58 protein-coding genes and 1 pseudogene (1 of these 59 running past the window's edge) are annotated in these 54311 nt (G+C 63.2%); 29 read left to right on the top strand and 30 right to left on the bottom strand.

All coding sequences use genetic code 11. The features are described 5' to 3' along the window. Positions 1–443 carry the 3' portion of a lysophospholipid acyltransferase family protein gene (locus NKI95_RS29290; RefSeq protein WP_292664595.1) on the top strand. 220 nt of this gene lie to the left of the window's left edge, so the window shows 443 of its 663 coding nt (coding positions 221–663); its start codon lies off the left edge, out of view; the stop codon is at positions 441–443. Positions 444–465: 22 nt separating this feature from the next. Then, positions 466–1401 (top strand): phosphatidate cytidylyltransferase, encoded by a 936-nt coding sequence (locus tag NKI95_RS29285; protein WP_023675663.1) that lies wholly within the window; start codon positions 466–468, stop codon positions 1399–1401. A 131-nt stretch (positions 1402–1532) separates the two neighbouring features. Here the strand turns inward: NKI95_RS29285 and NKI95_RS29280 are convergent, their stop codons facing one another. Further along, a complete protein-coding gene (locus NKI95_RS29280) occupies positions 1533–3530 on the bottom strand; it encodes an AI-2E family transporter (protein ID WP_352721170.1) in 1998 nt (665 codons plus the stop codon). A gap of 261 nt (positions 3531–3791) precedes the next feature. Here NKI95_RS29280 and NKI95_RS29275 point away from each other — a divergent pair, with 261 nt between their 5' ends. The 3 genes from NKI95_RS29275 (at position 3792) to NKI95_RS29265 (ending at position 6880) form a co-directional block, all read left to right on the top strand. Next, entirely contained in the window at positions 3792–4088 is a 297-nt protein-coding gene (locus tag NKI95_RS29275) for a hypothetical protein (RefSeq protein ID WP_352721168.1), read from the top strand. Positions 4089–4494: 406 nt separating this feature from the next. Next, positions 4495–4716, top strand: coding sequence for an alkylphosphonate utilization protein (locus tag NKI95_RS29270; RefSeq protein WP_352481647.1), 222 nt, complete (start codon positions 4495–4497; stop codon positions 4714–4716). Between the two features lie 193 nt (positions 4717–4909). Next, a complete protein-coding gene (locus tag NKI95_RS29265; protein WP_352721167.1) occupies positions 4910–6880 on the top strand; it encodes an acyltransferase family protein in 1971 nt (656 codons plus the stop codon). Between the two features lie 230 nt (positions 6881–7110). Here the strand turns inward: NKI95_RS29265 and NKI95_RS29260 are convergent, their stop codons facing one another. Next, the gene (locus NKI95_RS29260) at positions 7111–7389 is read right to left on the bottom strand and encodes a DUF2285 domain-containing protein (protein WP_352721165.1); all 279 of its coding nucleotides are present in this window, start codon (positions 7387–7389) and stop codon (positions 7111–7113) included. A gap of 270 nt (positions 7390–7659) precedes the next feature. Between NKI95_RS29260 and NKI95_RS29255 the strand changes: the two genes are divergently transcribed. Together NKI95_RS29255 and NKI95_RS29250 are read left to right on the top strand one after the other, a co-directional pair. Continuing rightward, entirely contained in the window at positions 7660–7923 is a 264-nt protein-coding gene (locus tag NKI95_RS29255) for a hypothetical protein (RefSeq protein WP_352721163.1), read from the top strand. 252 nt (positions 7924–8175) lie between these two features. Then, complete coding sequence (locus NKI95_RS29250; protein WP_352721162.1) at positions 8176–8478, top strand: hypothetical protein; 303 nt, start codon at positions 8176–8178, stop codon at positions 8476–8478. Positions 8479–8522: 44 nt separating this feature from the next. Here NKI95_RS29250 and NKI95_RS29245 read toward each other — a convergent pair whose 3' ends face one another. From NKI95_RS29245 to NKI95_RS29235, 3 genes are all read right to left on the bottom strand, one after another. Further along, positions 8523–9128 (bottom strand): DUF6456 domain-containing protein, encoded by a 606-nt coding sequence (locus NKI95_RS29245; protein WP_352721161.1) that lies wholly within the window; start codon positions 9126–9128, stop codon positions 8523–8525. A 65-nt stretch (positions 9129–9193) separates the two neighbouring features. Next, complete coding sequence (locus NKI95_RS29240) at positions 9194–9829, bottom strand: GcrA cell cycle regulator (protein WP_352721159.1); 636 nt, start codon at positions 9827–9829, stop codon at positions 9194–9196. A 68-nt stretch (positions 9830–9897) separates the two neighbouring features. Next, complete coding sequence (locus NKI95_RS29235) at positions 9898–10296, bottom strand: hypothetical protein (RefSeq protein ID WP_352721157.1); 399 nt, start codon at positions 10294–10296, stop codon at positions 9898–9900. 82 nt (positions 10297–10378) lie between these two features. On the opposite strand from NKI95_RS29235, the gene NKI95_RS29230 reads away from it, so the two are divergent. Beyond that, the gene (locus NKI95_RS29230; RefSeq protein ID WP_352467938.1) at positions 10379–11074 is read left to right on the top strand and encodes an XRE family transcriptional regulator; all 696 of its coding nucleotides are present in this window, start codon (positions 10379–10381) and stop codon (positions 11072–11074) included. A gap of 286 nt (positions 11075–11360) precedes the next feature. Here the strand turns inward: NKI95_RS29230 and NKI95_RS29225 are convergent, their stop codons facing one another. Continuing rightward, entirely contained in the window at positions 11361–11657 is a 297-nt protein-coding gene (locus NKI95_RS29225; RefSeq protein WP_292663304.1) for a hypothetical protein, read from the bottom strand. A gap of 183 nt (positions 11658–11840) precedes the next feature. Here NKI95_RS29225 and NKI95_RS29220 point away from each other — a divergent pair, with 183 nt between their 5' ends. The 3 genes from NKI95_RS29220 (at position 11841) to dinB (ending at position 14213) form a co-directional block, all read left to right on the top strand. Further along, on the top strand, positions 11841–12209 hold the full coding sequence (locus tag NKI95_RS29220) for a hypothetical protein (protein WP_352721155.1): 369 nt from the start codon (positions 11841–11843) through the stop codon (positions 12207–12209). A 73-nt stretch (positions 12210–12282) separates the two neighbouring features. After that, positions 12283–12741: a GNAT family N-acetyltransferase gene (locus tag NKI95_RS29215; RefSeq protein WP_352721153.1), complete on the top strand. Its 459-nt coding sequence runs from the start codon at positions 12283–12285 to the stop codon at positions 12739–12741. Between the two features lie 230 nt (positions 12742–12971). Further along, positions 12972–14213, top strand: coding sequence for a DNA polymerase IV (gene dinB, locus NKI95_RS29210; RefSeq protein ID WP_352721151.1), 1242 nt, complete (start codon positions 12972–12974; stop codon positions 14211–14213). Between the two features lie 85 nt (positions 14214–14298). Here the strand turns inward: dinB and NKI95_RS29205 are convergent, their stop codons facing one another. Then, positions 14299–14478 (bottom strand): hypothetical protein, encoded by a 180-nt coding sequence (locus NKI95_RS29205; RefSeq protein ID WP_352721149.1) that lies wholly within the window; start codon positions 14476–14478, stop codon positions 14299–14301. A 250-nt stretch (positions 14479–14728) separates the two neighbouring features. Between NKI95_RS29205 and NKI95_RS29200 the strand changes: the two genes are divergently transcribed. Continuing rightward, on the top strand, positions 14729–15886 hold the full coding sequence (locus tag NKI95_RS29200) for a sulfite oxidase (protein ID WP_352721148.1): 1158 nt from the start codon (positions 14729–14731) through the stop codon (positions 15884–15886). A gap of 350 nt (positions 15887–16236) precedes the next feature. Here NKI95_RS29200 and NKI95_RS29195 read toward each other — a convergent pair whose 3' ends face one another. Together NKI95_RS29195 and NKI95_RS29190 are read right to left on the bottom strand one after the other, a co-directional pair. Beyond that, complete coding sequence (locus tag NKI95_RS29195; protein ID WP_352721146.1) at positions 16237–17112, bottom strand: sigma-70 family RNA polymerase sigma factor; 876 nt, start codon at positions 17110–17112, stop codon at positions 16237–16239. Positions 17113–17156: 44 nt separating this feature from the next. Continuing rightward, positions 17157–17615: a hypothetical protein gene (locus NKI95_RS29190; RefSeq protein ID WP_352721144.1), complete on the bottom strand. Its 459-nt coding sequence runs from the start codon at positions 17613–17615 to the stop codon at positions 17157–17159. Between NKI95_RS29190 and NKI95_RS29185 the strand changes: the two genes are divergently transcribed. Then, positions 17614–17979: a VOC family protein gene (locus tag NKI95_RS29185; protein ID WP_352721142.1), complete on the top strand. Its 366-nt coding sequence runs from the start codon at positions 17614–17616 to the stop codon at positions 17977–17979. The two genes, NKI95_RS29190 and NKI95_RS29185, sit on opposite strands and share 2 nt — an antisense overlap. Before the next feature lie 231 nt (positions 17980–18210). After that, positions 18211–18435 (top strand): hypothetical protein, encoded by a 225-nt coding sequence (locus tag NKI95_RS29180; protein WP_352721189.1) that lies wholly within the window; start codon positions 18211–18213, stop codon positions 18433–18435. Between the two features lie 24 nt (positions 18436–18459). Here the strand turns inward: NKI95_RS29180 and NKI95_RS29175 are convergent, their stop codons facing one another. The 7 genes from NKI95_RS29175 to NKI95_RS29145 all read right to left on the bottom strand — a co-directional run bounded on the left by NKI95_RS29175 (position 18460) and on the right by NKI95_RS29145 (position 23937). Continuing rightward, on the bottom strand, positions 18460–19683 hold the full coding sequence (locus NKI95_RS29175; RefSeq protein WP_352721140.1) for an MFS transporter: 1224 nt from the start codon (positions 19681–19683) through the stop codon (positions 18460–18462). Then, positions 19680–21056 (bottom strand): FAD-dependent oxidoreductase, encoded by a 1377-nt coding sequence (locus tag NKI95_RS29170; protein WP_352721138.1) that lies wholly within the window; start codon positions 21054–21056, stop codon positions 19680–19682. The genes NKI95_RS29175 and NKI95_RS29170 overlap by 4 nt, the downstream gene beginning before the upstream one ends. 50 nt (positions 21057–21106) lie before the next feature. Beyond that, positions 21107–21439: an ArsR/SmtB family transcription factor gene (locus tag NKI95_RS29165; protein ID WP_352721136.1), complete on the bottom strand. Its 333-nt coding sequence runs from the start codon at positions 21437–21439 to the stop codon at positions 21107–21109. Positions 21440–21508: 69 nt separating this feature from the next. Continuing rightward, positions 21509–21931 carry an arsenate reductase (glutaredoxin) gene (gene arsC, locus NKI95_RS29160; protein ID WP_352721135.1) on the bottom strand — a complete coding sequence of 141 codons (423 nt, stop codon included), beginning with the start codon at positions 21929–21931 and terminating at the stop codon, positions 21509–21511. Then, positions 21928–22614 (bottom strand): aquaporin, encoded by a 687-nt coding sequence (locus tag NKI95_RS29155; protein WP_352721133.1) that lies wholly within the window; start codon positions 22612–22614, stop codon positions 21928–21930. Before NKI95_RS29155 ends, arsC begins: the two co-directional genes overlap by 4 nt. A gap of 14 nt (positions 22615–22628) precedes the next feature. Continuing rightward, on the bottom strand, positions 22629–22961 hold the full coding sequence (locus tag NKI95_RS29150) for an ArsR/SmtB family transcription factor (RefSeq protein WP_352490024.1): 333 nt from the start codon (positions 22959–22961) through the stop codon (positions 22629–22631). A gap of 352 nt (positions 22962–23313) precedes the next feature. Then, on the bottom strand, positions 23314–23937 hold the full coding sequence (locus NKI95_RS29145) for an NAD(P)H-dependent oxidoreductase (protein WP_352721131.1): 624 nt from the start codon (positions 23935–23937) through the stop codon (positions 23314–23316). A 296-nt stretch (positions 23938–24233) separates the two neighbouring features. On the opposite strand from NKI95_RS29145, the gene NKI95_RS29140 reads away from it, so the two are divergent. Beyond that, on the top strand, positions 24234–24977 hold the full coding sequence (locus tag NKI95_RS29140) for an SDR family oxidoreductase (RefSeq protein ID WP_352721129.1): 744 nt from the start codon (positions 24234–24236) through the stop codon (positions 24975–24977). A gap of 209 nt (positions 24978–25186) precedes the next feature. Here the strand turns inward: NKI95_RS29140 and NKI95_RS29135 are convergent, their stop codons facing one another. Continuing rightward, positions 25187–25777 (bottom strand): DUF922 domain-containing Zn-dependent protease, encoded by a 591-nt coding sequence (locus NKI95_RS29135; RefSeq protein ID WP_352721127.1) that lies wholly within the window; start codon positions 25775–25777, stop codon positions 25187–25189. 115 nt (positions 25778–25892) lie between these two features. Between NKI95_RS29135 and NKI95_RS29130 the strand changes: the two genes are divergently transcribed. Further along, positions 25893–26657, top strand: a complete 765-nt coding sequence (locus NKI95_RS29130) for a pseudouridine synthase (RefSeq protein WP_352721125.1) — start codon at positions 25893–25895, stop codon at positions 26655–26657. A gap of 150 nt (positions 26658–26807) precedes the next feature. Here NKI95_RS29130 and NKI95_RS29125 read toward each other — a convergent pair whose 3' ends face one another. Continuing rightward, positions 26808–27527 (bottom strand): hypothetical protein, encoded by a 720-nt coding sequence (locus tag NKI95_RS29125; RefSeq protein ID WP_352721123.1) that lies wholly within the window; start codon positions 27525–27527, stop codon positions 26808–26810. 402 nt (positions 27528–27929) lie between these two features. Here NKI95_RS29125 and NKI95_RS29120 point away from each other — a divergent pair, with 402 nt between their 5' ends. Continuing rightward, positions 27930–29324, top strand: a complete 1395-nt coding sequence (locus NKI95_RS29120; protein WP_352721122.1) for an NfeD family protein — start codon at positions 27930–27932, stop codon at positions 29322–29324. Continuing rightward, the gene (locus tag NKI95_RS29115; protein WP_352721120.1) at positions 29321–30103 is read left to right on the top strand and encodes a slipin family protein; all 783 of its coding nucleotides are present in this window, start codon (positions 29321–29323) and stop codon (positions 30101–30103) included. Before NKI95_RS29120 ends, NKI95_RS29115 begins: the two co-directional genes overlap by 4 nt. A gap of 246 nt (positions 30104–30349) precedes the next feature. Here the strand turns inward: NKI95_RS29115 and NKI95_RS29110 are convergent, their stop codons facing one another. Further along, a complete protein-coding gene (locus NKI95_RS29110) occupies positions 30350–31279 on the bottom strand; it encodes a LysR family transcriptional regulator (protein WP_352721188.1) in 930 nt (309 codons plus the stop codon). Between the two features lie 106 nt (positions 31280–31385). Between NKI95_RS29110 and NKI95_RS29105 the strand changes: the two genes are divergently transcribed. After that, positions 31386–32396, top strand: a complete 1011-nt coding sequence (locus NKI95_RS29105; RefSeq protein ID WP_352721118.1) for a zinc-dependent alcohol dehydrogenase family protein — start codon at positions 31386–31388, stop codon at positions 32394–32396. Between the two features lie 210 nt (positions 32397–32606). Here NKI95_RS29105 and NKI95_RS29100 read toward each other — a convergent pair whose 3' ends face one another. The 3 genes from NKI95_RS29100 to NKI95_RS29090 are packed head-to-tail and all read right to left on the bottom strand — an operon-like array spanning position 32607 to position 36390. Then, the gene (locus NKI95_RS29100) at positions 32607–34928 is read right to left on the bottom strand and encodes a xanthine dehydrogenase family protein molybdopterin-binding subunit (RefSeq protein ID WP_352721117.1); all 2322 of its coding nucleotides are present in this window, start codon (positions 34926–34928) and stop codon (positions 32607–32609) included. Continuing rightward, on the bottom strand, positions 34925–35908 hold the full coding sequence (locus tag NKI95_RS29095) for an FAD binding domain-containing protein (protein ID WP_352721115.1): 984 nt from the start codon (positions 35906–35908) through the stop codon (positions 34925–34927). The genes NKI95_RS29100 and NKI95_RS29095 overlap by 4 nt, the downstream gene beginning before the upstream one ends. Continuing rightward, positions 35905–36390 (bottom strand): (2Fe-2S)-binding protein, encoded by a 486-nt coding sequence (locus NKI95_RS29090; RefSeq protein ID WP_352721114.1) that lies wholly within the window; start codon positions 36388–36390, stop codon positions 35905–35907. Before NKI95_RS29090 ends, NKI95_RS29095 begins: the two co-directional genes overlap by 4 nt. A gap of 678 nt (positions 36391–37068) precedes the next feature. Here NKI95_RS29090 and NKI95_RS29085 point away from each other — a divergent pair. After that, entirely contained in the window at positions 37069–37701 is a 633-nt protein-coding gene (locus NKI95_RS29085; protein WP_352721113.1) for a TetR/AcrR family transcriptional regulator, read from the top strand. 18 nt (positions 37702–37719) lie between these two features. On the opposite strand, the gene NKI95_RS29080 is transcribed toward NKI95_RS29085, so the two are convergent. Beyond that, complete coding sequence (locus NKI95_RS29080; RefSeq protein ID WP_023677323.1) at positions 37720–38160, bottom strand: lipid-binding SYLF domain-containing protein; 441 nt, start codon at positions 38158–38160, stop codon at positions 37720–37722. 288 nt (positions 38161–38448) lie between these two features. Between NKI95_RS29080 and NKI95_RS29075 the strand changes: the two genes are divergently transcribed. Then, on the top strand, positions 38449–39384 hold the full coding sequence (locus NKI95_RS29075; protein ID WP_352721112.1) for a hypothetical protein: 936 nt from the start codon (positions 38449–38451) through the stop codon (positions 39382–39384). A gap of 30 nt (positions 39385–39414) precedes the next feature. Here NKI95_RS29075 and NKI95_RS29070 read toward each other — a convergent pair. Together NKI95_RS29070 and NKI95_RS29065 are read right to left on the bottom strand one after the other, a co-directional pair. After that, positions 39415–40936: pseudogene (locus tag NKI95_RS29070) on the bottom strand (serine hydrolase). Between the two features lie 172 nt (positions 40937–41108). After that, positions 41109–42539, bottom strand: a complete 1431-nt coding sequence (locus tag NKI95_RS29065) for a coiled-coil domain-containing protein (protein ID WP_352721111.1) — start codon at positions 42537–42539, stop codon at positions 41109–41111. 444 nt (positions 42540–42983) lie between these two features. On the opposite strand from NKI95_RS29065, the gene NKI95_RS29060 reads away from it, so the two are divergent. From NKI95_RS29060 to NKI95_RS29035, 6 genes are all read left to right on the top strand, one after another. Then, entirely contained in the window at positions 42984–43724 is a 741-nt protein-coding gene (locus tag NKI95_RS29060; protein ID WP_352517984.1) for an ATP-binding cassette domain-containing protein, read from the top strand. Positions 43725–43779: 55 nt separating this feature from the next. Next, the gene (locus NKI95_RS29055; RefSeq protein ID WP_352721110.1) at positions 43780–44841 is read left to right on the top strand and encodes an ABC transporter permease; all 1062 of its coding nucleotides are present in this window, start codon (positions 43780–43782) and stop codon (positions 44839–44841) included. A gap of 50 nt (positions 44842–44891) precedes the next feature. Then, positions 44892–45896, top strand: coding sequence for a sugar-binding protein (locus NKI95_RS29050; RefSeq protein ID WP_352721109.1), 1005 nt, complete (start codon positions 44892–44894; stop codon positions 45894–45896). A gap of 47 nt (positions 45897–45943) precedes the next feature. Next, on the top strand, positions 45944–46693 hold the full coding sequence (locus NKI95_RS29045) for a glucose 1-dehydrogenase (protein WP_352721107.1): 750 nt from the start codon (positions 45944–45946) through the stop codon (positions 46691–46693). 84 nt (positions 46694–46777) lie between these two features. Next, positions 46778–47815 (top strand): DUF930 domain-containing protein, encoded by a 1038-nt coding sequence (locus NKI95_RS29040; RefSeq protein WP_352721105.1) that lies wholly within the window; start codon positions 46778–46780, stop codon positions 47813–47815. A gap of 152 nt (positions 47816–47967) precedes the next feature. Continuing rightward, a complete protein-coding gene (locus NKI95_RS29035) occupies positions 47968–48768 on the top strand; it encodes a class I SAM-dependent methyltransferase (protein WP_352721104.1) in 801 nt (266 codons plus the stop codon). 110 nt (positions 48769–48878) lie between these two features. On the opposite strand, the gene NKI95_RS29030 is transcribed toward NKI95_RS29035, so the two are convergent. The 4 genes from NKI95_RS29030 to NKI95_RS29015 form a co-directional block, all read right to left on the bottom strand. After that, positions 48879–49454 (bottom strand): dihydrofolate reductase family protein, encoded by a 576-nt coding sequence (locus tag NKI95_RS29030; RefSeq protein WP_352721102.1) that lies wholly within the window; start codon positions 49452–49454, stop codon positions 48879–48881. Positions 49455–49555: 101 nt separating this feature from the next. Further along, a complete protein-coding gene (locus NKI95_RS29025) occupies positions 49556–50089 on the bottom strand; it encodes an SRPBCC family protein (protein ID WP_352721100.1) in 534 nt (177 codons plus the stop codon). Then, positions 50086–50475: an ArsR/SmtB family transcription factor gene (locus NKI95_RS29020; RefSeq protein ID WP_352721098.1), complete on the bottom strand. Its 390-nt coding sequence runs from the start codon at positions 50473–50475 to the stop codon at positions 50086–50088. Before NKI95_RS29020 ends, NKI95_RS29025 begins: the two co-directional genes overlap by 4 nt. 79 nt (positions 50476–50554) lie before the next feature. Then, complete coding sequence (locus tag NKI95_RS29015; protein WP_352721190.1) at positions 50555–50920, bottom strand: hypothetical protein; 366 nt, start codon at positions 50918–50920, stop codon at positions 50555–50557. On the opposite strand from NKI95_RS29015, the gene NKI95_RS29010 reads away from it, so the two are divergent. Beyond that, complete coding sequence (locus NKI95_RS29010) at positions 50890–52440, top strand: winged helix-turn-helix domain-containing tetratricopeptide repeat protein (RefSeq protein WP_352721096.1); 1551 nt, start codon at positions 50890–50892, stop codon at positions 52438–52440. The two genes, NKI95_RS29015 and NKI95_RS29010, sit on opposite strands and share 31 nt — an antisense overlap. A gap of 103 nt (positions 52441–52543) precedes the next feature. Here the strand turns inward: NKI95_RS29010 and NKI95_RS29005 are convergent, their stop codons facing one another. After that, positions 52544–53179, bottom strand: coding sequence for an ankyrin repeat domain-containing protein (locus NKI95_RS29005; RefSeq protein ID WP_352721095.1), 636 nt, complete (start codon positions 53177–53179; stop codon positions 52544–52546). Between the two features lie 229 nt (positions 53180–53408). On the opposite strand from NKI95_RS29005, the gene NKI95_RS29000 reads away from it, so the two are divergent. Further along, the gene (locus NKI95_RS29000; protein WP_352721094.1) at positions 53409–54263 is read left to right on the top strand and encodes an aldo/keto reductase; all 855 of its coding nucleotides are present in this window, start codon (positions 53409–53411) and stop codon (positions 54261–54263) included. Positions 54264–54311 lie beyond the last annotated feature (48 nt).

The raw sequence follows: 54311 nt of genomic DNA, 5'->3' as shown, positions 1-54311 counted from the left end.
TGGCGGCCGCCGATTATTGGGGCAAGACGCGGCTGCGCCGTTTCATTGCCGAGGACATGCTGTCTTCCGTGTTGATCCACCGGCAATGGACGGACGAAACGCAGCACCCGATCTCGATCATGCTGTCGGTGCTCGACCAAGGCCATTCGCTGATCCTGTTTCCCGAAGGCACGCGCAACATGACCGACGAACCGCTGCTGCCGTTCCGCTCAGGCCTCTACAATCTGTCGATGGCGCGGCCCGATGTCGAGCTTATCCCGTGCTGGATCGAGAACATGTCGCGGGTGCTGCCCAAGGGGCAATTCGTGCCGGTGCCGCTGCTTTGCCGCGTCGTCTTCGGCGCGCCGATCGCCATTCAACCGGGTGAGGAACGCCGCGCCTTTCTCGACCGCGCCCGCGAAACGCTGCTGGCGCTGAACCCCCGGCCGCAGCGAGACGATTGAGGACCAAGGCAAAATGCTGCCGATGATGCACGAAACCCTCATTCTGATTGTCGGCCTCCTGGCGGTGCTGATCAGCGCCAGCGTCGTCGCCGGCGTCTTGTCATGGCGCGCGCCAAAGCCGTTGTCGCCGACGCTGGTCAACCTCACCCAGCGCATCAATGCCTGGTGGGTGATGGTGGTGGCGATCACCGTCGCCTTCTTCTTCGGCCGCCCCGGCATGACCATCCTGTTCGCGCTGATTTCCTTCGCCGCCTTGCGCGAATTCGTGACGCTGACACACAGCCGCCGCAGCGACCACTGGGTGCTGCTCGGCATGTTCGGCATCGTTATCCCGTTCCAGTACTGGCTGGTGTGGACCGCCTGGTACGGGCTCTTCACCATCTTCATCCCGGTCTACTGCTTCCTGCTGATGCCGGCGATCACCGCGCTGCACGGCGACACCGAGCGCTTTCTCGAGCGCGTCTCGGCGCAGCAATGGGCGGTCATGATTTCGGTCTACTGCGTCAGCCACGTGCCGGCGCTGCTGACGCTCGAGGTGCCAGGCTTCGAAGGCCGCAACCTGTTGCTGATCGCTTTCCTGATCATCACCGTGCAAGGCAGCGACGTGCTGCAATATATCTTCGGCAAGCTGTTCGGCCGGCATCTCCTGGCGCCGACGGTCTCGCCGTCGAAGACCTGGGAGGGGCTGGTCGGCGGGCTGGCAGCATCGAGCCTGCTCGGCGCGCTGCTGTCGTTCCTGACGCCGTTTTCGCCGCTGCAGGCAGCCGGCGTCGCCTTCATCGCCTGTCTGATGGGCTTCCTTGGTGGGCTGGTCGCCTCCGCCATCAAGCGCGATCAAGGCGTCAAGGACTGGGGCCATCTGATCGAAGGCCATGGCGGCATGATGGACCGTGCCGACAGCCTGGTCTTCGCCGCCCCGGTCTTCTTCCATACGGTGCGTTATTTCTGGACTGTGTGAAGACTGGCGCCGTTCGTCGCGGTAGCATCCGAACGGTTCAGCGCGACGCTTGCGAAGACACCTGATCCGTTTCGTTATTGCCGTTTTCGCGAAAGCGGTAATAACCCGACCTGCCGCGGTCTTCGCCGCGCTCATTTTGCCGCGGCGAGCGACTCTTTCTTGCGCGCCGGCGCCAGGCGGCGCACGCGGCGTTTGGCGGTGGTCTTCAGCGCCACCGGCGGAGCGCTGGACAACGCACCGAGCACCGCACCGACCATGCCGTGTGCGACGAAATCGGCGTTGATCTCATTGGCCAATCTGGCGTCTGCCTCCTGGTTGTCGCTGTCGGCTTCCGACCACAATACGATGCCCACCCGCAACCTTGGTTTGGCGCGTTTCAGCCGACGGACCAGGAACCGGCCGTGCTTGACGGAATCCCGGTTTAAAAATCCGACGACGACGGTATCGACAGCGTCGAGCTCAAGACGGCGAATGCTCCCCGGTTCCATATCGGCGAAGCTCGCTCTCAACACCGTGGCGCCCTGGATTTCGAGCACCTGCGCCAGCATGGCGGCAGCGGCATCGTCGAGTTCGCCGCGCCCTCCGCCGCACAGCACCGACATGCCCGTGCCATCCGGCAGTTCAGTGTCGTCCTCGCCCTGAACCTCCCCCTGAACCTGCTTGTCCTCGCGTGAGCCGTTGTCCTCGGCCGCGGCCGTATCGTCCTCTTCCGCCTCCTCCTGCGCGCTGTCGTCGAGGTTCGCCACCATCGTCAGCGCGCTGCCCGCGACCTGCTGTCTTTGCTCATCGCTCAACACACCACGCACCCGGTCCTGCTCGCCGAGCAGAAGTGCGGGAATCGCGACCTCGTCATAGAACTCGACCAGATATTTTTCCTCCAGCATCTCCTCGGCATGGTCCGTCGCTTCCTCGGGATCGCCGGCCAGCAGCCGCTGGTAAAGCCGGGCGTGCGGTTCGAGCACGGGTTCGTTGCCGAACAGAACGTCGAGGAATTCGAACTGCGGCACATGGCGGCCGAGCACGACGAGGCAGACCGTGAGCGGCGTCGACAGAACCAGGCCCAATGGCCCCCAGAGCCAGGTCCAGAAGATCGCCGCAACGATGATAGCCAATGGCGACAGCCCGGTGCGCGAGCCGTAGAGCCAGGGTTCGATCACGTTGCCGGTGATCAGTTCCACGACCACGAAAAGCCCGGCGGTCCACAGCACGAGCGACCAGCCGGGCGCCACGGCCAGCGCCAGGAACAGAGGCAACAACGTTGCGATGACCGGGCCGATATAGGGAACGAAGCGCAGCGCCAGCGCCAGCAAACCCCACAGCAATGGATTGGGTATGCCCAGCAGCCAAAGTCCGATTGCAATCGGGACGGCATAGACGATGTTCACGACCAATTGCATCAGCAGATACCGGCCGACGCGCTTGCCGGCATCCTGCAACGCCTCGGTGGTTCGATGCAGATCGCCGTAGCCGACGAGGCGTATGAAGCGATCGCGCAGATCCTCCCGCTCGAGCAGCATGAATATGACGACCACGACGATCAGTCCGGCCGATGCCAGCGGGCTCAGCAGCGGGCCGATCAGATTCTGGAGAACCTCGAGCGGTCGTTCGCGCGCGACGATTTCGACCGGGATCGGCTCCCGCGGAGGCTGATCGGCGGCGGGTTGTGCGGGCTCCGGTCTGTCGAGCTCCTGGCCGACGCGTTCGATCACCCGGCTCAATCTGGAAACGATGCCTCCGCCGACGCCGGTTTCCTTGAGCGACCGGACCTTGGTCAGGATATTCGCCTGGTAAAGCGGGATGTTCTGCGCCAGTTCACTGACCTGCGTGGCGACGATGAAGGAGAACAGAGCCAGCACCGTGAATGCGCCGAGCACGCTGGCGATCACGGCAGGAAGACGCGGAATGCCGACTCGCTTGAGTGTCGAAACCATGGGTACGAGCGCAAAGGTAAGCAGCAGCGCGATTGCGATCGGCAGAAAGACCTCGCGCCCGAAATAGAGCGCCGCGACGGCCGTCACGACCGACGCTACGCTGGGCAAGGATGTGCGCGGAAGCGCCCTGGCCGCGGAAACAATGCCCGCCCGCCGGGGCTCCGACAGGTGCGCGCCGTTTCGACGATTTGCCGCCACTTGATACCTCCGCCCCGCCGTCGCCATGATCGGGCATATTGAGCCGGCGTGCAACTTCGTAGCGTCTCACCCAGCTGGACGCCGATTGCCCTCGTCGGCAGCGCCGCAAATTCAGTCGTGGTAGAATTTTCTGCATTAATGGCGTCACGGGCAATCCTGTTCCATGCCTGCGCCGAAACGTGGAAACTTTTGGGTCAAAACGCCGTTCCTTCGTAGATCGCTGATGGACAACCTCAAAGCAGCAGCTCAGGAGGAATGATCATGAACATCAAGATGCTTTGCATGGGCGCGATGGCGCTTTCAATGATGACCGGCGCAGCGCTTGCCGCCGGTGCCACTGGCACTTCGGCGCTCGACGATCCGCAGAAAATGACGCCCTTCTTCACCGACGCCGGCATGAAGAGCATGAAGTCGGAAGCCGAATTCAAGGCGGCATGGATCGCCATGTCCACGAGCGACCGGGCCATGATGTTGAAGGAATGCAGCGACGCAGGCATTGCCAAGATGCATGCCGACTTCTGCAAGATGGCCAACCAGCTCGGTGGCGCCAACAAGTGACCGCCGGCTTCTTGCCGATTGCAATAACGGACCAAGCGAAAGGGCGGGCAGCTCCGCCATTGTGCGACCTTCCTGTCCGCACCGGCGGGCGCTCAGCTATTTGAACTCGTGCCGGAATATCTGCGTAATGAAGGCCACGGCTTTTGTTCGATTGCCGTGGCGCCGTCGCATGGATGACGGCCTGGTCGGAGCGCATGTCGCGGAGCGGCAATGCCACTATGGGCCCAGGGGGGTCCCGTCTGCTCGCAACCCGGGTTTTCCGATCGGCCGTCCGCATGGCATTGACAGCCGGCACGCTTGACCCAGTGGGCTTGACCCCCAGCACGCTTGACCTCGCCGCCAACCGTGGAATAGGCCGGGTAATGACCCAACCACCTCCGCACCGGAGCCCCACGAAAGACCCGACATGACTGACGCGATCGTAAGAGACAGCAATGGCACGGCGCTGCACGAGGGCGATTCCGTGACCCTGATCAAGGATCTCAAGGTCAAAGGCACCTCGGAGACGATCAAGCGCGGCACGCTGGTGAAGAATATTCGCCTCACCGGCAATCCCGGCGAGATCGAATGCAGCACCAGGCAGGTGAAGGGCCTGGTGCTGAAGACCGAGTTTTTGAAAAAGGCGTGATCGCCTCGGCACCTTCGCTTCCATATCAAATCGCCCTCATGACTGAACCGCTCATGTGAGTGAATCGCCCGCGCGAGGAGCTGGAGGAGCTGCGCCCTCCCCCTATGTTGCACTGCGTTAGATTTGTTGCATTGCAATATCGGCGCATCGGGTCGAGCCTCTGCGAGGTGGGCATTCCTTGCATGAGGTGATTGTGTCGGCATCATTTCGGCCTGACATCGAAGGGCTGCGCGCGCTGGCGGTGGCGGGTGTCATCGCCTTCCATTTTGGTCTCTCCGGCCTGCCCGGCGGCTTTGCCGGCGTGGATATCTTCTTCGTCATCTCGGGCTATCTGATCACCCGCCACCTGGTTACGGAAATCACCGAGACCGGGCGGCTGAACCTCTGGCGCTTCTATGCCCGGCGCGCCCGGCGCCTGTTGCCGGCGGCACTGTTCGTCATCCTCGCCACGCTGCTTGCGGGTTATTTCATCCTGTCGCCGGAGGAACAGGCGCTCTATTCGAAAGGCGCCATGTTCGCCTCCGCCTACATGATCAACCTCTGGCTGATCCGGTGGTCGTTCGACTATTTCGCCGCCGACGCCACCAACAACCCCTTCATCCACTTCTGGTCGCTCTCGGTCGAGGAACAATTCTATTTGGCATGGCCGGCGCTGCTTCTTGCCGCCACATGGCTACGCCCGGGCAAGCGCACCGCTATCGTCGTCATCGGCGTCGCCGGCGCGGCCTCCTTCGCCGCCTGCGCCTGGCTGACGGAAGTGTCGCAGCCCTGGGCCTTCTATTTCTCGCCGCTCAGGGCCTGGGAATTCGCCGCCGGCGGCCTCGCGACCATGGCACCGGCAAAGATCTGGCGCGACCGGCCGCTGCTGGCCACCCTCCAGGCATGTCTCGGGCTAGCGCTGATCGCGTGGGCCTATCTGATGCTGGACGAAGACTCGCCCTTTCCCGGGGTGAATGCGCTGGCGCCTGTCGCCGGCACCGTGCTGCTGCTGCTCAGCGGCAGCGGCGGCCGCAATCTGCCGAGCGCCGTGCTGGCGCTGCCGCCCCTGCAATGGCTGGGCCGGCTTTCCTATTCGCTCTATCTCTGGCACTGGCCGGTCATCGTCTATGCGGCGATGGTGGTTCCCAGCCTGTCCATCCTGGACCGCTTTGCCTGCGCGGCGCTGACGCTGGCTCTGTCGATGTTCACCTATCATTTCATCGAGAACCCGATCCGCCGCAACGGCTGGCTGATGGCCGGAGCAGCGCGGGCGCTGGTGCCCGCCGTCGCGCTGACCGGCGCCGGCGTGGTCGCCGCCTACGGCAATGCGCGCTTTGCCGAGCACAATCTCAGCCCCGAACAGCACGTCATCGCCGACAGCGCCGCCCAGCTCTCCACCGTGCGCGCGACCAATGGCGGCTGCGTGCTCGATTTCGAAACCGTCAAGCCAAAACCCTGCATGTTCGGCCGCAAGGATGCCCAGCGCTCGGTCGTGCTGTTCGGCGACTCGCATGCCGACCATTGGTCGACGCCGCTGATCAAGGCGGCCGAGAAGAACAATTTTCGCGTCGTCACCTTTCTCAAATCCTCCTGCCGGGCTTCGCGGGTAACGACCTGGAACTGGCGGCTGAAGCGCGACTACACCGAATGCGATCAATGGCGCGAGCAGTCGGTCAAGGACATCATCGCGCTGCATCCCCAACTGGTGGTGATCTCGGAATTCTCGATCGGCAATGTGATGAAGGAATCGCCCGAGGAGTTGAAGCACGCCGATTGGCAAGCGCAGTGGCGGACGGGCCTCACCTGGACGCTTCAAGCCTTCAGCCAGGCCGGCATCAAGGTCGCGGTCATCAGGGACGTTCCCTACAATGCAAGCTATGCCGACAAATGCGTGGCGCGGGCGCTGTGGCGGGGCCAGACGCCCGCGACATGCGACACGCCGAGGATCATGGCGGCAAATGACGACATCGCCACCATAGAGCGCGACATCGTACGCTCGACACCGAACGCTGCTTACATCGACATGACCGACCGGTTTTGCGACCAGACCACGTGCCATGTCTTCATCGACGGCAAACTAGCCTTCCGCGACCGCCACCACCTGGCGACGCCCTTCGCCGAGACGCTGGAGCCGGCGGTGGAACGGGCGCTGTTTTCGGATGTGATGGCGGCGGCAGTAAAGTAACGGTTCCGGATCTTGTCGGATCCGACCGACACGCCCCCCGGCCAGCAACCATGGGGGCGTCAGCTGAGGATGAGACCCGCCAGGAAAACCGTAAGGATCAGCGACAGCGGAACTGCAAGAAGGCAGCACAGCTCGAAAGTATTGGCTCGCCAAGAAGTCATTGGTCGCTTTTCCATGTTGGCCTCCTCCCTCAACGGCCAGACCGGACGGCAGTTCCGCTTAGATGGTGCTCATCCCCACCACTCATGATGCAATTGGCGCAGTTCGTTCCGCTTCCTGGTCATCCATCGTGCACGCGCCAGATGTGTCGCCCACGCCCGGAAAGCCCTCTCCGGCTCCCGCTCCGGATCCATATGCAGGACGATGCGGGCGACCTCGCGCCAATCGGTTCCTTCCGCCGAAGCGTCGAGCAGCCGGATATAAGTAAGCATGCGATCTTCGTCATAACCGGTCAGCACCGAAGACGTCGGCGCTGCGTTCGCGATATGAAGGTTTGGCGGCTTTAGCATTGCGATCTACCCACTGGCGCATCGTAGCAGCCTATGAAGAAGCCCGCGCCCTTTGATCGGAGGATGCGGATCGAGGATTCGCCTCGACAGTCGACAAATGCGGGCCTTGGGCGGGAGTTCCCCCCGGCTGGGCTCACGCCTCACCCATCGCGATCGGGTCCGAGGCAATCTATATATTTTAGTGGAACCTAATTTAGTCGACGCAATTATGCGTGCGTGAGAAAGCGTGAAGTCCAGACCGTCACTGAAAGCCGGCTATCGCGGGATCAGTTGGCCGATGACCCGGTGATTGCCGTCGATTTGACGGAGCGGATATTACAGGCGGCCGACAACGACAGGATCCTCTGCCTCGTCGTGGCAACGGAGCAGCTGGAAGCCGAACGCGTCGAGAAAGCGGAGCCCAAGGAGACCAGGATTGCCGCTAGTTTCGTCCGGGACTTTGAGGTGATGCTGCTCGTTCTTTATGCGGCCTACGCCCTCGCTGTGCTGGGTGCGACCGCTTTCGTTTTGCTGGAACTGGGCCATGTTCTGTAGGCCGGCAACGCGACGGCGCCCGATTGTCGCTGTTTGACGGGATACATAGGGCGCGGACCACAATCCGCTCGAGGTTTGGAAAGCAGCCGGCCACGTTGCGTCGGCAGCCCCACCCTGGCGTACAGCAAGAGGCGTTTTCGCCCCCGCTGGCGCTAATTTGGGCTCTCGCTTCGTGGCATCTTGCCAATTTGTGGAACGAGGCTGCCCCTCGCGGGTTTTTCTATTAGAGGGACGTTAAAGAAGGAGGTAGCTATGAAGAAGCTCCTGCTTGCCTCGGTGATCGCCATCGCCTCGGCGGCTTCCGTGATCGGCCCGGCGAATGCCGGCGGCAGCGTCACGATCGGCATCGGCAGCGGCTATGACGACGACTATTATTATCGCCACCATCGGTATTCCGATTACGACGATGAGTACGTCCCCCGTTACCGCTATGATGTCTACGACGAGGACTACAGGCCGCGCTACCGGTACCACCGGCGCTGCCACACCGAAGTCATCAAGCACTGGCGTCATCACCACCGGATCATCGAAAGAATCCGTGTCTGCCGTCGTTGACGGATCGATCCGGCCGGTAGTACCGGCCGGATCGGCGGGGCTCCTCATCTCGGCTTGCGCATCAGCATCATGCCGTAATGCACGGCCAATATGTCGAGCCCGATCTTGAGCAGTTTCACCACCACGTCGCGCGGCTCGCCGGCTTGGTCGGCCAGGCTTTTCACCGTTGCGTCGGCACAGCAGACCTTTTGCACGACGCCGGCGATCTCCCAATGGGCAAGCGCCCTGGTGGCCTCGGCATGGTCGCGGCCAGCGGACAGAATGTGTTCGGCGACGCCGCTGCCGGTGCGGCCGCCGTCGACGCGCTCGGCCCAGGCCATCGGCTTGGCGCTTGCCTCGGACGAGTCGCGAAAATCCTGGCGGTAGCGCATGCCTGCCTCGCGCTGCTGGCGCGACAACGAGGTGAGGCCGCTCAGCGGGTCGACGTTGCGCACCCGCACGATGCCGCCGGTCGCTGTGTGGCCATCATTGGAAACCTCGTAGAGGCGCGCGCCCTCCTGCGTCCCCTTGGCCAGCCGCTTGCGGCCGAACTGGTCGTCCTTCAGCGCGAAATCATGACCGATCTCCTTGCGGATGCGCACCTGCTCGGCCTCGCCTTTCGGCAATCTCGGTGGCCTGGCTTTGGCCTTTTGGGCGGTTTTGTTGCTCATCGGATCAGTCCTCCTGGGTTTTGGTCGTCGGGCTCTGGCGAACTTCCAGCCTCATAGAAGCGGGCTCAAATTGCTTCGGCCGGCAGCGTGCGCAGGAAGCGCGCCGCGTGATAGGCGCAGTAGCTTTTCGATGGCTTGGTGCGCAGTCCGCAGCACAGCATGTCCAAACCGGGCCGGCTGCCGGGGGCGTCGTTTTCCGCATCCTCCTGCAGCGTCGTGTCGAGCGGCGCGCGGCAGCGCTCGAACAGGCAATCGATGAAGCGCATGGCGGCGAAATGCGGCTGGCGGCCGCCGGCAGCGATCGGGCGCGGCGCCGGCATTTCAAGCGGCGCGCCATCGGTCCCGGTGATCCGAGCCGGACCCGGCTGCCAGGCCGGCGGCGCCAGCCTGGCCGACAGCCTGGCGGGGCGGCAGCGTGGCTCGGCCTTCGGAGCCGCCTCCGCTTGACCTGCGGCATTTGATGGCTCAGGCGCCGAATTTCCGAGCCGTCCGCCCGACCGTCCGCCACACCGGCCCTTGGATCTGGCAAGGCCGATGGTGCGCAAACGGGCGGTGCGGTGGACGATGCCGATGATGGCCGCGCGTGAGAGCGGGCTACCACGCTGCGCACCGAGCCTGGTGGCGATCTTCGCGGCCGACAGTCCGCTCATCAGCCAGTTCTCGATTTGTTCCAGTTCCGAGGCGGAATAGCGGGCGGCCATGATGTTTTTTCCCTGCAAAGATGGTTGTGTGCGGCGCCGGCTTCGCCGGCCTCAGGCCCGAAAGCCGGTCAGCCTTCGCGTTGTCTGCTGCGATCGAGCTTCATCTCGGCCGCCTGCCTTGTTGCGCCGGACACTGCCTTGCCCGTCCGCTTGTCGAAGGCGATGACCGTGCCGTCTTCGGTGCGGATGCAGGAAACCGCGGCATCCGCATTGCCGGCCGGAAGGTAATTCGTGGCCGGAGCCGTGAGGGGAACGGCTCCGGCCGTTCCGGCCGCTTGCGCTGCCGGATCCGAGGCGCGGGCCTCGGGCATCGTCCCGGCCGGGGAGGAGGACAGCCGCGACGAAGGGGAAAGGGTTGGCACATGCATGGCCTTGGCGATCGTTTGCGGTACCGCCTCCAGGCGAGCGCTGCCGGCGCGCTGAAGGGCGGATTCGATGACCGATTGCTGGTGAAGCGACTTGTGCATGCCCACATAAGAGCATAACTCAAACAATAATGCAAGCGATTCTTGCATAGACGAAACCGAATCTTATGCCTCAGATGGAGCCATGGCGAAAACTGCACTGTCGATCAAGGTCGGAACGGCGATCCGCCGGGCGCGCAAGCAGCGCGGCCTGGTGATGCGCCACATTGCCGAGCACAACGACACCGACGTCGCTGCCGTCGGCAATTGGGAAACCGGGCGCAACCTGCCCAAGACCGAGAACCTTTTGAAGACCGCCGCTTTCCTGCGCGTCGACCCGGTGGCGCTCGGCAAGGGCGAGGTCGTCTTCCTCGAAGATGCCGGACCGGTCGCCGATGCCGAGATCGTCACCGATCCCGGCCCCCTGCCCGCTGGGCCAATGGACATCCAGCTTCTCGGCACCGCCGTCGGCGGCGACGATGGCGACTTCACCTTCAACGGCCAGCCGGCCGGCTATGTCCAGCGGCCGCCGGGGATCCGGCATCTGCGCAATGTGTTTGCGCTGCACGTGCTGAGCGATTCGATGGTGCCGCGCTACGAGCCCGGCGAGATGATCTATTGCGGCGGCCGCGAAGCGCTGCCCGGCGACCATGTGGTGATCGAGACGCTGCCCGAGGAGAACGAGCAAAACGGCAAGGCCTTCATCAAGAAGCTGGTCAAGCGCACCGCTGCCGAGTTGATCGTCGAACAGTACAACCCGCCGAAGACGCTGACCTTCAACCGCTACGCCATCAAGAACGTCTTCCGCGTCATCCCGCTCAAGGAATTGCTGGGGTATTGAGGAGGCGCTTGTTGCCTTCTCCCGAGAGAAGCAGGGCAATCGCAAGTAGGCAAGCGCCCCCCTCACCCGGAATGCCAACCGAATTGCGAAGGGCAATTCGGGCAATCCGACCTCTCCCCGAGGGGAGAGGAGGTCGCCAGCGTTGATGCCAGGCTCTTCTCCCAGCGGGGAGAAGGTGGCCGCCCGCGGGTCTTGCCTCCGGCAAGCCCGAGGCCAGGCTCCGCGGCCGGATGAGGGGGACCCCATATGCGATAGCCCGCCCTGAGGAGGGACCGGCGCCCTCCCCTCAAGCCCGCCTCGACTGCTCCAGCTCTCGACCGTTGAGCAGGCGCGCCTCGGCGCGGGTCCGTTGCCGGTCGTCGATGAAGGCGGCCTGGATCGAGACCGCGGCGCCCGGCAGGCCGTCGGCCCGGCAGGCCTTGCAGATCAGGCGCCCCGAAAGTGCGGCCAGCGGTGTCTCCGGCATCACCCCATGCCGCTTGAGCTCGGCCGGCTTCCACCACCTGTTGCGTCCGCAGTCGATGCACTCGACGGCAATCGAGACAACATCGGCGATCGTCGCTTCCTTGCCTGCCAATGCCATGGCCATCCCCATCGTTGTTCCTGCTTTGTTCGCATCATTATCGGTTTTCCAAGCGGAGTCGAGTCGGTTCCGCTTACACCAACATGAAAGTTTCGCTTGTTCGATTATTTGAGTTATGCTTATATCTGGTGCGGACTGGAATCGGCGCGAGCAACAGAACCGCAGCCGGCCGGCAGCAAGGGAATGACGATGGACCCAGCCCAGTTCGCCCATGCATGCGGCTATAGCGGCGACAGCCCGGCCATGCTTGCCGCTTTCGTGGCCATCCGCCAGCACGGCATCCGCAAGGCACGCCAGGGTCATCGCCAGCGCAAGGCGGCGATTGACCAGATGAAGCCGAGCCGCGCTCTGTTCCTGGCGGCGATCCGCCCGGCGCAGTCAGCCGAGGAGGCACTCGAGGACACCGCCCGCTTCCTGTCGATGTTCCGCAACATGCCGCGCTGGCGGCAGGAAAGGCGCGCCGCCGACCTCACCCGGGCCAGGCAGCAGCGCCTCTTCGCCCGCTTCTTCCGCCGCTACGGCCACCGCCTCTGGGCGCTCGAGGCCACCTGAAGGCGTGCGGGCCTCCCTTGCAAGTCAAAACGGATATTGCGATCGCCGACACCGCGCCGTATGTCTCCGCGCGATGAGCGAGATCGAATTCCGTCGCGCGCAGGCGCCCGACCTGCCGGCGATCGTTGCAATGCTTGCCGACGATGTGCTCGGCGCAGACCGGGAAGACCCGTCCACGCCGCTTGCGTCATCCTATCTCGATGCCTTCAGCGCAATCGATGCCGATCCCAACCAGTTGCTGGCCGTCGCCGTCGAGGCCGGGCAAGTGGTCGGTACGCTGCAGCTCAGCTTCCTTCCAGGAATTTCGAGGAAAGGCGCCTGGCGCGGCCAGATAGAAGGCGTTCGCATCGCCCGGCAATGGCGCTCTCGCGGCGTCGGCAAGCTGATGGTCGAATGGGCGATTGAAACGTGCCGTTCGCGCAATTGCAGCTTCGTCCAGCTCACCACGGACAAAGGTCGACGGGAGGCGCACGCTTTTTACGAGCGCCTCGGTTTCACCGCCAGTCATCTCGGCTACAAGATGGCGCTGTAGATCGTGGCAGTAGGCGCCGTCGGCAAAGCTGCCGATTTCCCCCGCGGGGGAAATTGGATGTCTCTTCGACTTTCGCCAACTACCTGGAACGCAGGCAGACAGAGAGGCAGCGCAAACCTGAAGCGATTGCCCTCCGCGCTGCTTGACAATCCGCCGGCAATGTTCTCTTTATGTTCTCATCATAACTCGAGACAATGCGGCGTTCGAACCGCCGCGGGCGAACGGGCCGGATGGAAGCCAACATCCTCCACGCGGATCTGGATGCCTTCTATGCCTCGGTCGAACAATTGCTCGATCCGGCCTTGCGCGGCAAGCCGATTGCCGTCGGCGGCGGGGTAGTGCTTGCCGCATCCTATGAAGCCAAGGCGTTCGGCGTGCGCGGCGGCATGCCGGGACGGCGAGCGCGGGAACTCTGCCCGCAACTCATTTTCGTCGGCGGCCATTTCAAGGACTATCAGCGGCTGGGCGATGCGGCCATCAAGGTGCTCGGCGATTTCACGCCGGTGGTCGAGCGGATTTCCATTGACGAGGCCTTTGCCGACGTCGCCGGCTGCACCCATCTGTTCGGCTCGCCGGCCGAGATCGCCGGCAAGATCCGCCGCCGCGTGCGGGCCGAGCTCGGTTTGCCGATCTCGGTCGGCGTAGCCCGCACCAAGCATCTGGCCAAGATCGCCTCACAGGTCGCAAAGCCCGACGGGCTGGTGGTGGTCGACCCGCGCCACGAGCTGGAGTTCCTGCACCACCTGCCGGTCGAGCTGATGTGGGGCGTCGGCCCGGTCACCAGGGAGCGGCTGGCCGGCATCGGCGTCAACACCATCGGCGAGCTGGCCAAGACCAACAGTGGCGCGCTGGAGCGCCTGCTCGGGCCGGCTGCCGGAGAAAAACTCAACGCGCTGGCGTGGAACCGCGATCCGCGCAAGCTCGAGACGCAGCGCCGGGCGCGCTCGGCCGGCGCGCAATCGGCGCTTGGCCGAAAACCGGCCGAGGAGCAGGTCTTCGTGCCCGCTTTGCTGCATTTGGCCGACAGGGTCGCCACAAGATTGCGGGCGAAATCCCGGCCCGGCCGCACCGTCACGGTTCGCGTCCGCTTTGCCGATTTGCGATCGGTGACGCGCTCGATCACGCTCGACCAGCCGATATCGGCAACCGCCATGCTGGCCGAGATCGCCGAGGCGCTGGTGCGCAAGGTGCTTATCGATCATCCGCATGAAAAGACCATCTCGCTGCTGGCGATCGCCGTATCGCATCTGGAGCAGCATGCCGGCCTGCAACTGGAACTGCCGCTCGGGCTCGACGACGACCGCCGCCGCCCCGGCACCAGGAAGGGCGCGGCGCGCTGGACCGCAGATCGCGCCGTCGACAAGATCCGCGACCGCTTCGGCTGGGAGGCGGTCGGCTACGCCTCGGTCGCGCTCGGACTACGGCGGTCGGTTCCCGATGCCTTTCGCGAACTGGCCGAAAAGGAATTGTGAGCCGGCCTGGCCGGGGCAGTGCGATACACTTTGCGTCAGGAGGGATCGTTTCCTGCAAACGCGACATTCGAGGCGGCCCTGGTCGTCAGACCAAAAGCGTTGCGCTGCCCCAGGCGATCAGGGCGATGCCGGCCGCCCGGCCAACCCACTGGCCGACAGGAAACACCGGTTCGACCAGAACCCACGAAGGTCCCGAAATGACCCAGAAGCGGGCGTTCGGCAGCGATCCGAGCAGCAACGATTTGGCAGGACCGGAAATCGGCATGGAATGCTGCAATCATCATCATGTCCCGTCCAAGTTGTGGACACTTCCTTCTCAAAGGCGCACTCTTGGCATGCGAAACGCGAGCCAGAGTTTCGTCCAACGCTTCACATGCCTGACTTGCGTCGGTGATTGTCTGACCTATGCGGATACTTCCGGATGGGCAGACCTCACATTGTGTCGCCTATCCGTGATCAGGCTACGGCCTAAGGCACGTTGCAGCCTGTTCCGGATCAACTGGGAGGTAAACAACATGCCTGATTTTCAGCGCAGAGAACTTCTTGTTCAAGGAAGCGCGGCTCTTGCCGCAATTGCTGCTCTCTATACCTCGCGTCGGGCTTACGCCTTTCCAACACGGCCGAGCGAGGAAGTTATTCCGTGGCTGGATCAGCCGACCAAAAATCCCGATCCGGTGGGTATCCAGAAGCAGCTTGTCTGGGAGGATTTGGACAGCTGGATAACGCCAAACGACAAGTTCTTCAGCATCTCGCATTTCAACCGACCAACGATCGACGAGAAGACATGGTCGATGGAGATCGGAGGCCTGGTCAAGAAGCCCTTGGAGTTAACGCTCGCCGACATCAAGGCGCGACCGCGGCAGGAGGTCGTTTTCACAGTGGAATGCTCGGGCAACCACGGATTTCCCTTTTTCACCGGCGGCATCGGCAATGCCCGTTGGGCAGGGACGCCGCTCGCCCCGATCCTCGAGGAAGCCGGTGTTCTGGAGAAGGGCATCGAGGTCGTCTTTTTCGGTACCGACACAGGCGAGATCCCGATACGCGACGTAAAGATGAAGCAGAACTTCGCTCGTAGCATGTCGCTCGCCGACGCGATGAACCCCGACAATCTCCTCTGCTATGAAATGAATGGAGCCGCCTTGCCGGCGCCCAATGGCTTCCCGGTACGGCTTATTGCTCCAGGCTGGTACGGGATTGCCAACGTCAAGTGGCTAAAGCGCATCGAGGTTCGAGATACGCGGTTCATGAGCGTTCTGATGGCCCGTGACTATGTCACCATCCGGGAGGAGGACCACAACGGCGAGACCGTATGGGCCGAGACTTCAGTCGGGCGAGCGCTGATAAAGTCCGCGCCTGCGAAGGTTACCCGGAAAGACTCAGATTACCGCATCGTTGGGGCAGCCTGGGGGGCGCCGATCGACCGGGTCGAAGTGCAAATCGATCAGGGGCCTTGGGCACCAGCGACCATTGACCACAGTGAGGAGGCAGAACACGCCTGGAAAATCTGGTCCCTGGCTTGGGCAAATCCCTCTCCTGGAGAACACACGGTGACCTCGCGCGCGGTCAGCACCACGGGACAAATTCAACCGGCGATGGACGATCCCTTGATTGCCAAGAAACACACATACTGGGAAAGCAATGGCCAGGTGACGCGCCGCGTGCGTATCGGCTAGAGTATTTTGCAGCCAAATGGAATCATTTGGCGTCCGCATAAATGCGGCAAAACAGATAGTTAGAGCGGGTTACCGGTTCCAGAGAACCGGAACCACTCTAAGAACTTGCTGCCGTGTGGCAATTGCGTTTGGGTCACCCAGGAGGAGGCTGCCTGATCCGAAAGCTCGCACCGCTCTATATCGAGCATGACGGGTGTAGGCCGTAGATCCTCTTCGCGACGATACCGCTCCCGAAATCGGGAGCGGAGCCCTTCAGCTTAGTGATCGAGGCGATGGCAGACTTGTCCGGTGGCGCAACCTTGGCCATGTCGCCTTCGCGCGCCATTTCCGCACCATTTCCAGCCCTCTGCTCACCTCTCCACGGCCCTGATCTCCGCATCGACCAGGCACCAGGGCGCATAGCGGAAGTCGCGGATCTGGATGACCTCCTCGCCCGCCCATTCGACCAGCATGAAGCCGCGCACGGCGCCGTCGGCCGCTTGCGGGTCGCGGATGAGGATCGCCGGCCGGCCGTCGACGAAGCCGAGCGACAATGTCCAGTCTTTGATACGGTCGTAATTGCCGAAATAGGTCGACGCCTGGGCCTTGCCGCGCAGGCGGACGCGGTTGACGACATCGAGCCGGACGTCCTCGGCGATCAGTGCCCTGACCGCGTCGAAGTCGCGCGCGTTGAACAGGTCGACATAGCGCCGCAGCCGGCGCTCGTCGTCGGCGTCGAGCCTCGGGGCGAGCGCCTGCTCGGGCTGCAGCGCCAGCAGCTTGAGCTGCGCCCGCCCGCGATGCAGTGCCGCCTTGGTGGCGGCGAGCGTCGCGCCGGTCACTTCGCAGGTCTCGTGCAGGCTGAGGCCGAGCACGTCGACCAGGATCACGGCGCTGCGCTGCGGCACCGAAAGCTGCATGAAGGAGCGCAGGCCGGTCTGGGCGGCGAGCCGGCTGTCGGCGCTGCCGGAAGGATCCTCGATCACGCTCATGTCGGCCTCGGTCATGCGCGACCTTTCCCGATTGCGCCGCCGCAGGTGATCCTGCGCGGCATTGTGGGCGATACGAAACAGCCATTGCTCCGGCCGTTCGACCATGGCGCCCCCGTCGATCGCCTGCAGCGCCTTGATCAGCACCTCCTGGACGATGTCCTCGCCGTCGATCACCGAGCCGGCCATGCGCGCGCAGTAGCGATGCAGCCTTGGCCGCAACCCGACGAGCATCGCCTCCAAAGTCGCCCTGTTCATTTTCGGCGTAGCATCCCGTTTCTGCGCGAGCGGCATGGCAGGCGCTATCCCGCCTTGTGATCCGCCAGCATACGGTAATTGCCGACGACTTTGACAGGCGATCGCATTGCCGGGGTCGAACGGCGTTCGGCGTGGTTTTCCGCAAATGCCTTGAAGGCGGCAAGCCCGGTCAGCGCCGACGAATCGCCGTCCTGGCCGACGATGTGGACGAACGAGCCGTCGTCCAGCTCGAGCACGAGATAGCGCACCGTCGGCGGTGCAGCCTCGCCCAGCGCTTCGAACACTTTTTCGACCAGCGCGCGATTATCTTCCAGGTCGGCTTGGTTCACACCGTATCGAATGAGCGCGTAGTCCATTGTCGTCTCCTGATTGGTTGGTATGAACGAAGGACGACCGGCTGCGCTGAAAAGATTCTCCTTGCCGAAGAATCTTTTCGGTTGCCCGCATCGTCTTTCCCGCGTGGGCGGCTGCGCGGCAGCCATCAAGCAGGAGAGACGAATCATGCATATCCAGTTTGCCGAGCTTCCGGTATTCGACCAGGATCGAGCCAAGGCGTTCTACACCAGGCATCTCGCCTGTCAGGTGCTGGCCGACCAGAAGATGGGTGATGGCGGCTGGCGCTGGATCGAGCTGGCATTTCCGCATGCCGTGACGAACCTGCATTTCATCAGGCGCGCCGACGATGCACCAGGTGCGGAGCCCGTATTGGTGCTGGTCGACGAAAATGTCGGAGCAATGATCGCGGCGTTGAAGGCGGGCGGCGTCGAGATCATCACCGAACCGCATGAGGCGTCGTGGCAGCCGGGACGCACGGTGGCGGAGTTTCGTGACAGCGAAGGCAACCGCATGGTCCTCGCCAGCCGATAAGCCACCGGAGCCCTCTGTCTGGCGGGGCGTCGTACCTAAGTCCTACCTCCGGCCGGACCATTGGCCCTGCTTCCTTCGTGTTATTATTTCGTGACCTCTGCGCGCCGGAACCTTCCCTTGCATCGGGCGTTCGGGCGCTGTATTCGCGATGCCTCATATTTAGGCAGGCGGAGGAAATGCGAATAAGGGCGGGTGGCAAAACAAACATGGGCCGGGGAGGAGCATCTTACCATGTCGAACCGTAAAATCGGAATATCCCACAGTTTGGGGCTGCGCGTCGCTGACCTCAAATCCAGAATGCAAACTGCCCAGATTACCGAGCACGAGATCAAGACGTTTCAAAAGGTTGCCGCCATTATGGCCGGCGCCAAAGGCTCACTGCGCCTCGACGCGGACGATCTGATTGCCGCGTCCTTCCTTGTCGATCCCTTGGACGATCTCCCGCTCTCCAGTTGAAAGCACTGACCGCAGGTCGAAATCCTACCGAGTTTGAACCTGCGATTGCTGGCGGCGGAGCATCCGCCAGCCCAAGCCGCATGCGAGGATGACGTTGGCCAGCGCAAGGCCGGAAAGCGCGGCCAACGTCCCATGCGGGCCGAAGCGCTCCAGCAGCAATGCGCCGGCCGAGGGTGCCGCTGCCTGGGCGATCAGGCTCGGCATGGCGAGGCGGCCCATCAGCTTCGCGTAGCCGTTCGAGCCGAACAGCGCGAGCGGCAGCGTTCCCCGCGCGATGGATTCGAGGCCGATGCCCGCGCCGTAGAAGCCGAGCGCCAACGGGATGACTGGCATGCCGGCCCAGAGCGCCGAAACGCCGATCGCGACGAAGGTAACCGAGGCAAACTTGGTCAGGATCGGATGGTGGTAGCGCGCGATGGTCATCTCGATCGCGCGCGCCGCCACCTGGGACGGGCCGACCAGCGCGCCGAGCCCGACGGCAGCGGCCAGCGCCATGCCGCTGCCTTGCAGGATGGTGAGCAGATGCACCGACAGCGTCGAGGAGATCACCGCCGCAAGCGTAAGTGTCGCGGCCAGAACGATCATGATCGACGGATCGGGATTGCCATCGAGAGCCGGCGTCGCCTGGTTCAATCCCGGTTTGACTGGCGGTTTCGGCGCCTCGCGGGGCAGGATCACCAGATAGAGCGGAAGCGCAATCACCAACTGAACAGCAGCGTACACCAGGCAGGTACCGCGCCAGCCGACTTCCTCCAGCAGAAAGGCCGAGATCGGCCAGCAGATTGTGCTGGCAAAACCGCCGAACAGCGTCAGCGTGGTGATGGCGGAGCGCGCACCATGGCCGTAGTGGCGGCCAAGCGTTGCGAAAGCGGCATCATAGAGCCCCGCCCCCATGCCCAGGCCGATGATCAGCCAGGCAGCGATGTACGCCGCAAGGTTGGGGGCAACGGCCAGCCCAACCTGGCCGACCCCGATGCATCCAGCGCTGAACGCCAGGACGTTGCGGCCGCCATGCCGCTCGATCGACGACCCGACGCGCGGAGAGATCAATCCCGCCACAAGCAAGCCAAGAGACAGGCCGCCGACAACCCATGCCAGCGGCCAGCCGGTATCGGAAGAGACCGCCGGCGCAATGACCGCTGGAAGATAGTAGGAAGACCCCCACGCCATGATCTGCGTCAGGCCAAGCGCGGTGATGATCGCGCCGCGGCTGCGCAAAATGGCCGGCGAAGGCGGCGAAGGGCTCATGCCGCGACGCCGCAGCCACAGCCGCCTTTGCCGACCGCCTTCGCCTCGAGGTCGGCGACACAGCAGGCATCTACCGCTGCCGGCGCCGGGCCGCCGCAGCACCCCTTGTCCGCCACGCCGATCCGCGGCACGGTGCAGACCCCGGTCTCGGGCAGCACAAGCTGGACATTGTCGGCAGCAACCATGTCGCCGGCGATCGCCGCGGCGACCGAGCGCACCTGCTCATACCCGGTCAGCAGCAGGAAGGTCGGTGCGCGGCCATAGCTCTTGATGCCGACCGTATAGAACCCGTGCTCGGGATGGCTGAGCTCACGGTGGCCGTGCGGCGGCACGTCGCCGCAGGAGTGCTCGTTGGGATCGATGAGCGGTCCCAGTGCCTTGACGCTTTCCAGCCACGGATCGAGTTCGAGCCGAAGCTCGCGGGTCAGCGACAGATCGGGCCGCTGTCCGGTCGCGGCGATGATGTGGTCGACCGGGCCAAGCGCCTGCAAGCCGTCCTTGGTCTGGCCTTCGACGACCAGCCGGCCGTTGGCATCGCGGATCGAAACAGCCGCAAAGCCCGTCACCAGCCTGACGCCGCCGCTCTCGGCGAGTTCGCGCACTTCGGCGCCGAGTTCGCCGCGTGCCGGCAATTGGTCGGCATCGCCGCCGCCATAAATGCGCACCAGGTCGGTGCCACGCGTCGTCCAGATGAAAGCCGTGCCGGGCTCCACGTCCGCCAGGCTGGCGAGATCCAGCAAGGCATTGGCGGCCGAATGGCCGGAGCCAGCAACCAGCGTCGTCTTGCCGGCATAAAGGCTGCGATCGCGGCCGAGAATATCGGGTATGCCGTAGGCGATGCGGTCGGCAAACTCGGCTTCGCCTTCTGCAGGAATTCCGCCGGCGCCGAGCGGGCTCGGCATTTGCCAGGTTCCCGAAGCATCGATGACGGCACGGGCGCTGTCGCGTCTTGTACCATCGGCAGTCTCGACTGCCAGCATGAACGGCCGGTTTTCGCGTTCCTTGCTCAGCACTTTGTCGGCGCCCCAGCGCGAGATGCCGACGACCCGGGCGCCGGTTTCGATCGACGGTGACAATTGCGGAAGCTTTGCAAGCGGCTCGAGATAATCCGCGACGAGGTCGTTCGCGGTCGGGAATGCCTCGGGCTCCGGCATCCGCCAGTCATGCGCCTCGAGCAGGTTTCTAGCCGCCTGATCGACGCAATAGCGCCAAGGCGTGAACACCCGGACATGGCCCCAATCCCTGAGGTTGGATGCAACCGTATTGCCGGCTTCGTAGACTTTGACAGGAATACCCTGCGCGATGAGGTGGACCGCTGCCGCCAGACCGACCGGCCCGGCGCCGATCACCGCGACGGGGAGTTTTTCGATCATCTCCATACCTTCCATCCTTCCGGTAATTTCGAATTATACCGCCAAAAAAATCACGCCGGCGTCTTGGCCGTCGCTTCCGCCGATGCCGGCGCACAGGTGGCGTCGGCGCAGCATTCGTCTGCGAGGTATCCGATGAGCCCGTTCATGGCGGGATAGTTGGCCCGGCAGATCAGCGTGGTCGCCTGGCGCTCCTGTGACACCAGGCCGGTGTCGACCAGCCGCTTGAGGTGATGCGACAGCGTCGAGGCAGCGATGCCCAATCTGTCCTGGATGCGCCCGACCGGCAGCCCCTCATCGCCCGCCCGCACCAGCGTCCGATAGAGCTGCAACCGCGTCGGGCTGCCGAGGGCTTCAAGTTGCGAGGCTGCTTTTTCGAGTTTCATGGAAATAAGCTATTTCCAGAATCGCTGCACGTCAAGAGAATTTCGACAAAGATCGAAATAAGCTGATCTCTAGGCGACGCGCTTGCCGCTGGCGTCGATGACGACCTCGCCATCCTCCTTGGTGAACGGGCCGATATCCGGATTGGGCAGGATATCGAGCACGGCTTCGGAGGGTCGGGCAAGCATGGTGCCGAGCGGCGTCACCACGATCGGCCGGTTGATCAGGATCGGATGCGCCAGTATGAAATCGAGGATCTCGTCGTCGCTCCACTTCGGGTCGCCTAGGCCAAGTTCGGCATAGGGCGTGCCCTTTTCGCGCAGCAATTGGCGCGGCGTCATGCCCATCGCTGCGATCAGCTCGACGAGCTTTTCGCGCGACGGCGGGTTTTTCAGATATTCGATCACCTGAGGCTCCTCGCCGGACTGCCTGATGATGGCAAGCGTGTTGCGCGAGGTGCCGCAATCGGGGTTGTGGTAGATGGTGATGGTCATCGCGCAGCTTTCATCTGTCCGACTGGTTTCGGTTGGGCGAGCAGCCACCCTGCCAATGCCATGGCGAGCAACGCGCCCAGAAGTTCGGCGCCGATGAAGCCCGGCAGATCGGCGGGGCGGATGCCGGCAAAAGTGTTGGAGAACGCACGGGCGATGGCGACGGCCGGATTGGCGAAGGATGTCGATGCGGTGAACCAGTAGGCGGCGGTGATATAGAGCCCGACCAGCCAGGGGATCGAATCCGGACGGGAACGCAGGCCGGCGAGGATGGTGAAGACCAGCCCGAAGGCGGCGACCAGCTCCGCAATCCATTGCCCGCTTCCGGTCCGCACCGTCGCCGACACTTGCAGGATCGGCAGTTCGAACATGGCATGCGCCAGCAACGTTCCAGCGATGCCGCCGGCAATCTGGGCGGCGACGTAAGCCAGCGCTGCGTTCGTTTCGATCTCGCGTCGAAGCGCGAATACCAGCGTCACCGCCGGGTTGAAGTGCGCTCCGGATATCGGCCCGAATATGGTGATGAGCACGATCAGGATCGCCCCGGTCGGCAAGGTATTGCCGAGCAGGGAGACGGCGACATCGTTGCTCAGTCTGTCAGCCATGATGCCGGAACCGACCACGGTGGCGACCAGCAGAGCCGTGCCGAGGGCCTCGGCAACCAGGCGCCGGGAAAGATTGACCAAGACGAACCTCCCTTCTAGCAGTTGCAGGTCACAGCCTGGATGACAGGCTGGCAAAGTTCCGGCGCCCCATTGCAGCAATCCTCCATGAGGTAGGCCAGCAGATCGCGAAAGCCGGTCATATCGGCAAAGTAGCGCACGCTGCGGCCCTCCCGTTCGGTCCGCACCAAGCCGGCATGCGACAGGATCTTGAGATGGGCCGACATCGTATTCGGGAACGCGGCGAGCCGCGAGGCGATCTCGCCCGCAGCCACGCCCTCGGCGCCGGCCCGCACCAAAAGGCGAAAAACGTCCAGCCGGGTTTCCTGGCCGAGCGCGGCAAGTGCCGAAAGGGCGAGCGTCTTGTCCATATTTCCAGATTTCCAGATTTCCAGAAATGGGGAATAGAGTCAACGCGCATGGGCCAGCGACCCAAGGCAATCGCTTCAGTTTTGAATTCGCCCTTTAAGCGTTTGCGTTGCCCCTCACCTGCCTGCCGGCATCCTCTCCCCGTATAGTGACGGGGAGAGCGGCCTCGTCATCGGTGATTTCGCCAAACATCAGCGGCGCAGAAACGACGCCAACGCTGCGGCCAGCCCCTTCTCCCCGTCACTATACGGGGAGAAGTGCCCGGCAGGGCGATGAGGGGCGGCGCCGACTTCAGCGAAGCTATCGCTTGTGCAAAGCGATCGCCCTTTGCCAGCGAGGGCTCGCCCGGCCAAATCAGCCAGGCACGGCGGCGGCGACCGCATCAGCGCGGCCAAGACCGGCAACCGCTTTCCTGACCCGCTGCAGATGCGCCTGGCGTCCGGCTTCCGAAACACTGTCCATCCGGTAGAGCGCCAGGAATTTGGTCCGGCACAGCGGATGGCAGACGGAGCGGAAGCCGCGCAGCAGGGTCCGCCGGCCTGGCTGTCCCATGATCCACGACATCAGCGGCGTGGCGCCGCATGTGGTCATTGCCATCACCCGGCGTATGTGCCGCAATTTGGGCCGCGGGCCGCGTCGAGCGGTCGGCATCTCGAAAGCGAAGCCCGGCACCAGCACACGCTCCAGCCAGCCTTTCAGCATCGCCGGCAGGCCGTACCACCAGGTCGGATAGATGAAGACGACCGCTTCCGCCCAGAGCAGCTCCTGCGCGTGTTCGTGCACTGGTTGCAGGTTCGCCGCCTTTTCGTGGTAACTGCGCCATTCCTGCGTGCGCATGACTGGATCGAAGCCGGTCGCATAGAGGTCGAGCAGGTGGACCTGATGGCCGCTTTCGGCAAGCGTCTCCAGCACCGTATCGCGCACGGCGCCGTTGAAGCTGTCGGTGCAGGGATGGCAATAGACGACGAGGACCTTCATCTTGCGCTCGGTCGCGAGAGTGCATGCAAGCGCGTCGCATGCAAACAAGCCACCCGCAGACATAGTCGATCAGCTGTTTTCATGCGAAGCCCCGCAGCCCCGTATCAAGACGCAACAGCTCCAGTCACGTCAAGGCCCGCTCGTTCGCTCAAAGGAAATTGCGCGGACATTGGCATGGCTTGCCGTACTCCGCGGGACGGGGCGCTGCCGCGTATCATGCCCAAGAACTCCCAGCATTGTTCCCGGAATGTCTGCGCCCTAGCTTCAGGGCGTGTTCAAAGCGTCAGGAGAAAAAGATGCAGACAGGAAAACTGAGCGGCAAAATCGCCTTGGTGACGGGTGCCTCCTCAGGCATCGGCGAGGCCACCGCCTTGGCGCTGGCGGCCGAGGGCGCCACGCTGGTGATTGCTGCCCGGCGCACCGAGCGCCTGGACGATCTGGCGAGGCGGATCCGTGAGACCGGCAGCGCGGCACTGCCGATTGCCGTCGACGTCACCGACGAAACGCAAGCCACGGCGATGGTCGAGCGGGTCCAGCAGGAGTACGGCCGGCTCGACATGTTGCTTGCGGTTGCCGGCGTCGGCGTCGCCGCGCCGTTCCGCAACACGACGCCGGAAGAATACCGCCGGATGGTCGACGTCAACATTCTCGGCCTGCTTTATCCGATCCATGCGGCACTGCCGTCGATGCAGCGGCAAGGTGCCGGCCACATCGTCGTCGTCTCGTCCGGCACGGGCCGTTATATCCACCCTTCGGTGGTCTATTCCGGCACCAAGCACGCGGTAAGCGCGATGGCGGAATCGCTGCGCCGCGAGATCGGCAAGGGCGGCATCCGCGTCACCTGCATCGAGCCCGGCGCCGTCAAGACCGAGTTCACCCAGAATATGCGCCCCGACGTGCGCCAGGCGGTCGAGCAAAGGCTGGGCGACATGGAGCAGCTGGAAAGCGAGGACATCGCCGCCGCCATCCTGTACGCGGTGACGCAGCCGCCAAGGGTCAACGTCAACATCCTGACCCTCTATCCGACCGAGCAGGCGTGAGGTCAGCCTGCAGACGTCGATGCGCTGCGCCGCCCCCCTCTGTCCTGCCGGACATTTCCCCCTCAAGGGGGAGATCGGCAGCTTCGTCGGCAGCACTCATTTTGCAACGATTGGCGAAATCAGGGGTGACATCCAATCTCCCCACCTGAGGGGGAGATGTCCGGCAGGACAGAGGGGGGTGCTGTCCCGCCGACCTTGCCCTGCCTCGACTATTCCCCGGTCATCAGCGTGAACACAAGCTGCCGCAGCTTGCCGCCGGGGCCGAATTCGACCCGGTCGAAATCGCGGCTCGCCTGGCGCTGTGCCTGCGAAATTCCGGCGAGCCGTCTCGTCACTTCCGTCCTGATCTTGCTGCAGGCGCGGTCATCGGCGACGGTCAGGCCGATCGTGGCCGCCTCGATCTTGTGCACCATGTCGATGATGCTGGCGCCGTGCACCTTCTCGTGGGCGGCGAGGCCGGTTGCGAAAACCTCCCAGTTCTTCTGGATGGCGCCCGGCAGCCGCGCGGCCGGCTTCGGCAAGGTGTAGGTGATGATCAGCTTCGGCCGCGCCGACACCAGCACGCAGGCATCGCCTTGCGGCTGGTAGTCCCTCACCCAGGTCAGCTTGAAATTGGTATGCGCGATGACGCGGCGCTCGCCGAGCAGCGGCCCGCGCCCGCCGATCGAGGCATAGAGCTCCGGCCCGGATTGCCCTGAGATGGCATAGGTCTCGACCTTCTCGACCGCCTGCCAGCCGGCATGCGCCAGCGATGTCGGCAGGAAGGCGAGCAGCAGGCAAAGGCGAATGGCTGTTTTCATGCAAGTCCTCGCAGCTGCTGCGCACGATGCAAAAGACATGCAGTTCCCTTCCGTGGACATAGCCGGCGGCCGGCTATAGTGGGATGCTCGTATACAAGAATCCACAGGCAACGCCATGTCGCCGCGACCGAACATTGCCCGGCAACGCCCTGCCCCCGGTACCCAGTCTCGCGGCGTCAGCCTCTGCCGCGCGCTGTCGAAGCTTGGCCTGTGCTCGCGCAAGCAGGCCGAGCTTCTGGTTGCCGAGGGGCGCGTGCGGGTCGCCGGCAAGATCGTGCGCAACGGCTCGATGCGCGTCGATCCAGGCCGTGACCGCATCGAGGTCGACGGCCGCCGCGTCGCCGCCGAGCGCAAGGTCTATCTGATGCTCAACAAGCCGCGCGGGCTGGTCACCACCCGCGATGACCCGCAGGACCGCGGCACAGTCTATGATTGCCTGACAGGCCTCGACCTGCCCTTCGTCTCGCCGGTCGGCCGCCTCGACAAGGCCAGCGAAGGCCTGCTGTTGATGACCAACGACACGCGCTTCGCGCAGCGCCTGCTCGATCCCGCCTCGCATGTCGCCAAGACCTATCACGTGCAGATCGGCGCCCTGGCCGACGAGGCCATGCTGGTGCGGTTGCGCGCCGGTGCGACAGTCGACGGCGACTTGCTGACGGCCCGGTCCATCGAGCTGCTGCGCGGCGGCACCAGCACCGCCTGGCTGGAAATCGTGCTCGACGAGGGCCGCAACCGCCATATCCGCCGGCTGCTCGGCGCCCACGATATCGAGGTGCTGCGCCTGGTGCGGATCGCGATCGGCCCATTGCAGCTCAGCGAGCTTGCCAAAGGCAAGGCCCGCCATCTGACTGCCGAAGAGCTGGCGCTGCTTTGGGCCTGAGCTGCTGGCGGCGACTCGATAGTCAGCCAGTCGAAGCCCAAGTGACGCAAGCAAGCAGCGCGGGGCGGACAGGGGTCGCCTTCGACTCCTGGCGGATGTTCCCGAACAGATCGCCCACACCGGTTCGAACGATACCAATCTCCATCGGTATTACATTCCGTCAGCACACAACAGATCGCAGCCGGCCGCTTTGATTTTCTGCATAAAGATCTTGAGCGATTCTTGGGCAGGCATGGGAAGCTGGCCAACCGACGGGACAAACAAATCGATCAGGGCCTGGCGATGGTCTGGAGAGATGCTCTGCGCGAGATAGGGACCATCTGCTCTTAGCGATTCAATAAGAACTATCTTGTTCCCCTGCTTCAGCGCCGGGTCAGCCAGAAAAATTGAGGCGCCACGAAACGTTTTCTCTATGCCTCCTCGAGCTTTGGCACCGTTGGCTCGCAACATTTCGGCAGCGTTGGGTTGGTGCGCCAGGAAATCATTGAAAGCTAGCTGGGAAGCGGCAGCAGCCCGAAACACAAGTGCAAACGACTGCGTGGCTTCATCCTGCAAAGGCAGCGGGTTAGCCTGGCCATAGAGCGCGAGTAGCGACCCACTTCTGTCCATTACGAAAGACAGTGCTTCCAGGTCGCTCTCATCGTATGGCGGCGAACCTATCAAAGCCTCGCCGTCCCAAATCTTGTGCAGTAGATCCCGGTCCGTTGGATCTTCAAGATTTGGCAATTTGCCTTCAATCCGGTGCTGCTGCAAAAGTTCATCGAACTTGGCGAACAAATCCTTCGCATAAGCGCGGCCTGTTGGCGGAACATGGGCGTGCGCCCATGTGGAAAATAGGATTGCAAAAATCGACAACACCAAACATTTCATGGCCGTTCCTTTACTTGACTACCTTCAGTAGCGCGACAGCGTTGTCCAAATAATGCAAGGGATAGTCGATATTGTCGATCAACCGGCCGAGATTATTGAAGATATCATCGGATGTCAGCCCGAGTAACGGGCTTGTTCGGAGCGGCGTTCATGGCATTCACCGCCATGCATCCCCGGTCACGTCGACCGATCGCTTCGCATGATGGAAGATGATGCCGACGGCGTGGGCGTATGCCGGAGCGAAGCCGGCTGACGCCGTGCCTGAGATTGCAAACCGCCCGCTTCCAGCCAACGAAGTTATGCACAGAGCGAAGCATCGCTCCGTGCCCGGGCCGGTTTGATGAGCGTTCTCATGGATTTCGGCAAAATCCAGCCCATATTCCTAGATGTGGAGCTTTGAGCGTGAAACTCGCGCGTGCGGTCCTGCTTGCCGCGGCTTTCGTGGCTGTTGCGGCCGTTTGTCCCTCTCCCGCAACCGGAGAGGCGAACGGCCGGGAGAAAATTGTGTTGCGCGTCGAGATAGACGGCGCCATCGGTCCGGCGAGTGCCAGGCAGCTCGAGGAAGCGCTGGCGGTGGCCGCGGACCGAAACGTCCAGGCTGTCATCCTGCAGATGGACACGCCCGGCGGGTTGGTCACCAGCATGCGCGAGATGATCGCCGGCATCCTAGCCTCGCCGGTTCCCGTCATCGGCTATGTCGCGCCCGCCGGCGGGCACGCGGCGAGCGCTGGAACCTACATCCTCTACGCCACCCATCTGGCGGCGATGGCGCCCGGCACCAATCTGGGCGCGGCAACGCCGATCGAGATGGGCGGGCCGCTGCCATCGTTTCCCGGCGGCGGCAAGAACGATGGCCCGGAGGCGGACAAGGACAAGAAGAACGCACCGGCGGGCGACGCGATGATCGCCAAGGCGACGAACGATGCCGTTGCCCTGATCCGCAGCCTGGCTGAATTGCGCGGGCGCAATGCCGAATGGGGTGAAAAGGCCGTGCGCGAGGCGGCCAGCCTGTCGGCCGGCGCGGCGCTGCAGCAGCATGTCATCGACTTCGTCGCCCGCGACACCACCGAACTGCTTCAACTGGCCGACGGCCGGACCGTCGAGATCGCCGGCAAAAAAGAGACATTGGCGACGAAAGGGCTGCCGGTTGAAACGCTTGAGCCAGGCTGGCTCATCCGGCTTCTCGCCGTCATCACGGACCCGAACATCGCCGTCATCCTGATGCTGGTCGGCGTCTATGGCCTCGTCTTCGAGTTCACGAGCCCGGGCGCGGTCGCGCCCGGCGTGATCGGCACGATTTGCCTTCTGCTCGGGCTCTATGCGCTCAATCTCCTGCCGATCAGCTATGCCGGCCTTGCCTTGATGCTGCTTGGCATCATCTTTCTCGTCGTCGAAGCCTTGAACCCGACAGTGGTCCTTGGGCTGGGAGGCGTGGCTGCGTTTCTGCTGGGCGCTGCCATGCTGCTCAAGATCGAGGGGCCCGGCTTCGAGATGTCGTGGGCCGTTATCGGCACCGCCGCCGTCCTGACGCTCGGCCTGGCGCTGTTGACCGGCAGCTATCTGTGGGCGGCCCGCAAGAACGTTCCGCGTGTTGGCGCACAGGCCATGCAGGGGCTGCCGGCGGAGGTCCTCGACTGGCAGGGCAGCGAGGGCCACGTGCTCGCCAGGGGCGAGCGCTGGCGGGCAAAAGCCGACGAACCGCTTGCGGTGGGCGACAGCGTCGAGGTGGCTGATGTCAGGGGTCTTGTGCTGACGATACGGCGCCGCAATGTGAGAAGCGATGGAGCAAGGCGATGATCATCGGTTATGTGGCCTATCTGGCAGCAGCGCTCGTCGTGGTCATGTTCCTATCCGCGGCCATTCGCATCCTGCGGGAATATCAGCGCGGCGTGGTCTTCACGCTCGGCCGCTTCACCGGGGTCAAGGGCCCCGGCCTTATCATCCTCATCCCCTTCGTGCAGCAGATGGTGAAGGTCGACCTGCGAGTGGTGGTCCAGGACGTCCCGCCGCAGGACGTGATCTCGCGCGACAACGTCTCGGTCAAGGTCAACGCGGTGCTGTATTTTCGTATCGTCGACGCCGAGCGGGCGGTGATCCAGGTCGAAGACTTCATGACCGCCACCAACCAGCTGGCACAGACCACGCTGCGCTCGGTGCTCGGCAAGCATGAGCTCGATGAAATGCTGGCCGAGCGAGACAAGCTCAACAGCGATGTCCAGGAGATTCTCGACCAGCGCACCGATGCCTGGGGCATCAAGGTCTCCAATGTCGAGATCAAGCATGTCGACCTCAACGAGAACATGATCCGTGCCATCGCCAAGCAGGCAGAGGCTGAACGGCTGCGGCGCGCCAAGGTGATCAACGCCGACGGCGAACAGCAGGCGGCGGCAAAACTCGTCGAGGCCGGCAAGATGCTGGCCGAGGAGCCGCAAGCCATGCAGCTGCGCTATTTCGAGGCCCTGCATGACATCGCCGGCGAACGCTCGTCGACGGTCGTGTTCCCGCTGCCGATGGATCTGCTCGGTCATTTCATCAAGCGGGGTGGTGGAGGCGGAGGCGCAGGCGGCGCGACCTAACAAGGCTTGGGTTCCTCGCCCCCGCAGAGCGGGGGAGAGGTGGCCGCGAAGCGGTCGGAGAGGGGGCCTACCGCACTCCTCCCTTTGAATTCATTGACGGCAGGGCGTCTCCCCTCTCCGTCCCGGCTTCGCCGAGCCACCTCTCCTCCACTATCGTGGGCGCGAGGAACCCAAGCTGGAATGAAAGCCGCGACTCCCTCTGTCGCCTTCGGCGACATCTCCCCTCAAGGCGGGAGATCAGCACCCTCACCTCCGCCACGGCGGGACCGGCGCAAAGCGTTTGCCGATCCAGTCGGCGAAGGCGCGTGTCTTGGCGGCTTGCCCCTTGGCCGAAGGCATGACGACATAGACGGCGCCCTCGTCGGCGAGCGTCCAGTCTTCCAGCACTGGCACCAGCCGGCCGTCTGCGAGCTCGCGTCCGACCAGCCAATCTGTGCTCATCATCAGCCCGACGCCTTGCACGGCGGCTTCGACCAGCACCTCGGCGTCGTCGGTGACCAGCGGCCCGGAGACCTCGATACTGACGCGGCGACCCGTGCTGTCGGTCATCTCCCAGGCCGGAAAGGTCTGGAAACCCGAGAAGCCCAGGCAGCTGTGTTCCAGCAGCGCTTCAGGTTCAGTTGGCGTACCCCGGCGGGCGAGGTAGGACGGCGCGGCGCACAGCAGCCGCCGCCGTGTCGCGACCTTGCGCGCCACCAGCCGCGAATCCTCCAGCGCGCCGAGACGAACGGCAACATCGAAATTCTCGGCGACGAGATCGACGAAGCGGTTGGAGAACTCGGCCTCTATACGGACGTCGGGAAATTCGGCGAGAAACTGTGGCAGCAGGGGGCCGATCCACATGCGCCCGAACGAGCCGGGCAGCGCCAGCCGCAGCACGCCGCGCGGCCCGCCGCCGGCATGCGCCGACGCGGCAGCCTCGGCCTCGTCGACCGCGGCCAGGATGGCACGGACGCGGACGAGAAATTCCGAACCCGCCTCGGTCAGTGACACGCTTCGCGTCGTCCGGTGCAGCAGGCGCACGCCCAACCGCTCTTCCAGCGAGGCAAGGCGCCGCGACAGGATCGTGGCGTCGCGGCCGATGCGAGCCGCTGCCTTGGTGAAGGAGCGTGCTTCGGCAATCGCCGCGAAGGCGGCCATTTCGGCCAATGCTGCCGGTTCGTGCGATTGCTGCATCATACGCATAACTCAAATGTCAAAGGCAAGGATTATACACCAATAGCGCAGCAGCTAGTTTCACTCAATCCCGGCCCGTCAATCGGCCCATCAACCGGAGTGAGACATGAAAGCGATTGAACTGACTGCCCCGAGACTGGACGCGTTTCGCGCGGCCACCGTTCCCACGCCTGAACCGCAGCGCGGCGAAGTGCTGATCCGCCTGCGCGCCGCAAGCCTCAATTTTGTCGATGTCGCGATAGCGAGCGGCAACTATCCAGGTCCGAGCTTTCCGCTCATTCCCGTCGTCGACGGCGCCGGCGAGATCGTCGGCATCGGCGAGGGCGTGTCGAGGCTCGCCATCAACGACCGCGTCATCGCCCATGCAAAACCGCGCTGGATCGGTGGCCGTCCGCGGCCTTATGAGACCAGGGAGATGCGCGGGCTGACGCTGCCCGGCTCACTCGCCGAGTATGTGGTGCTGCCGGCCAATGCCGTCGTGTCGATGCCGGCGCATTTGTCCTTCGAAGCGGCAGCGACGCTGCCGATCGCCGGCACCACCGCATGGAATGCGTCCCGCGCCGCCGATGCCGGGCCGGGGTCGGTCGTTGTCCTGCTCGGCACCGGTGGTGTCTCGATCTTGACCCTGCAGCTGGCCAAGGCTGCCGGCGCCACGGTCATCATCACCTCGTCGTCTGACGAAAAGCTGGCGCGCGCCAAGGCCTTGGGTGCGGATCATCTTATCAATTATCGTGAGACACCGGACTGGGACGCCAAGGTGCTCGAGCTGACCGACGGCCTCGGCGCCGATCTGATCGTCGAAACCGGCGGCTCGGCCACCTTCGCCCGCTCCATCAATGCCACCGCGCCGGGCGGCACGGTGTTCGCCATCGGATTCGTCACCGGCGCCGAGGCCACCACGAACCTGCTGCCGATCATTATCAAGGCGCTCAAGGTAGTGGGCAACAACACCGGTTCAGTATCCGACCTGCGCGACGCCGCGCGCGCCATCGGCGCCGCCCGTATCGATCCGGTCATCGACACAATCTACAGCCAGCACCAAGCGACCGAGGCCTACGCCCACATGGCGGCCGGCGGCCGGCATTTCGGCAAGCTCGCGTTCAGCCTGTCGTGGTGAGCCTGAAAAGGCAGAGCGCGGCTTCATTCCAGCTTGGGTTCCTCGCCCCACGAAAGTGGGGAGAGGTGGCTCGGCGAAGCCGAGACGGAGAGGGGAACCGCGCTCTACGAAGGCCCCCTCTCCGGCCGCTGCGCGGCCACCTCTCCCCCGCTTCGCGGTGGGCGAGGAACCCAGGTCTTGAGAGGAGATTGGCAGTTCCACCGCGTCCGCCTAAATCAGCTTCTCCAGCGTGATCGGCAGGTCCCGCACCCTTTTCCCGGTGGCGTGGAATACCGCGTTGGCGATCGCCGGCGCCACGCCGACGATGCCCAGCTCGCCGACCCCCTTGCCGCCGAGCACCGAGGAATGCGGATCGGGAATACCGACCGAGATCACCTCGATGTCTGGAATGTCGGCATTGGTGGCGATGAGATAGTCGGCGAGGTTGTTGTTGACGATGCGGCCGTGGCGGCGGTCGACGATGCCTTCCTCGAGCAGCGCCTGGCCGATGCCCATGATGATGCCGCCCTTCCACTGGCTTTCGGCGAGCTTGGGATTGTAGAGCCGGCCGGAATCCAGCGCCGACACCACGCGCGACACACGAACCGTGCCAAAGTCCTCGTCGACGCGCACTTCGATGAAATGCGCGCACCAGCTGTGGCGGGAATAGTCGCCCTCGGTGTGCGGCAGCGCCATGGCTATGGTGGTGTAGTTCTTGTAGCGGTCCTCGACCGTCGAATTGGCCGGCATAGTGTCGCCCTTCGCCTCGATATGCTCGCGCCCGACGCTCCTGAGCAGTTCGGCGATGGAAACTTCAGGGCCGTTGCCGCGCGGCGAGGCGATGCGGCCATTGGCGACGACGAGCGTGTTGGCCTGCAGTGCATGGAACGGCGAAGCCGGATCGCTGATGGCGAGCCCGATCAGTTGGTCGAGCGCGGCACTCGCCGCCTTGTGCACGGCACCCGTCATCACCCCGGCCAGCCGCGAACCGCCGGTGACGCCGGCGCGGGCATAGCGAGAATCGCCGAGCTTGACGACGACGTTTTCCGCCGGCACGCCCACCACCTCGGCGGCGGTCTGCGCCAAGATAGTGTAGGTACCCTGCCCCATGTCGATCGACGAGCTTTCGACCTCGACCGAGCCGTCGGCGAGAATGCGCACGACCGCCTCGCCATAGGCGCGCCGCACCGGGTAGGTGCCGGCGGCGACACCCCAGCCGATCAGCTGGTTACCGTCGCGCATCGAACGCGGCTGGGGCGTCCGCTTCGACCAGCCAAAGGCTTCGGCGCCGGCCGCGAAGGCCTCACGCAGCTGCCGTGTCGACCACGGCTTCTTCGCATGCGGATCCTGCTCGGCATAGTTCCTGAGCCGGATTTCCAGCGGATCGATACCGACCTCATAGGCGAGTTCGTCAATGGCGCTTTCGATGCCGAAAGCGCTCGGGTTCTCGCCCGGCGCGCGCAATGCCCCCGGCACCACCGTGTTGACCCGCACGACGTTCTGCCGCGACGAGAAATTCGGCGTGGCGTACATGACCGAGGTGACCGAGCCGAGCGGCTCGACCCACATGCCGTCGACCGAGGTCTCGTTGACGCCGCGATGCACGATCGACTGAATCTGACCCTCTGCGTTGGCGCCGAGCGCCACCGTCTGGCGCGTCGCCGCCCGTCCGCCATAGGCGGTGAAGGTCTGCGGCCTGGTGACCGCCAGCTTGACCGGCCGACCCAGCATTTTCGCGGCCACCGCCGCCACCGCGCCGTAGCCGTAGGCGAACGCCTTGGAGCCGAAGCCGCCGCCAATATAGGGCGAGACAAGGCGCACATTCTCGAACGGCACGCCGAACCATTCGGCATAGGTCCGCGCCATGCCGTCGAGCCATTGGCTCGGCTCCCAGACGGTCAGCTGGTCGCCCTGCCACTTCGCGATCAGGCCGTGCGGCTCCATCGGCGCCTGGTATTCGCGCGGCGTGTTGTAGGCGTTGCAGATCCTGACCGGAGCCGAGGCGAACGCTGTCTCCGCCTCGCCCCATTCCTTGGTCATCGCATCGACCGCGATGCCGTCGCCGGCCTTTGGATCGCTGAGGTCGACGATCGCCGGCGCCTCGTCATAGGCGATCTTGACCAGCGCCGCGGCCGCGACCGCCTGCTCGAAACTCTCGGCGATGACCGCCGCGACATGCTGGCCGCTGAAGGTGATGTCGCGCGCCAATGGGCAATAGGTAACGTCCGGCGGCGGCGTGCCCAGCCAGTCCGTTGCGGTTCTCAACGGCAGCATATTGTCGGGCGTCAGCACCAGCAGCACGCCGGGCGCTGCTTCGGCCGCCGCCGTGTCGATCGAACGCACCCGGCCGGCGGCAATGGTGCTCTCGACCAGCACCGCATGGCTGAGCCCCTCGAGCTGATGCTCGACGGCGTATTTGGCAGCACCGGTGATCTTGGCCGGGCCGTCGACGCGCGACAGCCGGCCGCCGACCTGATCCGCGAGGACAGCACCGTCCGAAGCGTCGCCGCGTTTGGCATCGCCGGGTCTTGTTCTCAACTCGTGAACGGTCATGCCGTTTCTCCCATTTTTAGGATGGCGCGGGCGACGACGCGCGGCGCCAGTTCGATCTTGTACTGGTTGGCGCCATGGTCGACGGCGCCCTCGACGGCGAGCAGGCTGGCTTGCCTGACGACCTCCGGCTCGAGCACTTTGCCTTTCAGCGCCTCTTCGGCGGCGCGGGCGCGCCATGGCTTGGTGGCGACGCCGCCAAGTGCGACGCGCAGATCGCGGATCGTCCTACCGTCGGCCTCGAATTCGATGCCGACCGCGGCACTTGCCGCGGCGAATTCATAGGACTGGCGGTCGCGGACCTTGAGATAGGTCGAGCGGCGGGCGGCGGCCGAAGCGGGAATGCCGATCGCGGTGATCATCTCGCCGGGTTCGATCGCGTGTTCCCGTTCGGGCGTGCTGCCCGGCAGCAGGAAAAAATCATCGACGGCAATCTGGCGGTCGCCGAGATAGACGATCGCGTCAAAGGCGACGAGTGCAACGGCCAGGTCGCCGGGATAGGTGGCGATGCAGGCCTCGCTGGTGCCGAGCACGGCATGGCCGCGGGTGACGCCGCCGATCGCCGAGCAGCCGCTGCCGGGCGAGCGCTTGTTACAGGCGGGGAAATTCGCCGGATCGCGGAAATAGGGGCAGCGCGTACGCTGCATCAGATTGCCGCCGATCGTCGCCATGTTGCGTAGTTGCGCCGACGCCGCCTGCCACAATGCTTCCGAGACTGCCGGGAACCGGCTCTTGATATCTGCATGATCGGCGACGCGGCTCATCCTTGCCAGCGCGCCGATCGTGGCGCCCCGGTCTTCGACGGCAATCGTGTCCAGTCCCTTGAGATGGGTGATGTCGACCACGGTCTCGGGTTCGGCAACGCCGCATTTCGCGAGATCGACAAGCGTCGTGCCGCCGGCCAAAAGCATGGCGCCCGGCAGTGCTGCTGCCTCACGGGCTGCATCGACGGTGCCGGCGCGGAGATACGAAAAGTCTCTCATGATGCGGCCTCCAGTGCCGCCTGACGCACGGCGGCGACGATGTGTGGATAGGCGCCGCAGCGGCAGAGATTGCCGGCCATGTATTCGCGGATCTCCTCGTCGGAGCCGGCATGGCCCTCGCGGATGCAGGCGACCGCCGACATGATCTGGCCCGGCGTGCAATAGCCGCACTGGAAGGCGTCCTGTTCGAGGAAGGCGGCCTGCACCGCATGCAGCGTGCCATCCTCCCCGGCAAGCCCTTCGATGGTGGTGATGTCCCTGCCTTCAGCCTGAGTGGCAAGCGTCAGGCAGGCTAGCACGCGCTGGCCGTCGATATGCACGGTGCAGGCGCCGCACTGGCCCTGGTCGCAGCCCTTCTTGGTGCCGGTCAGGCCGAGATGGTCGCGCAAGGCGTCGAGCAGCGTAACGCGCGGCTCGATCTCCAGCTCACGTCGATCTCCGTTGATTTGAAGTTGGATTGGAGTTCGGGTTTTGCTTGTCATGGGCGTCTGGCTCCAGTTGCTTGACGCGGGAGGGGATGATCTGGTGCCCGGCCGGCGAGCGGCAAGGTCAGCTTATGGCTAGGTGAAGGCTATCTTCCCCTTGGGGGAAATGCCTGGCAGGGCAGAGGGGGTCCGCTTGACTTGGTGCGACCTCCGGGAGGGCCGCGGCTTGCGAGGTCGAAAGACGTGACATACCCGATCCCGTGATTACATGATAAAGGCGCTCCACAAATCGGAGGCGCCTCCGTTTATTACCTAAGGGCCTGCTCCGCCCTGTTCAAGCCCTGGATCGAAATTGATCGAAATTGGAGAAAATTGGCAGGGCAGCCAGCCGTCATGCCTGGAGACAAAAAAGCACCACCGGCCCAAGCCGGTGGTGCTCTCTGGACTGTCTGTAGGGGCAGGACAGTCCAATGATCCTGAGGGGATCGTGCTCAACATGGGCTCATTTTTGCTTGGAGGCATCGGCCGAACAGATGAGAAGTGCTGGCCGCGCGAGGAGATATCCGGAGGCGGGCAAGATGCCTCGCCTGTCGGAACGCCGGCCCAGACTCGATCCTGTGATTATATTTACTTGCGATTATATTTGTCGGAGACGTAGCGAAGGTGGAAGCGTCTGCGTTCTTGAAACGGGGCCTGCCTATTCGGTTATGCTTCGGATCAGCACTGGAGAAAAAATTGGCCGCGGAGCCGCCCGTCATACCTGGAGACAAAACCGAAGCCGCCGTTGCAAAACCGCTGCGCGCCGATGCGCAGCGCAACCGCGACGCGCTGGTCGAGGTCGCGGCAAAAGCCTTTGCCGCGCATGGCGTCGATGCCTCGCTGGAGGAGATTGCGCGCCAGGCCGGCGTCGGCATCGGCACGCTCTATCGGCATTTTCCAACCCGCGAGCATCTGGTCGAGGTGGTCTACCGGCGCGAAGTGGAAGGACTGTGCCAGGCGGCCAACGAACTCGCCCACGATCATGCGCCCGACATGGCGCTCGAACAATGGATGCAGCGCTTCGTCGACTACATCGCCACCAAGCGCGGGCTGTCGACAAGCCTGCGCATCCTGCTCACGACCAACTCCACCCTGTTCTCCGACGTTTCGGGCAGGGTGACGCTGGCCTTGCGGCGGCTGATCGATGCCGCGGTCGCCAACGGCTCGATCCGCAGCGACGTCGATGCCTCCGACGTGCTGCATGCGCTGGGCGGCATCTATTCGGCCCCGGACACCAAGGACTGGCGCGACCGCTCGCGCCGATTGGTGTCGCTGCTGATGGATGGGCTGCGGTTTGGAGCGGCCAAATCCGGCCCATCCAAGGAATGACGAATGCAGTGACTGTCCTTATTTCAGCGAGATGCTCATACCGCTGAGATCGGCATTGACTTGCAGGCCTACCTGCCTGCCCGTGAGTTCGAGTTGGGCACCCTTGTCATTGGTCATGACGATCACCTGGGCCCCTTTGCCGAGCGCGCCGCCACCGCCCGCTGCACCGTACACCCCCGTCACATCCCGGGCGCGGCGTATGTGGCGCACGGTACCTTTGAAATAGGTCTTGGAGGCGCCGAAGGCGAGGCCGCCCGAGATGCCGCCGACCGAGATGGGATATCGGCGACCATGGAAGGTCAGTGTGCCCTCGCCTCCGGAGCCGCCGATGAAAAAGGCCGCCTTGTAGATGGCGAAGCGAATCGTACCGCTGTCGGCATGTGCGACGCTGGCAAAGCTAACTGCCGCCGCAGCGATGACGGCAACCGCGACTGAACGAAATCTGGACGAAATCTTCATGATGAGAACTCCTCAAGATCGCCGCATGCCCAGCCGGCCGGGCACGTCGGCGTCGTATCAAAGTCATAGCTGAACAGTCTCGCCCGTCATTGGTTCCAAGCACGCGGCCTGAATTCCGGCCGCGAGAAGACCGCCACGAAACGAGGCGGATGGCGAGCATAGACCCGGCTGTAAGAACAGCGGCCAAATGGTGGGGATCCTTCGCCGGCGCTCCTATGAAAACGTAGGTGTTGATGCGGAATGGTATTAGTCTGTGCTGTCTGGGGTTTCGGGGAGCGCGGCAAAAGAATGGATTTGAACTCGGGCTATGGCTACCTGCTGATCGGCGGCCTGATCCTGGTCGGTGCCGGGCTCCTGATCGTTTCGCTGATCGTCAATCTTCGTGTGGCGCACAGTGTGCGCGACGACGTGCGCCATCGTGAAAAGCTGCTGGAATATTATCGAAATATCTTTTCGCAGCTGGGCGTGATCATGATCGGGATTGGCGTGTCGCTTTTCATCTTCTTTTTCCAGCAGAATTATCAGGACCAGCGCAAACGCGAAACCGAGCTTCAGCAGGTTCTCGCCAAACTGGCGGCGCGTATTGCCCGCGGCAGCGCTGTCGTGGAGGCCCTCGGCGAATTCGATGCGCTGCTGGATGATGGCGGCGCCTATGTCAGTCCGGAACTCGGCGGCAACAATGCCGCCGTCAGCGCCCACGGAACGGCGCTCGCCAAGCAGGTTTCCCAGATCCTTCTGGTCGAGCGCGACGTCGATGTTCAGGGATTCGATATTCTCAATCTGTCACGCGATTTCGAAGCATCGTTCGTCGCCAACGAGCTCGACCCCACGCTATGGTTCAACGTCGTCCGGGACGAGAGCGACATCAAATATGCCACCACCCAGATCGCCCTGGATTACAAGGACCTGCATGATGCGATCGGCGGCGAGCCGATCGAGCTTGCGATCGCCAATCCCGAAAAGGAGCGGAAGATCAAGCAGGAGGTGCTCGACGTCTTTTATGATGCCGATCTGCTGCGCCAGCGCAGCAGGCGGTTTCTCGGCCGCGCGTGCTGGCTTTTCAGCAAGGGGCGCGGCTTCGTCAAGCTTGCACCGGCCAATGAGATCGAAGCCGATGCCAGATCGCACCAGGAATGGATCGACCGGTCGAAACCCTTCTTGGCGCAGGCGACGCCGGGCAGCGGCGATTGCTTCAAATTGCTCCAGTTCGGCCCGGCATCCTGAACCGGCAAAGGCTCGCCCGCCCTGCGGCGGCTAATCCCCCACGCGTTGCAGCGTGCCGAGATGATTGTCGTTGAGAAAATCAATGGTCACGGCCGACGCCTTGCCGTCGCGGCCGACGGCAAAGCTGACGGCCGAGGGCCTGTCCGGCATCTCGGCATCGGGGAAGGTCACGAAGAGGTCGCGGTCGAAATGTTTCAGTGGATAGGACCGCGCACCGGCGGGCCCGACCTTGAGGACAAGAGCGTCCCCTTCGCCTGACACAATAGCATCGCCGAAGAAGTCGTTGAAGTAACGGCCCGCATAGGCGCTGGCCGGCGCCGCCGGACTTGCCGGAGAGGGCGGCGCGGCATAGGTGGCCTTGGCCGCCGCAATCACAGGGCCGAACATGCCTGCATAGATATCATTCCATGCCTTTACCTTATCCTTCCCCAGCGTTCCGTCGAAGACGAGATCGGCGAAGCTGTCGGACAGCCCTCCGGCACGCCTGTCGGAAAGGCGTTGGCGATGACGACGATGCCAAGCTTCTCCTCGGGGAAGAGCATCACCAGGCTGCGTGCGCCGGCGCTGAAGGCGCCCGCATGACCCCAGATCGGCCCGTGCCGGCCGAATTCGACATTCCAGCCGAGGCCGTAGAAGGCCTCGCCTCCGGAGACGGGGTTCTTGCCGCGAACCATCAAGGGAATATGTGTCTGGTCCAGCGCATCGGCCTTGATGAGCGTCTTGCCGGCATAGGCCCCGTTGCCGAGCACAAGGCGCATCCATTGCGAGAGATCGCGTGCCGTAGAACTGACGCCGCCTGCTGGCGCCTGCGCATCCGGATAGCGCTGGACCTTCGCTGCCCAGGCGCCATCGATCTTGGCGTGGAGCTCGGCACGGTTGGCGTGCTTGATGAAGTCCGAATGACGCGAACTGGTCGAGGCCATTCCAAGCGGGCGGTAGAGCTTCTCTTCGGCGACCTCTTCCCACGGCTTGCCCGTCGGCTTCGCGGCCGCGACGGCACCCTCGGTCAATCCGAAATTACTGTAGGAATAGCCGGCACGAAAGCTCGATGACGGCGACACGAACCGCAGGCGGCGCAGGATCTCCGCGCGGTCATAGCCGATGTCCTCGAGGTCGTCGCCGGCGGTGCCGGGAAGCCCGCTGCGGTGCGCAAACAGGTCGCGAACCGTGAGTTCGCTGGTCGGATAGGGCTGAGCGAGCCGGAAAGCCGGATCGAGGTCGGCGATCTTGGAATCCCACGAAGCGATCCCTCGCTGACCAGCGCCGCCACGACGGTGGCGGAGACCGGTTTGGAGAGCGAGGCTATCTGGAAGACCGTGTCCGCATCGACGATCTCTGGTTTTCCGGCTTCGCGATGCCCGAACCCCTTGAGGAAGATCACCTCGTCGCCATGCACGACGCCGATGGCCAGACCGGGCACGCTACCATCCGCGACGACGCCTTCGGCGAGTAATTCGAGCTTCGCAATGGCCGCGGCGATCCTGTCGGGTGGGATGGCATCGGCCGACGCCGCTTTCGGCAAAAGCACCATGACTGCGATGAAGGCCAACATCCTCCAACGGAGGTGGTTCCGGTTTGTGAATACCCGCATGCTCAGCCCCCTCCGCTTCACCGGCGTGCACTATCGCAGGCCGACGTAGGGAAGGCCAGCCTCACGCTCGACCCGCCATTCATTGGCGGATGTCCGCTTCGAACCAGTCGAAATTCAGACAGCCGCGCCTGAGCTAGGATGCAGCGCGCAGGCGGAGGCGCCGCCTGCTGGCGCGGGCCTTCTCCGCCACCGCGGCGGTGATCTCGACCACGCCTTCTTCACGCGGCCTGGCGTTGGTGACCTTGTGGAGCCGCTCATAGGGCAACAGTTCCTTGACCCGGGCTTGAAGCGACGCGACTTCGGCTCGCAGATCCTCGCATTCCTGCCTCTGGACGTCGAACTGTATCTGTTCGGATGCCTGCTGCAGGGAAAGCTGCGAAAAATTCGCGCTGACCGCGGAAAGGTTCATCTTGTCGTTTTCGCTCTCCTTCATGAGAGCAGACAATTTTTGCTCGACAATTTGCTTTTCCGCCACCGCGTCGCTCGCTTGAGCCTTGAGCCTGGCGATTTCGCTGGCGGCTTCGCTGTTCTGGTTGGAAGTGGCCTCCAGTCGCGATCGGAGATCCTCGATTTCAGAGCGCAAGCCGGTCATCTCCGCGACACCGCGTGCAAGCTCGGCTTGCCTGTCACCGTCCCTGATGCGGGCCGCTTCCGTCATTTCCGATAGCTTCGCCTGCGCCATGTCGAGCGATTTCTGCAGCCGCATCTCCTCTTTCTCGCTCTTGCCAAGCGCAGCCAGCAGTTCCGAAACCTGGGCGGCGTCATTGGCATGGACAGTCGAGAGTTCGTCCAGCCTGTGCCGGGCCTCGGCCTCCCGTTTCAGCGCCTTGTCGAGGTCGATTGACAGGCTGACATGTTTCTCCCGCAGCATCTCGTTCTCGCGCGAGCGTCGGTTGGCCTCGACGGCTCTGGCCGAGAGCGTTTTGACAAGCTCGCCGAACTCGGCCTCGCGTTTTGCGCTCGCATTGCCTGCCACGACGAGTTCCAGCCTTGCTGCCGCCAGCGCGCCGCGAAGTGCTTCCTTGTCCTCGACCAGGCTCGCCTCGTGCTGCTGCAGGGCCTCGATAGCGCTGTCGCGCTCGCGCTGCTTTCTGGTTGCGTCGTGGAGCTGTTCGGACAGCACTCTTTGCTGCGCGGTCAGGCTGGTATTTGCCAGCTCCAATTCGTTGGCGCGAAGAATATCGCCGTGGAGAAGTTTTAGGAATTCGCCTGTCAAATGATGCGAGGTCGCGATCTCCGACAGTTTCGCGTTGATTTCCCCCAGATACTCCTGGGCGTCGTGAAAGAGCCCATCGACCGCACTTAAGGCAGCCAGCCGGGTTTGCGTATGGGGGGTCAGCCGTCGTGCGGTCTCGAAGGCATCCGCATTGGCCTCGAGTTGCGATCTGTCATCCGTTGCCGCGAGATTCTCATCCGACACAGTCGCCGGCACAGTGACATCGTTCAACGGCGACTGATCGTCCACGTTGAGACATTCGCTAAACGCATCCGCCAAATCGGTTTCGAGCTCCTTGAACGCTCTCTCCACAGTCTCGGCACGCTTGATCAAACCTTTGAAATTCATGACCGAATATCCCTCTCGTGCAGCGCCGTTACGGAGCGGACTTTCAACACTTGACCCTCGCCTCCCCCGAATACGGGTTCATCTCCTGACGTGCGCTCTGGCCGACGCACGCTAGGGACAGGCTTGGCCACTGTCCTCGTGTGTTTGAATGACGTGTTCTGCCGCGCTCCATACCCGAGCCGTTGGCGCCGCTCGCAAAATGCCCACTCATTTCACCCGAAACGGATATGAAGCGGCGCAAGCCAGAGGATCGCCTGGTGATTGTGTAAGGACCGCCGAGCGCCTCGGTCCTCTGCAGCAGCTACAAAGTCACGGCCTCAGACGAGGCGTGTCACTGCCGGGAGGCCTGACCTAATAAATGATTGTGTTGAATACGTTTCGCTGATTAGCTGCTGTGCATTGACCAGGGACAAGACCGATAAATGTTGTCCCGGGAGGACCGCGATGCCGGTGCTTGAGGTTCGCCACGTCTCCAAGAATTTCGGGGCTATCCAGGCCCTGACTGACGTCAGCTTCCAGGTGGAGCGAGGCGAAGTCGTTGGTCTGATGGGCGACAACGGGGCCGGCAAATCGACGATAGTCAAGACCGTGGCCGGGAATTTTCCTCCGAGCGACGGCGAAATTGTAGTCGAGGGCGAGGTGTGCCACTTCCACCAGCCCGTGCAGGCTCGCGCCAAGGGGATCGAAGTCGTTTATCAGGACCTGGCGCTCGCCGATAATCTGACGGCCGCGCAGAACGTCTTTCTGGGGCGCGAGATCAAGAAAGGCTTCTGGCCGATCAGGATTCTTGACAAGCAGGCGATGATCGATCGCTCGGCAGCGCTGTTCAAGGAACTCAAATCGGAAACCCGGCCGCGCGACCTCGTCAGGAAGATGTCGGGTGGGCAGCGCCAGGCAGTCGCCATCGCGCGGACCCGGCTTTCGAACGCCAAGCTGGTGCTGATGGACGAACCAACGGCCGCCATCTCCGTGCGCCAGGTGGCGGAAGTGCTTGAATTGATCCGACGCCTCAAAGCGCAAGGGGTAGGCGTCATGTTGATCAGCCACCGCATGCCTGACGTTTTCGCTGTCGCAGATCGTATCATCGTGCTCAGGCGAGGCTCGAAGGTTGCTGACAAGGACGCCGGCAACACCTCGCCCGAGGAAATCACCGGACTGATAACGGGGGCCATCCGTGGCGAATAGTGCTCGGGAGTCAGTTAGTGTTAGGGAGTCAGTCGGGGAAACCGGCCGGCCGGCCATGTCGGACTTCGTCTCGACCAACGAAAAAACGGCTCTCCAACGTGTACTTTCGAGTCAGCCCTTCTGGGTGATGATCGCGCTCATCGCTCTCGTCATTTTGATGACAGCCATGGAACCGAGCTTCGGCACCTCCGAAAACGTCGCCAATGTGACGCGCAACTTCGCACCTTTCGGCATCATGGCCCTCGGCATGACGATCGTGATCATCACCGGTGGCATCGATCTGTCGGTCGGCTCGATCATGGGCCTCGTGGTCATCGTCGCCGGTCTGTTCCTCACTTGGCATTATCCCTGGTACGTCGCCTTCGCCATGGGCCTTTTCTCCGGTCTGGCCTGCGGCGCGGTCAACGGATTCTTTGTCGCCTATGTCGGAATGCCGTCCTTTGTGGTCACCCTCGGCATGCTGTCCGTCGCGCGCTCGCTGGCGGTCGTATTCTCGGCCAACCAGATGTTCTACCAGTTCGGGCCCGATGCTCCGATCGTGAAGGCGATCGGTCAGGCGAAATGGCCGCGGCATGGACCCGAGGATTGGGCACCGCACTGGATACCAGAACTGTCATCGCAGTTCTGGACCATGGTGATCCTGGCCCTGATTGTCGGCTTCGTGTTCAATTTCACTGCCTGGGCCCGGCATCTCTTCGCCATCGGCGGCAATGAGGAGGCGGCACGGCTCACCGGCGTTCCGGTCAACTGGATTAAATTCCAGGCCTATGTCTTCTCGGCTTTCACTGCCTCGCTCGCCTCGCTCCTGCTCCTCGGCTATAACGGCTCGGCCATCAATGCCATGGGCCAAGGCTATGAGCTGCGCGTGATCGCTGCGACAGTCATTGGCGGCGCCAGCCTCATGGGCGGCGCCGGCACGGCCTTCGGTGCGATCATCGGTTCGGCGTTCCTCGAGGTGATCAGGAATGCGCTGCTGATGGCCGGCATCGATTCAAATTGGCAGGGTGCCTTTGTCGGCGCCTTCATCGTTCTTGCGGTTCTTTTGGGCATGCAAACCGGCGGCAAATCGATTCTCGCCGCGTCGCTGGCAGTCTTGATGCCCAAAAAACGCCGCTAGAAACCCGCCGGCGGGAGGCCTGCGGGATCACACCAGGAGGAGAACGTCACATGAAAAAACATCTGCTCACGGCCGCCGTCGCGCTTGGCGCAATGGTGCTCGCCGTTTCCGGCGCCCAGGCGAAATACACCTTCGCCCTCGTGCCGAAGAACATGAACAATCCTTTCTTCGACCAGGCACGCGACGGCTGCAAGAAGGCCGAAGCCGAATCCAAAGGCGCCGTGGAGTGCATGTATATCGGCCCCGGCGAACATGGCGGCGGCGACGAGCAGGTGCAGATCGTGCAGGATCTCGTGGCCAAGAAGGTGGACGGCATCGCCGTGTCGCCATCGAACGCCGCGGCGATGGCGGTTGCGCTGCAGGCCGCCAAGGAAGCCGGCATCCCGGTCCTCACCTGGGACTCCGATCTCCTGCCCGAGAACAAGGATCTTCGCGTCGCCTATATCGGCACGCACAATTATGAGATCGGCGAGAACCTTGCCAAGCTTGTCATGCAGATCAAGCCCAAAGGCGGCACGATCTGCATCCAGTCCGGCGGCGCCGCGGCGGCCAACCACAATGAACGCATGCAGGGCATTCGCGATACGCTTTCGGGCACCAAATCGGCAGCCTCGCCCGGGGACCGGCTGACGGGCCAGAACGGCTGGACCGAAATCGAAGGCTGTCCGCTCTACACCAACGATGATTTCCCGCTTTCGGTGCAGCAGTTTGAGGACATCATGGCGAAAAACCCGAACCTCGACGCATTCATCCCAACCGGTGGCTTCCCGCAGTTCATCCCCGATGCCAACCGCGCCGCGGTCGGACCGTACAAGGACAAGATCGCCTCGAAGGCCCTGGCCCTTGTCGTCGCCGACACGCTTCCGGTACAGATCGACCAGATGAAGGAAGGTTTCTCCCTTGGCCAGGTCGGCCAGCGGCCGTTCGAGATGGGCTACAAGACGATGATGGCGCTGAAGGACATGAAGGAAGGCAAGGCTCCGCCGGCCGACCCGACCTACACGGGCCTCGATGTCTGCACTCCGGAGACAGCCGACACCTGCGTCGCCAAATAGTGCTTTTGGGCGGGAGGAAACTCCCGCCCTTTTCATAGGGGATCTCAATGCCGGAATTGTTCTCGCTCAAGGGCCGTGTCGCGTTGGTCACGGGTGCCTCGCGTGGTCTTGGTTTTGCCATGGCCAAGGCACTTGCGGAAAACGGCGCGACGGTGATCGTCAATGCCCGCGACATGGCCGCCCTTTCCGTAGCGGCCGAAAGGATCGGTGCAGAAGCCCTGCCGTTCGACGTCACCGACGCGGCGATCTCAAGGGCGTCGCTCGAAGGAATCGTCGAACGCCACGGCCGCCTCGACATTCTGGTCAACAACGCCGGCATCCAGCATCGTAAACCGCTGGTCGAATGGGAGGACGAGGATTTCGACCATGTGGTTGCCGTCAATCTGTCGGCTTGCTTCCGCATGATGCGCGACGCGGTGCGCCTGATGCTGCCAAACAAGTTCGGGCGCATAATAAACACCGGATCGGTCGCAGCGATCCTTGGCCGTCCCACCATTCACGCCTATGTGGCGGCAAAGGCGGGCCTGCACGGGCTGACACGCTCCACTGCTGCTGAGCTGGGCCGTCACGGCATCACCGTCAACGCGATCGCCCCCGGCTATTTCGCCACCGAGCTCAACACCGCACTTATGCGCGACGAGGCCTTCACCAAATGGGTCGAGGCACGAACCCCCGCGGGCCGCTGGGCCCAGCCTGAGGAGCTCGGCGGAGCCGTGGTGTTTCTCGCCTCCGACGCTGCCGGTTACGTCAACGGGCACGTGCTGGCGGTTGACGGCGGGCTATCGGTTTCCCTGTAACCGGCAAACTGCGTTGAGGAATTTCAACCGGGCGACACTGTGCCGGCAGGGTGTGTCTGCTAGCTAGCCGCTTGAAATGACGAGTTGCTGCATCTGCTGCTGGCCCGGGTCCTCTACGCGGACGCCCACGCCAGACGATTGGATGACGCGCCGTATTGCAGCCGCCGACTTTCGATTCGCAACGGGTTATTTCGACGTCTGGCGGCATCGGTGCTTGATGCCGCCAATATTTCATTCCACACACCGGTCACGATGACGGACGAGATACGGGATCAGCGCCAGGTATTCAGGTGGGCCTTGCCTGCCTCCGCGGTCCTGCATTTGCTCGCCGCCGCGCTTCTTTTGTCCGCACTGCCGGTGTCGCCCCCGCAACCGCAGAAGGAGCAGGCCATCGGGGTGGATCTGGTGCCACCGCCCAAACCATCGGAGAAAGCCAAACCTCCGCCTCCCGCGAAACCGGCCAAGCCCGAAAAGCCGCCGGAAGCAAAGATCGAGACGCCGGCGCATCCGGAAGCCGACCCTCAGAGGCCCGTCTTCCAATTCGGCGAGAAGGACGCTGGTCCTCGCAAGTCTCTGGACGGCAACAGTGCGGAGGATGGTTCGCAGTCACCGGCGGCGCCGCAAGATCCGGATAAACAGGAGCTTGCGCAGCCAACTGCCGTGACAGCGGCCGAAGGGAAGGACCAGGCTGCGCAGCCGGCCGCGGCCCAGCCGCCGAACCCAAACTCGACCGGTGTCGCCAAAGCCCAAAGGCCCTTGAAGCTTCAGGAAGCGAAGAGATTGTTCTCGAAAACAGCAACCGGTGATCCGGTAGCGACAACCGCCATGAGAAATGTGCCGCGCGCCGTGCGGATCGGTCAGCTCTGCAACACGGAGCTCGCACAGCAATTGGTGCACGCGTCGCCCCCCTATTTCCCAGACAGCTTGCTTGAGTATCGACTGAAGGCCGGCACGGTCATGAACGTCGCCAGTGCGCCGTTCCCTGCAAACGGGCAGTGGTACGATCTGAGTTTTCGCTGCGAGGTCGATCCGGACGCGACGAAAGTCGTGTCGTTTGCCTTTCGTGTTGGAAATCCGGTGCCGCGCAGCGAATGGAAGCGCCGCGGGTTGCCCGCCGAATAGGGGGTCGAGGCCACGGAGGCTGGCTGTCCGGCGCCATCAAATCCGGCCGGCGATGTCTTCGCGCGCCCCGGGTGACCGAACCAACACACGCCAAAAGTGGCTTTCGTCAGCGGCCGCCGAAGTCTAGCATACGGCTTTGGGAGGAGGGTTCGATGACTTCAAGTTTCAACGTTCACCATGCTGCCGGCTATGAGCAGCTCATGGGCCGCTGGAGCCAAAGGCTCGCGCCGCTGTTCATCGGCTTCGCGGGCCTTAAGGACGGCGAAACGATCCTCGACGTCGGTTGCGGCACCGGCAGCCTGACCTTCGCGCTCGTCAAGGCCGCTGACCTCAGTGAGGTCGCCGCGATCGACTTTTCGGCCGTTTTCGTCGAGGAGGCAATCCGGCGCAACACCGATCCGCGGATAAAAATCCGCCAGGCGGATGCCTGTGCCCTGCCTCTTGAGGACGGCGCGTTCGACCGTGCCTTGGCGCTGCTCGTGCTCCATTTCGTGCCCGAAGCCGGCAAGGCAGTCGCCGAGATGCGTCGCGTCGTGCGGCCGGGCGGTGTGGTCGCGGCGACGGTATGGGACCATCTCGGCGGCATGCCGGGGATGCGCATGATGATCGACACGGTGGCGGTGCTCAGCGAAGGCGGACGCCAGCTGCGCGCCCGCTATTGCACCCAGCCGATGATGCAGCCGGGTGAAATGAAACGGACCTTTGTCGAGCAGGGTCTCCGCGACGTTACGGAGACCGAGTTGATGATCCGCATGGACTATCAAAACTTCGACGATTACTGGGCGCCGATAGCCGCCGGCGAAGGGCCGCTCGGCAAGTATGTAGCCACGCTCGACGCGGAAGAGCGGGCGCGCACCGACGCCGCCATGCGCGACGCCTACGAGGCCGGCCGGCCCGACGGCCCGAGGTCCTTTGCCAATGTCGCCTGGGCCTGCCGCGGCGTCGTTGCCTGACATTGGCGCTAATGCATGCCGCGCAAAAGTGGGCAGCGGTTTTGCGGTAACGACATGCATAACAAAGAACCTAAAGCGCGTCGCATGAGGCCGATCGAACGCGATGCGCTTTAGCCGATCCCGTAGACCAGCCCGACGCGGCCGTCCGACAGCTGTTCGACCTTGCGCAGTTCGAGCCCACGACGATTTTTCGCCGTCCCAAACAGCGGCTTTCCTTCACCGGCGAGCAGGGGATAGACGATCAGCCTGAGTTCATCGACCAGCCCGGCATCGATAAGGCTCGCGGTAATTCGGGCGCCGCCCATAAGGTAGATGTCCTTGCCGGGCTGCTGCTTGAGGGCAGCAATGTCCTCAAAATTCCGTACGAAGCGCGTCTTTGGCCAAGCCGCCGAAGTCATTGTGTTCGACAGCACATAATGCGGGGTCTGCGCGGCGAAACGGGCCCATTCGAGCTCGGCCGGCTTCGGCAATTTGCCGGTCATCGGCAGCGGCTTGTCGGGCTCGTTCTGGATGGCGCTCCAGTAGCGCTCGTAGCCGGCATACATGACGCTGCCAAGCAGGCAGGCGTCGATTTGCGGCGTCAGGCCGTATTCGTCCGACCACGCGTCGACCCAATCGGCGTAACCCTCTGGGCCCTCCATTTTGCCGTCGACGGAAATTTTCATTCCAGTGATCAATTTACGCATGACTTCCTCCATCAGGCTTGCGGGATGCAAGCACGTTTCATCAGTTCATCGTTGCTTCGTGTGACTGGCGGCGACCTCAGGGATGGCCGCCGCGAGTTACATCAGGCCGGCAGGCGGCGGTCGTATTCTTCCCGCAGGCGGCTCCAGCCGTCCCAGAACGAGGTCGGTGTCTTGCCCGCCAGGCGGGCGGCCAGCAGGTCGAGGTGTATGTGCCAGCCGGCAGTGATGTTGAGCTGGATTGCACGTTCCGGCAGGCGCCGATGGACGACGGTGAGCAGCACATCGCTACCCTTCGCCTCCAGCAGGAAGGAGACGCCGCCGGTATTTCCCCAGGTGATGGAAAGCTTGCGCGGCGGATCGAGTTCGGTGATCCGGCCCTCCATCCGGTGCTCTTCGGGAAAGCCCGCGGGGCGCTGGCCAGGCGGGTCGGTCAGCTCGTCGTTACGCCAGACGAACTCGAACGAGCTGCCCGCCTTCATTTCCATCTGGCCCGCGGCCATCCATTGCCGGCGCAGGTCACTCTCGGTGAGATAGGCCCAGATGCGCTCGATGGGGCCGGGCAAAAGGCGCTGGATGGTGAACGTGGCGGGCTCGCTCAGCTCGCCATAGGCATCGATGGTTCTCATCTGATTCATTGCTCGTCTCCTTCTTTCGGGTTGGGCGATTTCCTGGGCTCATTCTGGGCTTTGCGTGCGTCCTCTTCGCGAAGAAGGCGTTCGAGAACATCGAGACGCCCCGTCCAGAAGCGCTCGTAGAAGCTGAGCCACTGATGGGCGCTGGCCAGCGGTCCGGGGGCTAGTCGGCATAGATGCGTGCGGCCCCTCACCTCTCGACGAATAAGTCCTGCATTCTCCAGCGCCTTGATGTGCTTGGAGGCGGCCGCGAGCGACATCGCGAAGGGTTCCGCCAGCTGGCTGACCGTTTTCTCGCCATCGGCGAGATCGCGAAGCATGTGCCGCCGGGTGGCGTCACCAAGGGCGTGAAAAACCGCGTCCATCTGGGGTGTCTCTAATTCAACCATGTAGTTGAATATAGACGCACGCTTTGAGATAGTCAACCGTTCGGTTGAATAATTGGGGGAAAACCCTGCTATGGCAGATTCAGCAGAATTTCAGAAATCTTCCGGTACGCGCCCGTTCTTTGGCTTCATTGTTCTCAAGAAAGAACCGGATGAGGTCGACCATGTCACTGAATGAGAACACGCGCCAAGCCGCCCGGCAAGAACTCCTGGAATTTGCATCCACCGTCATGGCTGCGTCGCCTTGTGCGCCCATGCCTGGAACAATGTTCGAAATGCTGGAGATCATGGCCATGGAGAGGCGGATGACTTCCAGCCAAAGTAGAGGCGAACCAAATTCTTCTGATCCCTTGACGTCCGCGCCGATTGAGACCCCAATCAGGCTGCGTTTGGTCGAGCTGGTCAGATCGGCATTCAATGTCGCGAGAAAACCCAGGGAACGTACCACTGGCACTTGGCAGTTGCGAGCTTGATCTTGCCCGCGGGCTGCTGCTGCGCGACGGGAAACCTGTTGCACTGCGTTCCAAGGCGTTTGATCTGTTGACCTATCTCAGCAGGAATGTCGGGCGTGTCGCGACCAAGTCGGAACTGATGTCCGCGGTGTGGCCCGATGTCTTCGTAACCGAGGACTCACTGACGCAGGCGGTCAGGGAGTTGCGAAAGGCGCTGAACGACGAAAGCCAAACCATTATCCGCACGGTCGCCAAACGCGGCTACATCCTCTCTCGTCTCGAAGCGCCAAAGCAAGAGCGCGCTGGACAGCCGAGCGTTGCGGTGCTGCGTTTCACCAATGAAGGTGCGCCGGAAGACACCCCTCTGGTGGACGGCTTTGCCGAAGACATCGTCAACGCGTTGGCTCGCTTCGGAACGGTCGTCGTGCTGGCGCGCAATTCCGGCTTTGCATTCGTCTCGGATTCGGCTTCCGATTGGCGTGCCGTTGGCGCCAGCCTTGGCGCAACCTATCTGGTCCGCGGCAGGGCGACTACTCGCGCAGACGGGATGCGGGTCACTGTCAGTCTCACTGCCGCCTCGACGGGTGGAGTCTTGTGGAGCGATACCTTTTCTGCGTCTGGCGGCCAGATCTTCGACATGCAGGAAGAAATCGCTCGCCGTGTGGTGAACCGGCTGGTCGCTCGGCTCGACGACGCAGGTGTCAAGCAGGCAACCCCAAAGCCTCCCGACAGTTTGGCTGCATACGAGCTTCTGCTGCGCGGACTGGCCCGTCTGCGCGGTTATAATGATGATGACAACGAGGCTGCGCGCGGTCTTTTCCAGGCTGCGGTCGACAAAGACCCGGCCTATGCACTGGCGCATTCCTACGTCGCGCTCGCCGATCTCATTATCGGTGGCTATGCCGAGGCATCCCCGGCATTGCTTGGTTCGGTGATCCACCGCGCGGAGTGTGCGGCGACCTTGGCGCCGGAAGAGCCACGCTGCCATCGCGTACTCGCCCAGGCTTTCATCTCGGCCCGTCAGTTCGATGCGGCTGAACATCACCTTCAACGCGCGCTCGACCTCAATCCATATGACGCCGATACGATTGCGCAAATGGGGTTCTTGCTGACGATGAGAGGCAGGCCTCTTGAAGCACTCGCGGCGGTTGACAATGCGATACGGATCAACCCGATCCATCCAGACTGGTACCACTACGATCGCGCCATCGCGCTATACTCAGTCGGAGATTACAAGGCCGCGATTGTCAGCATGTCCAAGGTCCCCTCGAAGACGCCCTGGCGACTTACAAGGCTGGCGGGGTGCCACGCGCAACTCGGCGACCTGGAGGAAGCTCAGCGCATCATGGCAGAGGTCAAGCGGATAGCGCCTGACTATTCGCCACTGGAGTTTGCGCAAACCGGGATTGCCTTCGAACATGCGAGCGACGTTGAACACCTCGTTGCCGGCGTCGCCAAAGCACTTGCGGCTTATGAGGCCGGCCTGGTCGGCGGCCTGCCCGGACATCGTGAGTAGCACCGCACTTATCGCGAAGGGCTGACGAGCCTTCCGGATTGGAGGATTACCTGCTTCTCGTCAGGTAACCACAAATGGCAACTGCAACCGGGAAGCGGAAGCTTCACTTGCCTTCGAAGAAAGTATGAATCGAGACTTCCAGCTTTTCGATAAGCTGAGGGTTGTGGCAACTGCCAGCCCAGATCAGGGCGTTTAGCCTCATCTCTTTGTTGATAAAGCTCACTTTCCCAGAATCCAGCAGGTATTCCGCGATCTCGTAGTGCCGCCCCTTGATAGCCTCGATGAGCGCGTTGTTTGTCCCCGTCTTGTCGGTCAGATTTACTTCCGCGCCATTCTCCACGAGCAACTTGACGACTTCGAGATGCCCGTTCTTCGCCGCCTCGATAAGAGCCGTTCTGCCGTAGTAGTCAGCTCGCGCGTTGATCTCTATTTGGGGGTGTCTCACGAGGACTGAGATACACGCGTAATGTCCCTTGGCGGACGCAAGGCTCAAGGGCGTGCTCTTCCACTTGTTTCTGGAATTCACGTCGATTTCCGGGTCTTCGATCAGCACCTCGACCACCGCTGTGCGGTCATTGAGGGCTGAAAGGTGAAGTGCAGACCAGCCGCCGTCGTCCGACTGATTGATGTCGGCGCCAGCCGCCAATTCCGATCGAACCGCCTCCGCATCGCCTTTTTCTGCCGCGACCAGCAGGGGAGACCAGTCTCTTGCCCCTTCGGCTTCCAAGCTGTTGGTCAACGCAGTCGCCTCCTCGGATAGTCGGCAGAATACCACAGAATCCGCGATAGTGGGGTCGTCCTGTGTAGGGTTCTCTGGCGCCCGTGGGTCACAGAGCGCTGTCGGCCCGAAACGGAGGATCAGCGCTTCACGTCCGTCTCCTCACATTCTCCTGATATCGACTGGCTTTCGCGGCCATCCAGACTAGATAGAGCCTGCGCCGGGCGGAACGATGCAGAAGGACCTGAACATGCCTGAACAGATTACCCTGAATAGACCTGAACAAATCAGATTGAACGACGGCTCCGCCATTCCGCAAATCGGCCTCGGCGTGTGGCAGGTCGATCCAGCCATCACCGCCAAGGTGGTGCGCTGCGGAATCGAGGCCGGCTACAGACTGATCGATACCGCCGAAGGCTATCGGAACGAAGAAGGTGTCGGGCAGGCAATCCGCTCGGCCGGCGTGCCGAGAAGCGAGTTGTTCATCACCTCGAAACTGCGCAACGGCGCGCATCAGCGCGACGCCGCCTTGCGCGCCTTCGACGAGACGATGAGCAAGCTCGGCATCGAGCAGATCGACCTGTTCCTGATCCATTGGCCGGTGCCCAGCCAGGACAGATATGTCGAGGCCTGGAAGACGCTTATCGAACTCAGGCAATCAGGCCGGATCAAGTCGATCGGCGTTTCGAACTTCAACCACGACCATCTCGAACGGATCATCGGCGAGACCGGCGTCACGCCGACCGTCAACCAGATCGAGCTCCACCCCCGCTTCCAGCAGCGTGACAGACGCGAATTCCATGACAGGCACAACATCCGCATCGAGAGCTGGAGCCCGCTGGGCAGCGGCCGGCTGTTGAGCGATCCGACGCTTGAAGGCATTGCCAGGAAACACGGCAAGTCGGTGGCGCAGACGATCGTCAGGTGGCACCTTCAGGAAGGGCTGATTGTCATTCCAAAGTCGATCCACCAGGATCGGATCGCCGCCAATTTCGATGTCTTCGATTTCGAGTTGGAAGCGAAGGACCTCGAGCTTATCCGGTGCATGGATTCGCCCGACGGCCGCACCGGCCCGAACCCCGCCACGGCCGCATTCCTGTTCTGAGGGCCGACCGGGACGTTGGCATTCCTTCACACCCCCCTCTGTCCTGCC

Origin of the sequence: Mesorhizobium sp. M0306 (genome assembly GCF_040321655.1) — a bacterium.
GTDB lineage: Bacteria > Pseudomonadota > Alphaproteobacteria > Rhizobiales > Rhizobiaceae > Mesorhizobium.
This window is presented reverse-complemented; position numbering and strand designations above follow the sequence as displayed.

Bases quoted from the DNA above. Each gene is read 5' to 3' on its own strand.
- NKI95_RS29285 (WP_023675663.1), top strand. From the start codon at position 466: ATGATGCACGAAACCCTCATTCTGATTGTCGGCCTCCTGGCGGTGCTG.
- NKI95_RS29275 (WP_352721168.1), top strand. From the start codon at position 3,792: ATGAACATCAAGATGCTTTGCATGGGCGCGATGGCGCTTTCAATGATG.
- NKI95_RS29270 (WP_352481647.1), top strand. From the start codon at position 4,495: ATGACTGACGCGATCGTAAGAGACAGCAATGGCACGGCGCTGCACGAG.
- NKI95_RS29260 (WP_352721165.1), bottom strand. From the start codon at position 7,389: ATGCTAAAGCCGCCAAACCTTCATATCGCGAACGCAGCGCCGACGTCT.
- NKI95_RS29250 (WP_352721162.1), top strand. From the start codon at position 8,176: ATGAAGAAGCTCCTGCTTGCCTCGGTGATCGCCATCGCCTCGGCGGCT.
- NKI95_RS29245 (WP_352721161.1), bottom strand. From the start codon at position 9,128: ATGAGCAACAAAACCGCCCAAAAGGCCAAAGCCAGGCCACCGAGATTG.
- NKI95_RS29240 (WP_352721159.1), bottom strand. From the start codon at position 9,829: ATGGCCGCCCGCTATTCCGCCTCGGAACTGGAACAAATCGAGAACTGG.
- NKI95_RS29235 (WP_352721157.1), bottom strand. From the start codon at position 10,296: ATGCACAAGTCGCTTCACCAGCAATCGGTCATCGAATCCGCCCTTCAG.
- NKI95_RS29230 (WP_352467938.1), top strand. From the start codon at position 10,379: ATGGCGAAAACTGCACTGTCGATCAAGGTCGGAACGGCGATCCGCCGG.
- NKI95_RS29225 (WP_292663304.1), bottom strand. From the start codon at position 11,657: ATGGCATTGGCAGGCAAGGAAGCGACGATCGCCGATGTTGTCTCGATT.
- NKI95_RS29220 (WP_352721155.1), top strand. From the start codon at position 11,841: ATGACGATGGACCCAGCCCAGTTCGCCCATGCATGCGGCTATAGCGGC.
- NKI95_RS29215 (WP_352721153.1), top strand. From the start codon at position 12,283: ATGAGCGAGATCGAATTCCGTCGCGCGCAGGCGCCCGACCTGCCGGCG.
- dinB (WP_352721151.1), top strand. From the start codon at position 12,972: ATGGAAGCCAACATCCTCCACGCGGATCTGGATGCCTTCTATGCCTCG.
- NKI95_RS29205 (WP_352721149.1), bottom strand. From the start codon at position 14,478: ATGCCGATTTCCGGTCCTGCCAAATCGTTGCTGCTCGGATCGCTGCCG.
- NKI95_RS29200 (WP_352721148.1), top strand. From the start codon at position 14,729: ATGCCTGATTTTCAGCGCAGAGAACTTCTTGTTCAAGGAAGCGCGGCT.
- NKI95_RS29195 (WP_352721146.1), bottom strand. From the start codon at position 17,112: ATGAACAGGGCGACTTTGGAGGCGATGCTCGTCGGGTTGCGGCCAAGG.
- NKI95_RS29185 (WP_352721142.1), top strand. From the start codon at position 17,614: ATGCATATCCAGTTTGCCGAGCTTCCGGTATTCGACCAGGATCGAGCC.
- NKI95_RS29190 (WP_352721144.1), bottom strand. From the start codon at position 17,615: ATGATTCGTCTCTCCTGCTTGATGGCTGCCGCGCAGCCGCCCACGCGG.
- NKI95_RS29180 (WP_352721189.1), top strand. From the start codon at position 18,211: ATGTCGAACCGTAAAATCGGAATATCCCACAGTTTGGGGCTGCGCGTC.
- NKI95_RS29175 (WP_352721140.1), bottom strand. From the start codon at position 19,683: ATGAGCCCTTCGCCGCCTTCGCCGGCCATTTTGCGCAGCCGCGGCGCG.
- NKI95_RS29170 (WP_352721138.1), bottom strand. From the start codon at position 21,056: ATGATCGAAAAACTCCCCGTCGCGGTGATCGGCGCCGGGCCGGTCGGT.
- NKI95_RS29165 (WP_352721136.1), bottom strand. From the start codon at position 21,439: ATGAAACTCGAAAAAGCAGCCTCGCAACTTGAAGCCCTCGGCAGCCCG.
- arsC (WP_352721135.1), bottom strand. From the start codon at position 21,931: ATGACCATCACCATCTACCACAACCCCGATTGCGGCACCTCGCGCAAC.
- NKI95_RS29150 (WP_352490024.1), bottom strand. From the start codon at position 22,961: ATGGACAAGACGCTCGCCCTTTCGGCACTTGCCGCGCTCGGCCAGGAA.
- NKI95_RS29145 (WP_352721131.1), bottom strand. From the start codon at position 23,937: ATGAAGGTCCTCGTCGTCTATTGCCATCCCTGCACCGACAGCTTCAAC.
- NKI95_RS29140 (WP_352721129.1), top strand. From the start codon at position 24,234: ATGCAGACAGGAAAACTGAGCGGCAAAATCGCCTTGGTGACGGGTGCC.
- NKI95_RS29135 (WP_352721127.1), bottom strand. From the start codon at position 25,777: ATGAAAACAGCCATTCGCCTTTGCCTGCTGCTCGCCTTCCTGCCGACA.
- NKI95_RS29130 (WP_352721125.1), top strand. From the start codon at position 25,893: ATGTCGCCGCGACCGAACATTGCCCGGCAACGCCCTGCCCCCGGTACC.
- NKI95_RS29125 (WP_352721123.1), bottom strand. From the start codon at position 27,527: ATGAAATGTTTGGTGTTGTCGATTTTTGCAATCCTATTTTCCACATGG.
- NKI95_RS29115 (WP_352721120.1), top strand. From the start codon at position 29,321: ATGATCATCGGTTATGTGGCCTATCTGGCAGCAGCGCTCGTCGTGGTC.
- NKI95_RS29110 (WP_352721188.1), bottom strand. From the start codon at position 31,279: ATGCAGCAATCGCACGAACCGGCAGCATTGGCCGAAATGGCCGCCTTC.
- NKI95_RS29105 (WP_352721118.1), top strand. From the start codon at position 31,386: ATGAAAGCGATTGAACTGACTGCCCCGAGACTGGACGCGTTTCGCGCG.
- NKI95_RS29100 (WP_352721117.1), bottom strand. From the start codon at position 34,928: ATGACCGTTCACGAGTTGAGAACAAGACCCGGCGATGCCAAACGCGGC.
- NKI95_RS29095 (WP_352721115.1), bottom strand. From the start codon at position 35,908: ATGAGAGACTTTTCGTATCTCCGCGCCGGCACCGTCGATGCAGCCCGT.
- NKI95_RS29090 (WP_352721114.1), bottom strand. From the start codon at position 36,390: ATGACAAGCAAAACCCGAACTCCAATCCAACTTCAAATCAACGGAGAT.
- NKI95_RS29080 (WP_023677323.1), bottom strand. From the start codon at position 38,160: ATGAAGATTTCGTCCAGATTTCGTTCAGTCGCGGTTGCCGTCATCGCT.
- NKI95_RS29075 (WP_352721112.1), top strand. From the start codon at position 38,449: ATGGATTTGAACTCGGGCTATGGCTACCTGCTGATCGGCGGCCTGATC.
- NKI95_RS29065 (WP_352721111.1), bottom strand. From the start codon at position 42,539: ATGAATTTCAAAGGTTTGATCAAGCGTGCCGAGACTGTGGAGAGAGCG.
- NKI95_RS29060 (WP_352517984.1), top strand. From the start codon at position 42,984: ATGCCGGTGCTTGAGGTTCGCCACGTCTCCAAGAATTTCGGGGCTATC.
- NKI95_RS29055 (WP_352721110.1), top strand. From the start codon at position 43,780: ATGTCGGACTTCGTCTCGACCAACGAAAAAACGGCTCTCCAACGTGTA.
- NKI95_RS29050 (WP_352721109.1), top strand. From the start codon at position 44,892: ATGAAAAAACATCTGCTCACGGCCGCCGTCGCGCTTGGCGCAATGGTG.
- NKI95_RS29045 (WP_352721107.1), top strand. From the start codon at position 45,944: ATGCCGGAATTGTTCTCGCTCAAGGGCCGTGTCGCGTTGGTCACGGGT.
- NKI95_RS29035 (WP_352721104.1), top strand. From the start codon at position 47,968: ATGACTTCAAGTTTCAACGTTCACCATGCTGCCGGCTATGAGCAGCTC.
- NKI95_RS29030 (WP_352721102.1), bottom strand. From the start codon at position 49,454: ATGCGTAAATTGATCACTGGAATGAAAATTTCCGTCGACGGCAAAATG.
- NKI95_RS29025 (WP_352721100.1), bottom strand. From the start codon at position 50,089: ATGAATCAGATGAGAACCATCGATGCCTATGGCGAGCTGAGCGAGCCC.
- NKI95_RS29020 (WP_352721098.1), bottom strand. From the start codon at position 50,475: ATGGTTGAATTAGAGACACCCCAGATGGACGCGGTTTTTCACGCCCTT.
- NKI95_RS29010 (WP_352721096.1), top strand. From the start codon at position 50,890: ATGTCGCGAGAAAACCCAGGGAACGTACCACTGGCACTTGGCAGTTGC.
- NKI95_RS29000 (WP_352721094.1), top strand. From the start codon at position 53,409: ATGCCTGAACAGATTACCCTGAATAGACCTGAACAAATCAGATTGAAC.